This is a genomic window from Streptomyces cupreus (assembly GCF_014257025.1).
GTDB lineage: Bacteria > Actinomycetota > Actinomycetes > Streptomycetales > Streptomycetaceae > Streptomyces > Streptomyces cupreus.
In genome coordinates, this window is the sequence record NZ_JACMSF010000037.1 from 1 (window position 1) to 54,772 (window position 54,772).

56 protein-coding genes and 2 pseudogenes (1 of these 58 cut by a window edge) are annotated in these 54,772 nt (G+C 71.4%); 28 read left to right on the top strand and 30 right to left on the bottom strand.

Annotated features, from left to right (window positions below):
* Window positions 1-88: 88 nt before the first annotated feature.
* From H4N64_RS28665 to H4N64_RS28695, 7 genes are read right to left on the bottom strand one after another with little or no spacing between them, the layout of a single operon-like run.
* A complete protein-coding gene (locus tag H4N64_RS28665) occupies window positions 89-832 on the bottom strand; it encodes an SDR family oxidoreductase (protein WP_186285328.1) in 744 nt (247 codons plus the stop codon).
* Complete coding sequence (locus H4N64_RS28670) at window positions 829-1,758, bottom strand: fumarylacetoacetate hydrolase family protein (RefSeq protein WP_186285329.1); 930 nt, start codon at window positions 1,756-1,758, stop codon at window positions 829-831. Before H4N64_RS28670 ends, H4N64_RS28665 begins: the two co-directional genes overlap by 4 nt.
* 7 nt (window positions 1,759-1,765) lie before the next feature.
* Window positions 1,766-2,698, bottom strand: a complete 933-nt coding sequence (locus H4N64_RS28675; RefSeq protein ID WP_186285330.1) for a VOC family protein — start codon at window positions 2,696-2,698, stop codon at window positions 1,766-1,768.
* Between the two features lie 4 nt (window positions 2,699-2,702).
* On the bottom strand, window positions 2,703-3,698 hold the full coding sequence (locus H4N64_RS28680; RefSeq protein WP_186285331.1) for an amidohydrolase family protein: 996 nt from the start codon (window positions 3,696-3,698) through the stop codon (window positions 2,703-2,705).
* On the bottom strand, window positions 3,695-4,819 hold the full coding sequence (locus tag H4N64_RS28685; RefSeq protein ID WP_186285332.1) for an FAD-dependent oxidoreductase: 1,125 nt from the start codon (window positions 4,817-4,819) through the stop codon (window positions 3,695-3,697). Before H4N64_RS28685 ends, H4N64_RS28680 begins: the two co-directional genes overlap by 4 nt.
* Before the next feature lie 23 nt (window positions 4,820-4,842).
* Window positions 4,843-5,799, bottom strand: a complete 957-nt coding sequence (locus H4N64_RS28690; RefSeq protein ID WP_186285333.1) for a cyclase family protein — start codon at window positions 5,797-5,799, stop codon at window positions 4,843-4,845.
* Window positions 5,796-6,794 carry a fumarylacetoacetate hydrolase family protein gene (locus H4N64_RS28695; protein WP_186285334.1) on the bottom strand — a complete coding sequence of 333 codons (999 nt, stop codon included), beginning with the start codon at window positions 6,792-6,794 and terminating at the stop codon, window positions 5,796-5,798. Before H4N64_RS28695 ends, H4N64_RS28690 begins: the two co-directional genes overlap by 4 nt.
* A gap of 141 nt (window positions 6,795-6,935) precedes the next feature.
* Here H4N64_RS28695 and H4N64_RS28700 point away from each other — a divergent pair, with 141 nt between their 5' ends.
* Complete coding sequence (locus tag H4N64_RS28700) at window positions 6,936-7,841, top strand: LysR family transcriptional regulator (protein ID WP_186285335.1); 906 nt, start codon at window positions 6,936-6,938, stop codon at window positions 7,839-7,841.
* A 169-nt stretch (window positions 7,842-8,010) separates the two neighbouring features.
* Window positions 8,011-9,444, top strand: a complete 1,434-nt coding sequence (locus tag H4N64_RS45625) for an MFS transporter (RefSeq protein WP_260860031.1) — start codon at window positions 8,011-8,013, stop codon at window positions 9,442-9,444.
* Here H4N64_RS45625 and H4N64_RS28715 read toward each other — a convergent pair.
* A pseudogene (locus H4N64_RS28715) lies at window positions 9,428-9,814 on the bottom strand (zinc-binding dehydrogenase); the annotation flags it as partial. The gene H4N64_RS45625 and the pseudogene H4N64_RS28715 sit on opposite strands and share 17 nt — an antisense overlap.
* A gap of 219 nt (window positions 9,815-10,033) precedes the next feature.
* On the opposite strand from H4N64_RS28715, the gene H4N64_RS28725 reads away from it, so the two are divergent.
* Together H4N64_RS28725 and H4N64_RS28730 are read left to right on the top strand one after the other, a co-directional pair.
* Window positions 10,034-10,528, top strand: a complete 495-nt coding sequence (locus H4N64_RS28725) for a lamin tail domain-containing protein (protein ID WP_186285336.1) — start codon at window positions 10,034-10,036, stop codon at window positions 10,526-10,528.
* Window positions 10,529-10,737: 209 nt separating this feature from the next.
* Window positions 10,738-11,862, top strand: coding sequence for a hypothetical protein (locus H4N64_RS28730; protein WP_186285337.1), 1,125 nt, complete (start codon window positions 10,738-10,740; stop codon window positions 11,860-11,862).
* A gap of 3 nt (window positions 11,863-11,865) precedes the next feature.
* On the opposite strand, the gene H4N64_RS28735 is transcribed toward H4N64_RS28730, so the two are convergent.
* Window positions 11,866-12,849 (bottom strand): hypothetical protein, encoded by a 984-nt coding sequence (locus tag H4N64_RS28735; RefSeq protein ID WP_186285338.1) that lies wholly within the window; start codon window positions 12,847-12,849, stop codon window positions 11,866-11,868.
* Between the two features lie 278 nt (window positions 12,850-13,127).
* On the opposite strand from H4N64_RS28735, the gene H4N64_RS28740 reads away from it, so the two are divergent.
* From H4N64_RS28740 to tgmB, 3 genes are all read left to right on the top strand, one after another.
* Window positions 13,128-13,451: a DUF1232 domain-containing protein gene (locus H4N64_RS28740; RefSeq protein WP_186285339.1), complete on the top strand. Its 324-nt coding sequence runs from the start codon at window positions 13,128-13,130 to the stop codon at window positions 13,449-13,451.
* A gap of 194 nt (window positions 13,452-13,645) precedes the next feature.
* Window positions 13,646-13,837, top strand: coding sequence for a putative ATP-grasp-modified RiPP (gene tgmA, locus H4N64_RS28745; RefSeq protein WP_186285340.1), 192 nt, complete (start codon window positions 13,646-13,648; stop codon window positions 13,835-13,837).
* A 17-nt stretch (window positions 13,838-13,854) separates the two neighbouring features.
* On the top strand, window positions 13,855-14,838 hold the full coding sequence (gene tgmB, locus H4N64_RS28750; RefSeq protein ID WP_186285341.1) for an ATP-grasp ribosomal peptide maturase: 984 nt from the start codon (window positions 13,855-13,857) through the stop codon (window positions 14,836-14,838).
* 1 nt (window position 14,839) lies between these two features.
* On the opposite strand, the gene H4N64_RS28755 is transcribed toward tgmB, so the two are convergent.
* A complete protein-coding gene (locus H4N64_RS28755; protein ID WP_186285342.1) occupies window positions 14,840-15,049 on the bottom strand; it encodes a hypothetical protein in 210 nt (69 codons plus the stop codon).
* Window positions 15,050-15,156: 107 nt separating this feature from the next.
* Complete coding sequence (locus H4N64_RS28760; RefSeq protein ID WP_186285343.1) at window positions 15,157-15,606, bottom strand: DUF2269 family protein; 450 nt, start codon at window positions 15,604-15,606, stop codon at window positions 15,157-15,159.
* 199 nt (window positions 15,607-15,805) lie between these two features.
* Between H4N64_RS28760 and H4N64_RS28765 the strand changes: the two genes are divergently transcribed.
* Both H4N64_RS28765 and H4N64_RS28770 read left to right on the top strand, forming a co-directional pair.
* Window positions 15,806-16,777, top strand: coding sequence for a GlxA family transcriptional regulator (locus H4N64_RS28765; protein ID WP_186285344.1), 972 nt, complete (start codon window positions 15,806-15,808; stop codon window positions 16,775-16,777).
* Between the two features lie 100 nt (window positions 16,778-16,877).
* Window positions 16,878-17,246, top strand: a complete 369-nt coding sequence (locus H4N64_RS28770) for a hypothetical protein (RefSeq protein WP_186285345.1) — start codon at window positions 16,878-16,880, stop codon at window positions 17,244-17,246.
* A gap of 30 nt (window positions 17,247-17,276) precedes the next feature.
* On the opposite strand, the gene H4N64_RS28775 is transcribed toward H4N64_RS28770, so the two are convergent.
* The 7 genes from H4N64_RS28775 to H4N64_RS28805 all read right to left on the bottom strand — a co-directional run bounded on the left by H4N64_RS28775 (window position 17,277) and on the right by H4N64_RS28805 (window position 25,009).
* A complete protein-coding gene (locus tag H4N64_RS28775) occupies window positions 17,277-19,046 on the bottom strand; it encodes an ATP-binding cassette domain-containing protein (RefSeq protein WP_186285346.1) in 1,770 nt (589 codons plus the stop codon).
* A 71-nt stretch (window positions 19,047-19,117) separates the two neighbouring features.
* Window positions 19,118-19,975 carry an aldo/keto reductase gene (locus H4N64_RS28780; RefSeq protein WP_186285347.1) on the bottom strand — a complete coding sequence of 286 codons (858 nt, stop codon included), beginning with the start codon at window positions 19,973-19,975 and terminating at the stop codon, window positions 19,118-19,120.
* A 173-nt stretch (window positions 19,976-20,148) separates the two neighbouring features.
* Entirely contained in the window at window positions 20,149-21,417 is a 1,269-nt protein-coding gene (locus H4N64_RS28785; protein WP_186285348.1) for an ABC transporter substrate-binding protein, read from the bottom strand.
* Window positions 21,414-22,544, bottom strand: coding sequence for a branched-chain amino acid ABC transporter permease (locus H4N64_RS28790; RefSeq protein WP_186285349.1), 1,131 nt, complete (start codon window positions 22,542-22,544; stop codon window positions 21,414-21,416). Before H4N64_RS28790 ends, H4N64_RS28785 begins: the two co-directional genes overlap by 4 nt.
* A complete protein-coding gene (locus tag H4N64_RS28795) occupies window positions 22,537-23,433 on the bottom strand; it encodes a branched-chain amino acid ABC transporter permease (RefSeq protein ID WP_186285350.1) in 897 nt (298 codons plus the stop codon). The genes H4N64_RS28790 and H4N64_RS28795 overlap by 8 nt, the downstream gene beginning before the upstream one ends.
* Window positions 23,430-24,230: an ATP-binding cassette domain-containing protein gene (locus H4N64_RS28800; RefSeq protein ID WP_186285351.1), complete on the bottom strand. Its 801-nt coding sequence runs from the start codon at window positions 24,228-24,230 to the stop codon at window positions 23,430-23,432. The genes H4N64_RS28795 and H4N64_RS28800 overlap by 4 nt, the downstream gene beginning before the upstream one ends.
* Window positions 24,227-25,009 (bottom strand): ABC transporter ATP-binding protein, encoded by a 783-nt coding sequence (locus H4N64_RS28805; RefSeq protein ID WP_186285352.1) that lies wholly within the window; start codon window positions 25,007-25,009, stop codon window positions 24,227-24,229. Before H4N64_RS28805 ends, H4N64_RS28800 begins: the two co-directional genes overlap by 4 nt.
* Before the next feature lie 232 nt (window positions 25,010-25,241).
* Between H4N64_RS28805 and H4N64_RS28810 the strand changes: the two genes are divergently transcribed.
* Window positions 25,242-26,036, top strand: coding sequence for an SMI1/KNR4 family protein (locus tag H4N64_RS28810; protein ID WP_186285353.1), 795 nt, complete (start codon window positions 25,242-25,244; stop codon window positions 26,034-26,036).
* A gap of 12 nt (window positions 26,037-26,048) precedes the next feature.
* On the opposite strand, the gene H4N64_RS28815 is transcribed toward H4N64_RS28810, so the two are convergent.
* Window positions 26,049-27,323: a PucR family transcriptional regulator gene (locus H4N64_RS28815; RefSeq protein ID WP_186285354.1), complete on the bottom strand. Its 1,275-nt coding sequence runs from the start codon at window positions 27,321-27,323 to the stop codon at window positions 26,049-26,051.
* A gap of 211 nt (window positions 27,324-27,534) precedes the next feature.
* Window positions 27,535-27,684, bottom strand: a pseudogene (locus H4N64_RS28820) (LuxR C-terminal-related transcriptional regulator); the annotation flags it as partial.
* A 154-nt stretch (window positions 27,685-27,838) separates the two neighbouring features.
* On the opposite strand from H4N64_RS28820, the gene H4N64_RS28825 reads away from it, so the two are divergent.
* The gene (locus tag H4N64_RS28825; protein ID WP_186285355.1) at window positions 27,839-28,726 is read left to right on the top strand and encodes a Gfo/Idh/MocA family protein; all 888 of its coding nucleotides are present in this window, start codon (window positions 27,839-27,841) and stop codon (window positions 28,724-28,726) included.
* 14 nt (window positions 28,727-28,740) lie between these two features.
* On the opposite strand, the gene H4N64_RS28830 is transcribed toward H4N64_RS28825, so the two are convergent.
* Window positions 28,741-29,064: a hypothetical protein gene (locus tag H4N64_RS28830; RefSeq protein WP_186285356.1), complete on the bottom strand. Its 324-nt coding sequence runs from the start codon at window positions 29,062-29,064 to the stop codon at window positions 28,741-28,743.
* A 68-nt stretch (window positions 29,065-29,132) separates the two neighbouring features.
* A complete protein-coding gene (locus tag H4N64_RS28835; RefSeq protein ID WP_186285357.1) occupies window positions 29,133-30,032 on the bottom strand; it encodes a GNAT family N-acetyltransferase in 900 nt (299 codons plus the stop codon).
* 212 nt (window positions 30,033-30,244) lie between these two features.
* Here H4N64_RS28835 and H4N64_RS28840 point away from each other — a divergent pair, with 212 nt between their 5' ends.
* Both H4N64_RS28840 and H4N64_RS28845 read left to right on the top strand, forming a co-directional pair.
* Window positions 30,245-30,670, top strand: coding sequence for an OsmC family protein (locus H4N64_RS28840; protein ID WP_186285358.1), 426 nt, complete (start codon window positions 30,245-30,247; stop codon window positions 30,668-30,670).
* Window positions 30,671-30,795: 125 nt separating this feature from the next.
* Window positions 30,796-31,728 (top strand): GNAT family N-acetyltransferase, encoded by a 933-nt coding sequence (locus H4N64_RS28845; protein ID WP_186285407.1) that lies wholly within the window; start codon window positions 30,796-30,798, stop codon window positions 31,726-31,728.
* Here H4N64_RS28845 and H4N64_RS28850 read toward each other — a convergent pair.
* Window positions 31,722-32,474, bottom strand: a complete 753-nt coding sequence (locus H4N64_RS28850) for a hypothetical protein (protein WP_186285408.1) — start codon at window positions 32,472-32,474, stop codon at window positions 31,722-31,724. The two genes, H4N64_RS28845 and H4N64_RS28850, sit on opposite strands and share 7 nt — an antisense overlap.
* A gap of 212 nt (window positions 32,475-32,686) precedes the next feature.
* On the opposite strand from H4N64_RS28850, the gene H4N64_RS28855 reads away from it, so the two are divergent.
* Window positions 32,687-33,874: a glycoside hydrolase family 64 protein gene (locus H4N64_RS28855; RefSeq protein ID WP_186285359.1), complete on the top strand. Its 1,188-nt coding sequence runs from the start codon at window positions 32,687-32,689 to the stop codon at window positions 33,872-33,874.
* Here the strand turns inward: H4N64_RS28855 and H4N64_RS28860 are convergent.
* On the bottom strand, window positions 33,855-36,116 hold the full coding sequence (locus H4N64_RS28860; protein ID WP_186285360.1) for an MMPL family transporter: 2,262 nt from the start codon (window positions 36,114-36,116) through the stop codon (window positions 33,855-33,857). The two genes, H4N64_RS28855 and H4N64_RS28860, sit on opposite strands and share 20 nt — an antisense overlap.
* 192 nt (window positions 36,117-36,308) lie before the next feature.
* Between H4N64_RS28860 and H4N64_RS28865 the strand changes: the two genes are divergently transcribed.
* Window positions 36,309-36,512, top strand: a complete 204-nt coding sequence (locus tag H4N64_RS28865; protein WP_186285361.1) for a hypothetical protein — start codon at window positions 36,309-36,311, stop codon at window positions 36,510-36,512.
* Window positions 36,513-36,528: 16 nt separating this feature from the next.
* On the opposite strand, the gene H4N64_RS28870 is transcribed toward H4N64_RS28865, so the two are convergent.
* From H4N64_RS28870 to H4N64_RS28880, 3 genes are all read right to left on the bottom strand, one after another.
* Complete coding sequence (locus tag H4N64_RS28870) at window positions 36,529-37,659, bottom strand: sulfite oxidase (protein ID WP_186285362.1); 1,131 nt, start codon at window positions 37,657-37,659, stop codon at window positions 36,529-36,531.
* A 249-nt stretch (window positions 37,660-37,908) separates the two neighbouring features.
* A complete protein-coding gene (locus H4N64_RS28875; protein WP_186285363.1) occupies window positions 37,909-38,328 on the bottom strand; it encodes an arsenate reductase ArsC in 420 nt (139 codons plus the stop codon).
* 47 nt (window positions 38,329-38,375) lie between these two features.
* A complete protein-coding gene (locus tag H4N64_RS28880; RefSeq protein ID WP_186285364.1) occupies window positions 38,376-39,008 on the bottom strand; it encodes an arsenate-mycothiol transferase ArsC in 633 nt (210 codons plus the stop codon).
* 88 nt (window positions 39,009-39,096) lie between these two features.
* Here H4N64_RS28880 and H4N64_RS28885 point away from each other — a divergent pair, with 88 nt between their 5' ends.
* Window positions 39,097-39,405 carry an ArsR/SmtB family transcription factor gene (locus H4N64_RS28885; RefSeq protein ID WP_186285365.1) on the top strand — a complete coding sequence of 103 codons (309 nt, stop codon included), beginning with the start codon at window positions 39,097-39,099 and terminating at the stop codon, window positions 39,403-39,405.
* 43 nt (window positions 39,406-39,448) lie between these two features.
* Complete coding sequence (locus H4N64_RS28890) at window positions 39,449-40,219, top strand: aquaporin (protein WP_186285366.1); 771 nt, start codon at window positions 39,449-39,451, stop codon at window positions 40,217-40,219.
* A gap of 19 nt (window positions 40,220-40,238) precedes the next feature.
* On the opposite strand, the gene H4N64_RS28895 is transcribed toward H4N64_RS28890, so the two are convergent.
* Entirely contained in the window at window positions 40,239-40,604 is a 366-nt protein-coding gene (locus H4N64_RS28895) for an ArsR/SmtB family transcription factor (protein ID WP_186285367.1), read from the bottom strand.
* Window positions 40,605-40,713: 109 nt separating this feature from the next.
* Here H4N64_RS28895 and H4N64_RS28900 point away from each other — a divergent pair, with 109 nt between their 5' ends.
* Genes H4N64_RS28900 through H4N64_RS28910 form a run of 3 tightly spaced genes read left to right on the top strand, consistent with a single transcriptional unit; the run spans window position 40,714 to window position 43,746 of the window.
* Window positions 40,714-42,120 carry an NAD(P)-binding domain-containing protein gene (locus tag H4N64_RS28900; RefSeq protein ID WP_186285368.1) on the top strand — a complete coding sequence of 469 codons (1,407 nt, stop codon included), beginning with the start codon at window positions 40,714-40,716 and terminating at the stop codon, window positions 42,118-42,120.
* Window positions 42,117-43,394, top strand: coding sequence for an MFS transporter (locus tag H4N64_RS28905; protein ID WP_186285369.1), 1,278 nt, complete (start codon window positions 42,117-42,119; stop codon window positions 43,392-43,394). The genes H4N64_RS28900 and H4N64_RS28905 overlap by 4 nt, the downstream gene beginning before the upstream one ends.
* A 46-nt stretch (window positions 43,395-43,440) precedes the next feature.
* Window positions 43,441-43,746, top strand: coding sequence for an Rv3488 family transcriptional regulator (locus H4N64_RS28910; RefSeq protein ID WP_186285370.1), 306 nt, complete (start codon window positions 43,441-43,443; stop codon window positions 43,744-43,746).
* Window positions 43,747-43,891: 145 nt separating this feature from the next.
* On the opposite strand, the gene H4N64_RS28915 is transcribed toward H4N64_RS28910, so the two are convergent.
* Entirely contained in the window at window positions 43,892-45,166 is a 1,275-nt protein-coding gene (locus H4N64_RS28915; protein WP_186285371.1) for an APC family permease, read from the bottom strand.
* A gap of 196 nt (window positions 45,167-45,362) precedes the next feature.
* On the opposite strand from H4N64_RS28915, the gene H4N64_RS28920 reads away from it, so the two are divergent.
* The 8 genes from H4N64_RS28920 to H4N64_RS28955 all read left to right on the top strand — a co-directional run bounded on the left by H4N64_RS28920 (window position 45,363) and on the right by H4N64_RS28955 (window position 54,491).
* On the top strand, window positions 45,363-45,950 hold the full coding sequence (locus H4N64_RS28920; RefSeq protein ID WP_260860034.1) for an SRPBCC family protein: 588 nt from the start codon (window positions 45,363-45,365) through the stop codon (window positions 45,948-45,950).
* Window positions 45,951-46,291: 341 nt separating this feature from the next.
* Entirely contained in the window at window positions 46,292-47,881 is a 1,590-nt protein-coding gene (locus H4N64_RS28925) for a radical SAM protein (RefSeq protein ID WP_186285372.1), read from the top strand.
* Complete coding sequence (locus H4N64_RS28930; RefSeq protein ID WP_186285373.1) at window positions 47,878-48,696, top strand: class I SAM-dependent methyltransferase; 819 nt, start codon at window positions 47,878-47,880, stop codon at window positions 48,694-48,696. The genes H4N64_RS28925 and H4N64_RS28930 overlap by 4 nt, the downstream gene beginning before the upstream one ends.
* Before the next feature lie 206 nt (window positions 48,697-48,902).
* On the top strand, window positions 48,903-49,298 hold the full coding sequence (locus H4N64_RS28935) for a hypothetical protein (protein WP_260860035.1): 396 nt from the start codon (window positions 48,903-48,905) through the stop codon (window positions 49,296-49,298).
* A 5-nt stretch (window positions 49,299-49,303) separates the two neighbouring features.
* Window positions 49,304-50,212, top strand: coding sequence for a Crp/Fnr family transcriptional regulator (locus tag H4N64_RS28940; RefSeq protein ID WP_222109511.1), 909 nt, complete (start codon window positions 49,304-49,306; stop codon window positions 50,210-50,212).
* A gap of 86 nt (window positions 50,213-50,298) precedes the next feature.
* Window positions 50,299-51,702, top strand: a complete 1,404-nt coding sequence (gene sthA, locus H4N64_RS28945) for a Si-specific NAD(P)(+) transhydrogenase (RefSeq protein ID WP_186285374.1) — start codon at window positions 50,299-50,301, stop codon at window positions 51,700-51,702.
* A 346-nt stretch (window positions 51,703-52,048) separates the two neighbouring features.
* On the top strand, window positions 52,049-53,521 hold the full coding sequence (locus H4N64_RS28950; RefSeq protein WP_186285375.1) for an APC family permease: 1,473 nt from the start codon (window positions 52,049-52,051) through the stop codon (window positions 53,519-53,521).
* A 10-nt stretch (window positions 53,522-53,531) separates the two neighbouring features.
* The gene (locus tag H4N64_RS28955; RefSeq protein ID WP_186285376.1) at window positions 53,532-54,491 is read left to right on the top strand and encodes a hypothetical protein; all 960 of its coding nucleotides are present in this window, start codon (window positions 53,532-53,534) and stop codon (window positions 54,489-54,491) included.
* 2 nt (window positions 54,492-54,493) lie between these two features.
* Here H4N64_RS28955 and prcB read toward each other — a convergent pair whose 3' ends face one another.
* Window positions 54,494-54,772: the end of a proteasome subunit beta gene (prcB, locus tag H4N64_RS28960; protein ID WP_186285377.1), read on the bottom strand. It continues 576 nt past the right edge of the window; the window shows 279 of its 855 coding nt (coding positions 577-855); its start codon lies beyond the right edge, outside the window; the stop codon is at window positions 54,494-54,496.

A 54,772-nucleotide genomic window follows, 5' to 3' on the forward strand; every position in this document is an offset into this window, starting at 1 on the left:
GAGTACTCGCTCCGGGCCCTTGGCGCGGTCTCGCTCGTGTCGTGCGGCTCGGACTACGACACCGCAGTTGTTCGACCGCTGACCTTGTTCACGAGGCGTCCCTTGCCTCGGCGAGCGCGTCGGAGATCGACTTCACGCCCCCGTGCGCGGTGAGGCCGCCGTCGACCGGGATCTCGGCGCCGGTGATGAAGGAAGCGGCGTCGGAGAGCAGGAACACCACCAGCGGGGCCACCTCGTCGGCCGTGCCGGTGCGGCCGAGCGGGGTCTCGCGGAGGTTCGCCTCACGGAAGACGGGTGCGGCGGAGGCGGTCATATCGGTTTCGATGAAGCCGGGATGGACGGTGTTCACGCGGATGCCGCGCGGGCCGAGCTCCAAGGTCGCCGCCTTCGACAGGCCGCGCAGTGCCCACTTGCTCGCCGTGTACGCCACCGGGTAGTGGCCGGTGAGCGCGGCGGACGAGCCGACGTTCACGATCGACGCCCCGGGCGGCATCAGCGGGGAGAGGTGTTGGATGCCGAGGAGCGGTCCGGTGACGTTGACCGCGTGGACGCGGGCGAAGTCCTCGGGGCGTACGTCGTCGAGGCGGGCCCGCCAGGTGATGCCGGCGTTGTTCACCAGCCCATGGACCTGGCCGTACAACTCTCTCAGTTCCGCCACCAGTCGGGCCCAGTCCTGCTCACTGGTGACGTCGAGTCGGCGGCAGTCACCGACGGGTTCCGCGTCGGTCGCGACGACATGGGCCCCCGCCCGGGCCAGGGCATCGACCTCGGCCGCGCCCTGACCGCGCGCGGCGCCGGTGACCACCACGACCTTTCCGTACAGCTCGGTCACGGCCGCTCCCGACTGCGGCGCCGCGCCGCCGACAGCGGTACCGGATCCACGCCCGAGACCACGGTGTTGGAGACGGACCCGATGCCCTCGACGGTGAGCGTGACCGTGTCCCCGGGCTGAAGCGGCGGCGGGGACTGCTCGCCCCGCGCACCCCACAGCTCCGCCAGACAACCCCCGTTGCCGCAGGTACCCGAGCCGAGGACGTCCCCGGGCCGGACGACGGTGCCCCGCGAGGCGTAGGCCACCATCTCCTCGAAGGTCCAACTCATGTTGGACAGCAGGTCCTTGCCGACGACCTCACCGTTCACGGAAGCGGTGAGCCCGAGCCGCAGGAAGCCGTCGGAGTCCCGGTACGGCTCCAGTTCGTCGGCGGTGACCAGGTACGGCCCCAGCGTCGCGGCCGTGTCCTTGCCCTTGCACGGCCCGAGCCGCACCTGCATCTCACGGGACTGGAGATCGCGCGCGGACCAGTCGTTGAGGATCGTGTAGCCGACGATGTGATCGCGTGCCTGTTCCGGAGCGAGGTCGCGACCCTCCCGTCCGATGACGGCGGCGACTTCGAGTTCGAAGTCCAGCAGCCGCGACCCCGGCGGCACGGGCACGTCGTCGTAGGGCCCGATCACCGCGTAGGGGTTGGTGAAGTAGAAGGTCGGTGCGTCGTACCAGGCTTCGGGCACTCCCCCGGCGCCGTCCACGGACCGCCGTACGCCTTCGACGTGTTCCTCGAAGGTGACGAAGTCCCGGATCGTCGCCGGCTCCAGCGGCGCCAGCAGATGTACGTCCGCCAGGGGTACGGCCCGGCCCACGGGCCGTACCCCGTAGGCCGCCTCCACGGGTGAGGTGCCGTCGGGCAGGGCGCGCACGTCGCTGCCCTCGACCACTCCGTGGTAGCGGCGTCCGTCGTGCAGGTAGGTGGCTATGCGCATGCGGGCCTCACACCGGCGGGGCGACGAAGCAGCCGCGGTCGGCGTCGTTGAAGGACTCCTTGGCGACGAGTTCGTTCATCGGGTTGGCGGTGCCCCACTGGTCGGTGACCTCCGGCTGGGAGAAGTCGTAGACGTGCGGGTGCCAGGTGTCCTCGTCCAGCACCTCCAACTCGGTCGTGTACTCGACCGTGTTGCCGTGCGGGTCGAGGAAGTAGGTGAAGGTGTTGTCGCCCGCCATGTGCCGGCCCGGCCCCCAGACCTTCCTCGCGCCGGCCCGCATCACGCGTCCGGAGCCGCGCATGTACTCGTCCAGACCGCGCATCTCGAAGGACACGTGGTGCAGGGAGGTGTGCGGGCCCTGGGCGATGGCCATGGAGTGGTGCTGGTTGCTGATCCGCATGAAGTGCATGACCTCGCCCATGTGTGGCGAGCTGAGCGTGTCGGAGAGCCGGAAGCCGAGGTGACGCTTATACCACTCCCGAGTGCGATTCAGATCAGGTGAGTTGAGGACCACATGGGACAGCTTGACCGGGATCGACTCCTTCTCCTCGATCTTGCGGTGCTGCCGTACCTCGACATCGGCGGAGACCTCGATGGTGCGTCCGTCGACATCGAAGAAGCGGAAGCCGTACCCGCCGCCGGGAGTGTCGACCTTCCCCGGCGGCGAGATCAACCGCACTCCGGCGGCGGCCAGTTGCTCGGCGAGGGTGTCCACGTCGGCGGCGGATGCGGCTCCGTAGGAGACCAGGTCGAGCCGCTTCTCGTCGGCCTTGCGCAGGCGTACGACGTACTGCTCGGGCGAGCCCTCGGCGGCCAGGAAGGAGATTCCGGAGTCCTCGGCGACCTTGGTCAGACCCCAGACGCCGGCGTAGAAGTCGAGCTGCTTGTCGTAGTCGGGCACGGCCAGGTCCACGTGCCGCAGATGGGTGAGCAGACGCATGGTGTCACTCCTTGGGGAGGAGGGCGGCGGCATTGCCGCCCCGTACGGCGTGGAAGTCGGCGTCGGACAGCCGGGCCGCCCGCAGCGCGCCCAGCGGGTCCTCGGTGCCCATGTCGAAGGGGAAGTCGGAGCCGAGCAGCACCCGGTCCGGGCCCGCGACCCGTACCAACTCCCGCAGGACGTGCGGGTCGTGGACGAGGGAGTCGAAGTACACCTGCCGCAGATAGCTGCTCGGCTCCCGTGCGCAGCTCTGGGCGTCGGGGCGGACGCTCCAGGCATGGTCCGAGCGGCCGATGTGGGTGGGGAGATAGCCGCCCCCGTGCGCGGCTATCAGCGTCAGCTCAGGGTGCCGGTCGAGCACTCCGGAGAAGATCAGGTGGGAGAGCGCGACGGCGTTCTCGGTGGGCTGGCCGACGGTGTTGGACAGGTACCAGCGGTCCAGCCGTTCGTCGAGGGTGCAGCCGAAGGGGTGCAGGAAGAGGATCGCGCCGGTCTCCTCAGCGCGCGCCCACAGTGGCTCGTATGCCGGGTCCGACAGCTCCCGTCCGGGGGCATGACTGGAGATCTCGACGCCCAACAAGCCTTGTTCCAGGGCGTGTTCAAGGGCGCGCACGGCTTGCAGCGGGTGTTGCAGCGGTACGAGTCCGAGCCCGTACAGCTGCTTCGGCGCCTGGGCGCAGTGCGCAGCCGTCGCCTCGTTGGCGAGCCGGTACAGCTTCTCCGCCGTCTCCTCGTCGGCCCAGGGGTGGTAGTGCGACGGGGAGGGGCTGACGAGTTGGATGTCGACGCCCTGTGCGTCCATCGCGGCCAGGCGGGCGCCGACGTCGGTCAGGCGCGGGATGCGCGCGGCGACCATGGGGCCGCTGACGGCCAGGGAAGCGGGCCCGTTGCGGCGGGTGTCCAGCGCCTTGGCCTCGGCGTGTCCGGGCAGGTCGGCGACGAGGGCGTCGACCTCGGGCAACAGGACGTGGGCGTGCACATCGACGGTGGGGGTCGTCACGGCAGCTCCTTGAGGGCGGCCATGGTGGTGCGCATCAGCCCGGGCACGTCTCCGCGTACGCCGTCGAGCTGCCACTGCCCGATCTGCACGGACGCCTCGACGACCGTCCGGACCCGATCGATGCGCCGCTCGTAGTAGCGCCTGAGGAGTTCCTCGTCCCAGTCCGCGCCCCCGGTGAGCAGCTCGGCCAGCACCCAGGCGTCCTCCAGCGCCATCGCCGCGCCCTGGGCCAGCGTGGGCGGGCAGCAGTGGGCGGCGTCGCCGACGAGGACGACCCGGCCGCGGTGCCAGGAGCCCTCGACGAGCAGCCGGTCGAACCAGGTGTAGTTCACTTGCGCGGGGTCGGTGATGGACTCCCGGATCTCGTTCCAGGCGCCGCCGTAGCCCTCGGCGAGACGGCGCATCTCCTGTGCGTAGGACTCGGGCGCGATGGGGGCACGGTCGCGGTTGGCCTCGACGAGGTAGGCGTAGACGGTGTCCTTGCCGGTGGGGGTGTAGCCGGCGATGTAGCAGGGGCCGCCGTGGGCGAGGTCGGTGCGGTCCACACCGGAGGGGCGGGGTGCCGGGACACGCCAGATGGCCATGCCGGTCGGGGCGGGTTTGTCGTCGATGCCGATGGCGGCGCGGGTCGTGGAGTTCAGGCCGTCGGCGGCCACGACCAGGTCGTAGCGGCGCTCGGTGCCGTCGCTGAGGCGGACGGTGACGCCGGTGTCGTCCTGGGTGAGGATCTCGGCGGTGGTGCCGAGCCGGACATGGGCGCCGGAGGCCCGGACGGCGTCGGTGAGGATGCGCTGGAGGACCGGGCGCTGCATGCCGAGGGTGGCCGGGAGGTCGTCGCCGCCGGTGCGGATGTCCTCGTTGACGTGCAGGACGGTGCCGTCCGGTGCGGTCAGGCCGAGGGAGTCGAAACAGAAGCCGTGGGCGCGGATCTCGTCCCAGACGCCGAGCTCGCGCAGCACGCGCAGGGCGTTGCCCTGGAGGGTGATGCCGGACCCGCGCAAGTTCCAGTCCGGCTTGGCCTCGACGAGGTCCACGGCGATGCCGGCCCGCCTCAGCAGGACGGTCATGGCGTTGCCGGAGGTGCCGCCTCCTATGACGAGGACGGTTCTCTCTCTTCCCATGGCCAACTCCTTTGTTGGACGGTTCACTTGACGGCGACCGGGTTGACGGGGGAGCCGACGGCTCCGGTGATGGGCAGGGGCGCCGCGGTGAGCCAGAACTCGTACACGCCGTCGTCGGCGCAGTCCTCCGCGAGCGTGTCGGGGTCCCACATCTCCCCGATGAGCAGGCCCATGTTGGGGATGGCGACCTGGTGCAGCGGCTGGAAGGCGCCGTCGAACTCGTTGGGCCGTACCTCGAATCCCCAGGTGTCGGTGGCGACGGCCGCGATCTCGGTACGGTGCAGCCAGCTCGCCGTGGTGAAGGACAGGCCCGGCGAGTCACCGCCCGCGTAGTCGCCCCAGCCCTCGCGCCGGGCGCGGGCCAGGCGTCCGGTGCGGACGACGACGATGTCGCCGCGGCCGACGGTGACGCCGTGCGCCTCGGCGGTCGCGGTCAGATGCTCCTCGGTGATGGCGAAGCCGTCGGGCAACTCGCCCTGGGTGCCGATGACTCGGCCCACGTCCAGGAGCACGCCGCGCCCGGCGACGTACGGCGCCATGTGCTCGATGCCGGTGACGAGGTCGCCGTCCGAGGTGACGGTGCGTGCCGCGTCCCGTCCGTTCCAGGCCTTGCCATGGTCGAAGATGTGCCCGAGGCCGTCCCACTGGGTGGAGCACTGCAGCGGCATGGCGATCACGTCGTCGGCGCCGCCGATGCCGTGCGGGAAGCCCTGGTTGCCGAGGGCTGCGTCGGTACCGGTGTCCAGCATGGTGTGCACGGGGTTGGTGCGGCGCCGCCAGCCCCTCTGCGGGCCGTTCATGTCGAAGCGCTGGGCCAGGGAGAAGCTCGCGCCCCGCCGGACCAGTGCGGCGCCCTCGCGCCGTTTGGCCTCGTCCAGGAAGTTCAGGGTGCCGAGGACGTCGTCCTCGCCCCAACGCCCCCAGTTGGAGTACGCCTTGGCGGCCTCGGCGATGGCGCCCTCGGGGTCGTGCCGGTTCACTCGGCCTCCCCGACACAGCGGGTGCGCTGGGCGCCGAGCCCGGTGATGGAGCCGTCCATGACGTCGCCGTCGCGCAGCAGCCGCCCCCAGTGCATGCCGTTTCCGGCCGGACTGCCCGTCAACACCAGGTCGCCGGGGAGGAGTTGAGCGGTCTGCGAGGCGTACGACACCATGCGCGCCACGCCGAAGATCATGTCCTTGGACGACTCGTCCTGCATGGTCTCGCCGTTCAGCTTCAGCGTGACGCGCAGGTCCCCGGGGTCCGCGATCGACTCGGCCGGGACGATCCACGGGCCGAGCGGGGTGAACCCGGGCGCGTTCTTGCTGCGCAGCCAGTCGGTGCCGATGGCCTTCATGTCCCGGCGGAAGACGGTGGCGCGATCGGTGAGGTCGTTGGCGATGGTGTAGCCGGCGACGTGATCCAGCGCCTCCTCGACGGGGACCCGGTAGGCGGGCTTGGCGATGACGGCCGCCAACTCCAGCTCCCAGTCCGGCTGTTCGGCCCAGGCGGGCAGGACGACGTCGTCATAGGGACCGGTGAGAGCGCTCGGCAGGCCGATGAAGACGTACGGCAGGTCCTCGGCGGCCCGCCGGTCCATGATCGCGGCGATTTCGGTCCTGGCCTCCTCCACCGTGCGCGGATCGTCGGACGCGCGGTGGGCCACCTCCAGATCGATCACGTGCTCGCGGTAGTTGGCACCGGACTGGAAGACCTGGCGGGGCTCGACGGGAGCGTGCACCCGCAGACCGTCCAGGGACTGCCACTCGGCGGTCGAGTCCGCCGCGAGGGTCCGCAGGAGCGGGAGCAGCTCGTCCCAGCGCTCGAAGACGGCGCGGATCGTCAGGGCGGGGTCGCCGAGCGCCGGGCGAAGGTCCAGTGCGCGCCGCTCGGGAACCACAAGAGCGGGGAAAGATGCCTGGTCAGGGGCGGAGAGAGTGCCGAGGGCGAAGGGTCCGGAGAAGGACGCGGAAGGGGCTGCGGGTTTCACGGGCATGTCCTCCTGGTTGCGATGTGACTAATCTGGCCCCGCATCCCGTAATCTGGGAAATCGATTCTTTGGATATAGATCATCCACTGTGCAAATACCGTCGGGCATGGGCTTCCCCGCTCAGGCGGCCGCGCTCCGGAGGCAGTTGTGCACCTGTCCGGCCTGGACCTCAATCTCGTGCCGTCCCTGCGTGCCCTGCTGGAGGAACGCAACGTCACCCGGGCCGGTCAGCGCATCGGACTCAGCCAGCCGGCGATGAGCGCCGCCCTGGCCCGGCTGCGCCGGCACTTCGACGACGAACTGCTCTCCCGCGTCGGCGGACAGTACGAACTGACCGCGCTCGGGCGGGCGTTGCTCGACCGCACCGCCACCGCCTGCGATCTGCTGGAGCGGGTCTTCAGCAGCCGGGCGGAGTTCATGCCGGGCAGCGAGGAGCACGAGTTCACCCTGCTCGCCTCCGACTACGCGATCGCCGTCTTCGGCGCCGAACTCGCCCGTACCGTGCACGCCGAGGCCCCGGGCGTGCGGCTGCGCTTCCAGCGGACCCCGGCCGATGCCACCGAGAACACCGCGACGATGCTCAGCGCGGCCGACGGACTGCTGATGCCGCACGGCATCATCAGCGGTTTCCCCGCCGTCGACCTGTTCACCGACCGCTGGGCCTTCCTCGTCGCCGACTCCAACGACGAGGTCGGGGACCGGCTCACCATGGCGGACCTGGCCCGTCTGCCCTGGGTCATCTACCAGCGCACCTACGACGCGCCCGCCGCACGGCAGTTGAGCATGCTCGGCATCGACCCGCATGTGGAGGTCTCCGTCGACAGCTTCCAGGTGCTGCCCTTCCTGGTCGCCGGGACCCGTCGTATCGCCCTGGTGCAGCGGAGCCTGGCCGATCTGCTGAGCGGGGTGGCCGCCGTACGCGTGATGGATCCGCCCTATGAGGCGGTGCCCCTCCAGGAGGCGATGTGGTGGCATCCCGTCCACACCCATGACGCGGCGCACATCTGGCTGCGGGAGACGGCGGCGCGGGTGGGGGCGGGGCTGATGGGCTGACCCGCATCCAGGGGACGGATGATCGGCATCCTCGATCGCGATCGGGCGGGGGCTAGGCAGCACCTGGCGGGTGGCCGATAGTCATCTCCACCGAGCGCCGAAGCCGTCCCGCTCGACGCGGGCGCTCTGCGCTTCCCGTCCCCCCTTTTCCGCCAGGTGGAGTTCCCGCATGCCCGCAACCGAGACCGCCTCCGGCCACCGTCTGCGCATCACGCTGCTGATAGCCGGCAGCTGCCTGCCCATCCTCGGCGCCGTGCTCATCGCCCCGGTCCTGCCGAAGATGCGCGACCACTTCGCAGACGTCCCGGGCGCCGACGCCCTGGTGCCGATGGCTCTGACAGTCCCCGCCCTGTCGCTCGCGCTGCTGGCCCCCTTCGCCGGTGTCGTCGTCGACCGGCTGGGCCGCAAACGCCTCCTCGTCATCGCCACCGTGCTGTACGCCTTCCTCGGCACGGCCCCGCTGTGGCTGGACTCCCTCGGCGCCATCGTCGCCAGCCGCGCCCTGGTCGGGGTCGTCGAGGCCGCCATCATGACCTGCTGCACCACACTGATCGGCGACTACTACGCCGGCCGGCAGCGCGACCGCTACCTCGCCCTGCAGACCATGTGCGCCTCGATCTCGGCGACGGCCTTCTTCGTGCTCGGCGGTGCGGCCGGTGCGGCGGGCTGGCGGGCGCCGTTCTGGGCGTACGCGGTGACCTTGCTGCTCGCTCCGGCGATGGCGGCCTTCCTGCCGCAGCCCCGGTCCACCGGGAAGGTCTCCTCGCCGGAGGCGGAGCGGCGGCCCTTCCCCTGGCGCCCGCTGGCCGGAACCTGCGCGCTGACGGTGTTCGGCGCCGTCCTCTTCTACACGGTCCAGGTGGAGATGGCGTTCCTCCTGGACGACATGGGCGTGGAGGACTCCGGCACCATCGGTCTTGCGATCGCCGCGTCCAGCGCCGCGACCGTGCTGGGCGCGGGTGTCTTCACCAAGACCGGCCTGGGCCCGGAGAGCCTGTGTCACCTCCCCGGTCGGATCAGCGCGCGGCGTCTGGTGCGTGCGATCGCAAGGCGCCGGAGCGCCCTCGATGGGGGTGCCCCTGCGCGAGTCGGCGAAGCCGGTTCGAGCGTGGGGGAGGAGCCACGTGGGCGGTTCGGCAACGCCGCTGGGGGTCCCCCGTCTGGGGGAGTGCGTGCCAGGCGTCGCGCGCCCGGCCGGGGAGGTGACACAGGCTCTGAGGCCTGGCTGCCCGGTGTGTTCGCGTTGTGCGGCCTGGGGTTCGCGGTGATCTGGCTGGCCTCGGACCCGGTCGTGCTGACCCTCGGTGCCGTCATCAGCTGCTTCGGCGGCGGCATCATGCTGCCGAGCCTGCTCACCCTGGCCATGTCCCGGCTCGACTACGCCGACCGGGGCCGCGGCACCGGCCTGTGGACCGGCTCCTTCTTCATCGGCCAGTTCATCTGCCCGCTCGTGGTCCTGGCACTGACCGCCGCCGTCGGCACCCTGGCCGACGCCATGGGCGTCCTCGCGGCCGCCGGCGCCCTCGGCGCGGCCGGGCTCGGCCTCTCCGCCCGCCGGCGCCGGCCCGTGGCGGCCCCGGAGCCGGTCAGTGGTCGACCGTGACGACGATCTTGCCGACCTGGTTGCCCGCCTCCAGATAGCGGTGTGCCTCGACGATCTCGTCCAGGGGGAAGACCCGGTCCACGGCCGGGGCGAAGGCGCCACCGCTCAGGCCGGAGGAGACGAACGCCTCGGCCCGGCGCAGCCGCAGCGGGTCGCGGGTCGTCTCCAGGACGGTGTAGGTGCGCATGTTCAGCGCGGGCAGCCGGAGTTCGATCCCCGGGTACGGGGTCGCCTCGCCGCTCAGTGCGCCGTAGACGAAGAGGGTTCCGCCGGGGGCGACCACGCGGGCGAGGTCGGTGACGCCGGGTCCTGCCACGGCGTCGAGGACGAACTCGGCGCCCCGGCCGCCCGTGACGGCGAGCACCCGCTCGACGACGTCCTCATCCTCGGCCCTACTACGTGGGCACGTCCCGGATGAACACGCTGCGCCGCGAGGAGTTCGAGGACGCCTTCCCGGGTCTGCTGCGCGCGCTGCTCACCCCGCGACCCGAGTGATCTGTCTCCACCTCCGGACGCGGCGGTAACAGACGCCCCCTGTGGGCATAGGATCACACTTCTTCACTGAACCTTCACAAGGGGGGACTTCGTCATGCGTATACGCCTGATCGTCGCGACGGCCGCCGCCGCGGGCACCCTGGGCGCCCTTGCCGCCGGGCCTGCCCAGGCCACCGAGTACTCGTCGGCGCTGAAGATCCGAGGCGTCCAGTACGACGCTCCGGGCAGCGACTCCAACAACTGCACCACCGGCAACACCAAGGCCGAGTACCTGGAGATCAAGAACTACTCGTCCAGCAAGACGGTCAACCTCAAGGGTTACGTCGTCAAGGACAAGGCCGGGAACAAGTTCACCTTCACGGCCAACCACTACCTGCAGCCCGGCGACCAGATCAAGCTGCGCGGCGGCCACGGCACCGACTCCGACGCGAACAACGTCGTCTACCGCGACAACTGCAACTTCATCTGGAACAACGACAAGGACTCGATCTACCTGTACAAGCCCACGGGCGCCGGCGCCGACTCGCACTCGTACACCAAGAGCGGCTCGGACCCGGACGGCAACGGGTACATCAAGTACCACGGCTGACCTGCCGTGCGCAGGGCCCGCCCCAAAGCGGATGGTGGGCGGGCCCTGCGCACCGGCCATTTTCATGACCGGGGCCGGATCCGACCACGAGTGAACGGCCCTCGTCCGGAGCGGTCCGCGCACACCCCGTGTGCGGACCCCCGGTGACACGTGGCTGCCTGCGGCATCGATACTGGGACGAGCACCTGCCCCCGTCGCCCCCAGGACCCATGCCCAGCTCGCCGACCGCCCGCCCCATGACTCCGCCCACGGTGTGGCTGGCCCGCGGCCGCCACGCCGGATCCGCCGCCGAGGAGGTGGTCTGGACGTGTCTGAAACGGCACAAGGACGACGGCGGCATCGACGACTTCCATGAACCGGCCGAGGCCCAGAGCGAGGGCGAGCGGGTGTTCGAGGCCCGCTGGCGGATCGAGGACTCGGTGACGGTACGAGCCAGGCTGACCGTCTCCGACGGGCAGGCGTGGGTGCTGGCGGCGGAGGCCGAACGCCCCTGGGATCCCCGGTGGCCGTCGCCCGCCGCGCTGTTCTGGCCGCAGGACTCCGACGCCGACTGGGACCACGAGCCGGTCACCGGCGGGCGCCTGCGCGACCTCAACCCCCTCCCCGAGGACGACAAGGCGGTACGACGCCTGCTCAAGGACGCCGCTCGCGACGGCTGGACCGTCCATGTCGTCGTCCACGAGGCGATGACCACCGATCAGCGCGGGCGGATCCCGCTCGCGGGCATGCTGCCGACGGGCCTGCGCCACCGGGTGGTGGAGCATCGCGCCGCCCCGCACCAGTTGCGCGTGGTGAACTGGGCGCTGCGGGACCGTGGTGTGGAGGTGCCGAGGGGCGGCGCCGTGGTTCTGCCCGGTTCCCCGGCCCCGGCGGACTACGACGCGACCGCCTTCTCGGTGCGCAGTGTCTTCCTCGACGGCTCCGAGCCGGCCGAGCTCATCGCCGCCGTCGCCCGGTTCGCGGCGCTGCCGCGGCCCCTGCCGGAGGGCGCCGAGGAGGCCGTGACCGCGCTGCGCGAGCAGTGGCGGCTGCTCACCCTCGAAGAGGAACTCGCCCGTGAGCGCGCCCTGGTGGCCATGTACGTCGACGCGCTGGAGGCGATGACGAAGTCCCGTGACCTGTACCGGGAGGCCGCCGAGCAGGCCCACGAGGCGCTGGCCGCCTACCGCGAGTCGGCCGGCGCCCTGCCCGAGCAGCGGCCGGGGCCCGAGTCCCCGCTCCAGCAGCTGACCCGTACGTTCGGGCGGCTCAAGGACACCGCCCTGGCGTTGCGCCCGGGCACCGATGCCGCCCGGGTGCAGGAGCCGTCGGGGCGCCGGACCGACGCCGACTGACGATCACTCGGCCGCGGCACTGACGGCGGCCGGTTCCGGCGCCGCCACCGCTCTCCTGAGCGCCGCCGGCGCCGCCAGATGCACCAGCAGGGCGGTCAGCGCCACCAGAGACGCACAGACGGCGGCGGGTCCGGCCGCCCAGGCCGGGGCGAGGGTGAGGTCCAGTGCCCGGGACAGGCCCGCCGCGGGCAGCCGGCCCTCCAGGAGCCGGGCCGCCGCCAGCACCGTCGGCACCACGACCGCGCCCGCCAGCAGCGGTGCGCTGATCCGCAGCGTCAGCAGCAGGGCCACCGCCAGACAGGCCACCGCCATGCCGAGGGCGAGCGCGTAGCCTCCCAGGGAGGCGCCGTCCCGGTGCAGCGGGAAGCAGGCCACGGCGCAGACCACGAGGGCTGCGACGGTGACCCGGCCCGGCCAGGTGGGGGGAGGTGGCGCCTGTCCGGCCGTCCCCTTTCCGGGGGCCAGGCCGTTTGCGGCGGGCTCCTCGGGCAGGGGCTCGACCATCTGCGGGCGGTCGCGTTCCTCGGACAGCCGACGGATCAGTTCGACGATCTCCCCGACCGGGCGTCCGGTCGCGGCCGCGCGGACCGCCTCCTGGCCGCGGTGCGGCTCCAGGTCGGTACGGCGCAGCAGGGCCACCAGCCGGGTCACATCGTCCAGCGGGCGCTGTTCGGCGGCGGCGCGGATCGTCTCGTCCGCGCCGTCCGCGGTGCGCGGCGGCCGGGTCAGCAGGTCGACGAGCCGGGCGACGTCCTCCACGGAGCGGTCCACGCCGACCGCGCGAAGGGCTTCGCGCGTGGCCCGGGCGTGCTCGGGCGAGCGTGCCAACAGGGTGATGAGCTGGGCGACTTCCTCCACGGGCCGGTCGGCCACGGCGGCGTGCACCAGGCAGCCGACCGGGTCGCCGTACGGGGGCTCGGGCTCCTGGCCCGTGGCGGCGGGTATGCCGGAGTCGTTCGAACTGGGTGATGAAGAGCGGGTGGTCATCCTCGGCTCCAAAGAAGGGCGCGCGGCCGCTCCTGCGCCCCCGAAGCGACACGCGACTGTACGGAGACCATTACTAGGCGTTGCCGACCCGGCCCGCCACCCGAGTGGGCCAAGGGTATGAGACGCCGCCTCGTACCACCCGTTCTGACGGATGTTCGATTGCTCCGGTTGCCGCGCTCAGGCCATAGGCGCGCCTGAGGGGGGAATCCGTCAAGAGACGGGGGTGCCCGAGCACCTCCGTGAGCTCCCGCGTGCGCCTTCGAGGTGAGGAGGGGTCGGTGGACTCGACCACAACGGCGCTCTTCGTCGCCGCGGTTCTCGCGGCCGCCCTGCTGGCCGTGGCCGTAGGAGTGCTGGTACGGCTGGTGCGGACCCGGCGTCAGCTGCGGCGCGCCGGCCTGCCGACCGGGCCGCGCTGGGTGTTCTGGGGCGCCCTGGCGTACTTCGTACTGCCGGCCGATCTACTGCCCGATCCTGTGTACCTGGACGACATCGGCGTACTTCTGCTGGCCCTGCGCGCCCTGCGCGGGTCCGTCGACAGGCGTGGCCCCGGGGCCCTTTCCGGGCCCTCGGGCGTCGGTCGACGCGGTGATACCGCCTGAGCCCGGCGTCGGCCAACGGGCCTGCTGGGAGCGGCAGTCGGGCACGTATCCCGGCGACGGTAACGGAGAGTAAGGAAACCAACCACCCGTTCGATTCGTATAAGTGGGTGGAAGCCGAAGGAAGTCGGCGGACCAAGCGACGTCCCAGGGTGGGTGGCTCGCTTGATCGGTACAGCACCGGCGAGGGAGAGACGATGCAACCGTTCGCGCTCAACTACGCACGTCCGGCCGCGGATGTGGAGGTCACCGCTGTCTACGCCTACGATTCCGGACTGCAGTTGAACGTGCTCCTGGACGGGCGGATCGCCGCGAGCGACCACGCTCTGCTCAGAGAGCTGGGGACGACGACGTCCACGGCGGGTTCGAAGACGCACTTCGACGACTGAACGCGGAACCCGCCACGATGACCGTGTTGATTCTGACCACTGAAGAGGACGTCACCGCCGACATGGTGGTGGTGCACCTCCACGCCTGCGCGGTGCCGGTGGTCCGGCTCGATCCCGCCGACCTGACCGGTGGGGCGGCGTTGTCCGGGGAGTATGTGCACGGCGCCTTCCGCGGCCATCTGTCGTCCGGGGGGCGGCTGGTGAGCCTGGACGGGCTGCGCTCGGTGTGGGTGCGTCGGCCGGGGATCCCGGCATCCCGCGCGGCGCGCCCCTCTCCCTGGCTGACGGAGGAGTCCGCACAGGCGCTGTACGGCATGCTGCGCTCCAGCGGCGCACGGTGGATGAACGACCCCGACGCCGCGCACCGGGCCCGGCACAAGCCCTGGCAGCTGCGTCACGCCCAGAGCTGCGGGCTGCCGGTGCCGGCCACGCTCATCACGACCTTTCCGCAGGCCGCCCGGGAGTTCGCCGACCGCTACCCGGACCTGGTCGTCAAGCCGGTCTCCGGCGCCCATCCGCAGGACCCGCCCCGGGCGGTGCCGACCAGCCGGGTCTCCCCCGACGCCGACTTCGCCGCCGTGGCCTTCGGCCCCACCCTGCTCCAGCGGCGCGTCGCCAAGCGGGCCGACATCCGGCTCACCGTCGTGGGCGAGCGGCTGCTGGCGGCCCGTAAGCCGGTGGCGGCAGACGCGCACCCGGACGAGGTGGACGTCCGGTTCGCCTCGACCACGGCGCCCTGGGAGCCGGCCGAGGTGCCGCCGCGCATCGCCGAGAGCGTGCGCGCCTACATGCGGGGCGCCGAACTGGCCTACGGCGCCTTCGACTTCGTCGAGGACGCCGACGGGACCTGGTGGTTCCTGGAGTGCAACCAGTCGGGCCAGTTCGGGTTCATCGAGGTGGACACGGGCCAGCCGATCGCACGGACCATCGCCGAGTGGCTGTCCCGGCCCGTCGCGCCCCGGCCCACTCGGCTCAACGGCGCGAACTCGGCGGTCTCCTGAGTCAGTGCTGCCCTCCGGGCGGCAGGGCGGACCGCTGCCAGCCGACCCCCGGATGAGGCTGCCGATCGACGGGCGGGGCCCCGAAGGAGTTGAGCGGCTGCATGACGAACTCCAGTTCCCTGCTGACGCGTTCGGCCTCCCGGCGCACCTGCAGGGGAACGTCGCCGCGCTCCGAGATCAGTCGGTCGTAAATGGGGGAATCCTGGAACACCCGTCAACGCGCCTTTCGTATCGCGGCCCATCCACATGGGCACGACCGCCGAGTGTAGGCGCCCAGGCACACGCGGGTGCTAATTCCGGGATCGGGCTTGACGGCGGTCAGGCGCCTGTCGTGGAACCCGGACGCACGATCATGAGGACGGTGACGGTCGCCCACAACAGGTTGAAGATGCCGGTGAACATGGCGAGTTGGACCGTTCCGGACCGCTCGACGGCCTGGTCCGCGGCGAGCTGCTCAAGGATTTCGTCCTGGCGGGGGAGGACGAACGCGACCAGGATGCCGGCGGCCACGGCCGTCAGGGTGATGGATGTGATGAGCCATGCGTCGCCGAGGACACCCATCGCGGCGGCGGTGGCGAATCCGAACAGGGGAACGGCCAGGCCGATACCGGAGTAGACCCGGCAGATCCGGTGCAGGAGCCGGACGGTGTTCAGCCTGCCCTCCTGCGCGGTGCGCGCCGCGGGCGGGAACATGCTGGCCGCGACGGTGACCGGGCCGATGGCCACGATGGCGGCCAGGACGTGCAGGGTGAGCAGGAGCTTCGTCATCAGGGGGCGTCCGCCTCTGTTTCCACGGGGTGAGCGGGGATACGCGGCCACGCTAGGAGGCGCCCGGGTGATCACACAGAGGCGGAACTGACAGCTTTCGACGGATTCTCGCCAACCCGGTTCTCCTGCACATTCAGGTCAGGCAGCCCGCTGACCTGGGGCTCGTGCCATCGGCGGGAATCCGCCTATCGTGGCCGTCATGCACACCGTGGCGATCCTGGTCCTCGACGACGTGGTGCCGTTCGACATGGCTGCGCCCATGCAGGTGTTCGACTGGACGCGGCTGCCGGACGGCCGCCCCGCCTACCGGGTCCGCCTGTGCGCCGAGACCCCGGACGTGCGCGCCGACTGCGGCTTCGCGCTGCGGGTGGACCGGGGCCTGGAGGCGCTGGCCGACGCGGACACGATCATCGTGCCGGGCCGCGCCGAGGGAGCCCCGGCGCCCTCCGACCGGGTCGTGGCCGCGCTGCGCCGGGCCGCCGAGGCCGGTACCCGGATCGCGTCGGTGTGCGTGGGCGCGTTCGTGCTGGCCGAGGCCGGACTGCTGGACGGGCTGCGCGCCACCACCCACTGGGTCGCCGCCGACCTGCTGGCCCGCAGCTACCCGCAGATCGAGGTGGAACCGGATGTCCTGTACGTCGACAACGGCCAGATCCTCACCTCCGCCGGGGCCGCCGCCGCCCTGGACATGTGCCTGCACATGATCCGCCGCGACCTGGGCTCGGCCGTCGCCGCCAACGCGGCCCGGATGTCCGTGATGCCGCTCGAACGCGAGGGCGGACAGGCCCAGTTCATCGTGCACGAACACCCCCCGGTCCCCCGCGGCTCGACCCTGGAGCCGCTGCTGGACTGGATCGAGGACCATCTGTCCGACGAGATCACCCTGGCGGCGATGGCGTCCCGCTCGGGGATGAGCGAGCGCACCTTCAGCCGCCGCTTCCGCGAGCAGACCGGTACGACCCCCTTGCAGTGGCTGCTCCGGGCGCGGGTACGGCGGGCCCAGTACCTGCTGGAGAACAGCGACCACTCCGTCGAACGGATCGCCGGGCAGGCCGGTTTCGGCTCGCCCACCGCGTTCCGGGAGCGCTTCCGCAAGGTCGTCGGCACCACTCCGTACGCCTATCGCGCGGCCTTCCGGACCAAGGCGGCCGGAGCCGGGGCGGGTACCTGACGTCAGTTCGAGGGGGCCGGGTGAGAAATCACCCGAGTCCCGGGGCGCGTCGCGCCGTTGGACAAGGGGCATCCCCCCTCAGCACGGACGGTGTACGCCCATGAACTGCTCAAGCCGCCTCCTCGGCGCCCTCTACGTCACCACCAGCTCCGGGCTCGCCTGGACCGCGGTCCTCGAATACCGGTACGGGCCGATGTGGGCCGCGTGTCTGTTCGCGGCCGCCAGCATCGTCCCCGTCATCGGGCTGGTGCGCGAGAGCGTGATCGGCGACCAGCGCCGCGCCCTGGCCGAATGGGGCCGACGGGCGGCGGCGCCCGTCCCGTCCGGCGCCGGACGGGACATGGACGCCGCCGAGGACATCGTGCGCGCCGAGCTCGACGGCGCGTGCTGCGAGCGCTGGTGGACGAGCCTCGGCAGCGACCACGACCGGACCTGCCCGCACCGCATCCCGCGCAGCAGCGCGGCCTGACCGAGGCTCCGAACGGGCGGAACCGGTCCCTCAGGCGACCTGCCCGCTGTGCAGCGCCGTATAGGCGCCGCCCCGGTGCAGCAGCTCCTCGTGGGTGCCGATCTCCTCGATGCGGCCGTCGGCCATCACCACGATCCGGTCGGCGCCGCGCACGGTCGACAGCCGGTGCGCCACCACGAACGTGGTGCGTCCGCGCATCAGTCGGCCGAGCGCCTGCTGCACCAGCGCCTCCGAGCGGGTGTCCAGCGCGGAGGTCGCCTCGTCCAGGACCAGCACCCTGGGGTCCCGGATCAGGGCGCGGGCGATGGCCAGGCGCTGTCGCTGACCGCCGGAGAGCCGGGCTCCGCGCTCCCCCACCAGGGTGTCAAGGCCCTGCGGAAGACGGTCGACGAACTCCAGCGCGTTGGCGTCCCGCAGGGCCGCGCGCACGGTCTCCTCGTCGGCGTCGTCCATGCCGTAGGCGACGTTCTCGCGGACCGTGCCGTCGAACAGGATCGACTCCTGCGGGACGACCGACACGAACCGCCGATACGTGCGCAGGTCGAGGGTGTTCATGTCGGTGCCGTCGAGCAGGACCCGGCCGGTGGTCGGGCGGATGAAGCCGATGACGAGGTTGAGCACGGTGGACTTGCCCGCTCCGGACGCGCCGACCAGGGCGATGGTCTCGCCCGGCGCCACCGAGAGGCTGAGGTCGCGGACCGCGGCCCTGCCGCCGCCGTCGTAGGCGTGGCCGACGCTCTCGAAGGCGACGGCGCCGCGCAGGGCGGTGAGTTCGGACTTGCCCTCGTTGTCCTCCAGCTCGGGCGCCTGGAGCACCTCGCCGACGGAGCGGACCGATTCGAGGCCCTTGGTGATGACGGGGGCGAGGCCGGCGAGGGTGGTCGTGGAGTTGGTGAGCGTGGTCAGAAAGGCGCTGAGCATGACGACGTCGCCGGGGGTGACGCCCCAGACGCCGTAGTACGAGACCAGGGCCGCGCCGGCGAGAACCAGCACGCCGACCACGTTGAGGACCACCCAGGACAGCGAGCCGAAGCGGCCGTTGACCAGGTCCAGGCGCATCCCGGAGGTGAGCAGGCGGTGCAGGGTGCCGTCCATACGGCGCAGCGCCTTGCCCTCCAGGCCGTGGGCGCGGGTGACCGGGATGAGCCGGGTCATCTCGGTCACGCGGGAGGAGAGGGTCTCGACCTCGTGGCGGAAGTGCTCGTTGTGGGTGCGCAGCCGGGCCCTGAGACGGGCGACGACAAGCGCGGCGGCGGGCACGACGACGAGGAAGACGGGCAGGAACTCCGGTGTGCGTACGGCGATGATGACGAGGCCGCCGATGAGTACGGTGCTCGCGCCGAGCCCCATCTCGGCGGTCTGCTGCACCATCTGCTCGACCGTCTCCACATCGCGTACGACCTTGGCCTGGAGCACGCCCGAGCTGACCCGCGAGTGGTAGCCGATGGAGAGTTGCTGCATCCGTGTGCACAGTGCGGAGCGCAGGGCGGTACCCATACGGCGGACGCTGCCGTAGAGCAGGCGGACGTAGAGGACGTGCAGGGGGTAGTTGACCATCAGGATGAACATGATCAGGCCAGTGCTGAGCCAGAGGCGGTTGATCGGATGGTGTTCGACGACGGTGTCGATGATCTCCGCGGTCACCAGGGGCAGCAGCCAGATCGGGCTGTGCTTGACGGTGAACACGCCGACCGCTGCCGCGAGTCGGCGGCGGTCGGCGCGGAACAGGTAGGCGAGCGTGCGGACGGGGTGCTCGCCTCGATAGCGGTGGTCGAGCGGTCTTTCCAATGGCGAGGCCACGGGCGGTGTTCCTTCCCAGGGTCCGGGGTGAGCTGTTGGGGGCAAGCGCTTTCTCCCCAACTCTCCCGGAGCTACACCGCGTCCAGGGTGGCGATCTCGTCGACGGTCAGGGTGAGGTCGGCCGCGGCGACGGAGTCGCGGATCGTCTCCGGGCGGCTGGAGCCCGGGATGGGGATGACGACCGGCGACTTGGCGAGCATCCAGGCCAGGCAGACCCGCTGCGGGCTCACTCCGTGGGCCTCGGCGACGGTGGCGAAGGGGGCGTAGACGGAGCCCAGTTCACGGGCCCGGGAGATACCGCCGAGGGGGCTCCAGGGCAGGAACGCGATACCGAGTTCGTCGCACAGCTCCAGCTCGCGCTCACTGGAGCGGAAGGCCGGGGAGAACTGGTTCTGCACGGAGACCAGTCGGCCGCCGAGGATGCCGTTCGCCTGCTTGATCTGGCCGGGGTCGGCGTTGGAGATCCCCGCCATGCGGATCTTGCCCTCGTCCAGCAGGTCGCGGATCGCGCCGATGGAGTCGGCGTACGGCACGCGCGGGTCGGGACGGTGGAACTGGTAGAGCCCGATGGCCTCGACGCCGAGCCGGCGCAGCGACGCCTCGCAGGCCCGCTTGAGGTGCTCGGGACTGCCGTCCCGGGTCCAGCTGCCGTCGCCGGGGCGCAGATGGCCGCCCTTGGTGGCGACCAGGACGTCGGAGCCCCGGTCGTGGGAGGCGAGGGCCTTGGCGATCAGGGTCTCGTTGTGGCCGACCTCGTTCGCGTCCCGGTGGTAGGAGTCCGCGGTGTCGATCAGGGTGACGCCGGCGTCGAGGGCGGCGTGCAGGGTGGCGAGGGAGCGGGCCTCGTCAGGGCGGCCCTCGATGGACATGGGCATTCCGCCCAGGCCGATGGCGCTGACGTCGATGTCACCGATGCGACGGGTGTGCATGGGGGCGTGACCTCTTCCGGCTCTCCCGCGCGGGATGCTGACGGGGGTCACTCCAGCCTGAGGGGCGGGTGGGTCACAGGTCCAATAGAGGATGGAGAACGCATTCATCGGTGGCGGCGCTGAATCCCGGCCCGCGGCACCGCTACGGGCGCCGCGGGCCGGGTGACGTTCCGTCAGCCCTTCGAGGCCAGGTACTCCTCCACTCCGGGCGCCTCGTGCGCCTCCTCGACGTTCACCATGGCGCCGACCGCCTTGGCGTCGGGCTTGAGGACATAGGTGGACCGGCTCGCGGGCTGCGAGACGTCGGAGAAGTCCTGCGCGGAGCCGAGGCCGGCGTCGGCGTTCTTCTGCGAGCGGTGCGCCGCGACCACGTCCGCCCGGGCGAGGCTGCCCGCCTCGCAGGCCTTCTTCAGGTCGGCGCCCATCAGTTGGGCGGCGTTGTAGCCGGAGAGCACCCCGGAGTCGACCAGCTGTCCCGGGAACTTCTTCTGGTAGGAGGCGACCATCTTCTTCACGCCGGGTATGTCCGCGCTGACGGCCGGGGCCGCGCTCACCACGTGCAGCATGGCCTCCAGGGCGGCCGCAGCGGGCGTCTTCATCAGCTGCGGCGCGTAGCCGGGGGCGTTGCTGACGACGGGGACCTTCAGCCCCCGGGAGGCGGCGACGCCGACCAGCGAGGCGGTCTGGGCGGGTCCGGCGCTGATCAGGATCGCCTTGACGTCCGCCTTGCGCAGCGCCGAGACCTGGGCGGACAGGTCGGTGTCGGTGGCCTTGATCTTCTGGTCCACGACCTTCAACCCCGCCTTCTTCGCGGCCCATTGCGAGCCTTCGAGGGCGTTGGCGCCGTAGTCGCCCTCGAAGTAGACGTGGCCGATCGTGTCGCCCTTCTTGAGGCCCTTGGTGCGGGTGAGGAAGTCGACGGCGGCGATCATGTCGACGTCGTACGTCGTGCCCAGCACCTGCACGGAGTCCTTGCCGAGCAGGGAGGCCGCCCAGGCCTGCGGGAAGGTGAGCACCTCGTCCCGTTCGATGTCGTCGAGCAGGGCGGCGACCACCGGCGATCCGATGACCTGGGGCAGCGCCACCACGTCCGGGGCGATGTCGGCGTAGGCGGTGACCGCCTTCTGCACGTCGTAGCCGTGGTCCTTGACGACGATCTCGACCTTGCGGCCGCAGATGCCGCCCTTGGCGTTGGTCTCGTCGGCCCACATCTGCTGGGCCTGCACAATGCTCTTGCCGAGGGTGGCGTAGGGGCCCGTCAGATCGGTCAGGGCGCCGAGCTTGATGGTCTTGTCGGTGACCCCGGGCCCGGCCTTGACGCCGTCGGCGCCGTCCGCGGCGCTGTCGCCGTCCGCCTTGGAGCTGCAGCCGGTGCCCGCGAGGAGCAGGGCCGTCAGGGCGGCGGCCAGGACCGTCCTGGTGCGGTGCTTGGGGTGATTCACGGTGTCGGCTCCTTGGCTCGTACAGCTGAGGCGGGTGGATGGGTCTCGGTGGCGGGGTCCGCGTCCTTGGGTGCTGACCGTCGGCGGTGGATCCGGGCGCGGGTGCGCCGGACCAGGCCGTGCAGTCCGTCGGGGGCGAAGAGCAGGATCAGGACGATCGCCGCTCCGTAGAGGTAGCGGGCCGCCTCGGTGGGGCCCACCGCTCCGTCGGTGGTGCCGGGGGCCGCCACCAGGGGCAGCTGATCGGCGTAGCGGGTCATCAGCAGGGGCAGCGCGGTGACGAAGACGGCGCCCGCGGTGGCTCCGGCGACCGAGCCGAGGCCACCGATGACGATCATGGCGAGGTAGTCGACGGAGAGGGCGAGGGAGAAGTAGTCCGGTACGACCCGGCGGAAGGCGAGGGCGAGCATCACCCCGGCCAGACCGGCGTACATGGAGGAGACCACGAAGGCCGCCGAGCGGTAGCGGGCGACGTGCACGCCCATCACCGCGGCCGCGGTCTCGCTGTCCCGCAGCGCCACCAGCGCCCGGCCGGGGCGTCCGCGGCGCAGGCCGCGGGCGGTGAACCAGGTGAGCGCGAACAGTGCGAGGCTCAGGTACCACAGCCGTTCCTCGGCTCCGAACGGCACGCCCAGCAGGGTGAGTTCGGGGTCGGAGGCGGTGAAGGTGAAGCCGCCGAGCTCCAAGGGCGGCACCGAGCGGCCGTTGAAGCCGCCGGTGATCGAGTCCGCGGTGAGCAGGACATGGTGGCCGAGGAAGACCAGGGCGAGGGTGGCGACGCCCAGGTAGATGCCGCGCACCCGGCCCGCGACGGGACTGAACAGTCCGCCGGCGGCCCCGGCGAGCAGTACCGCGAGGACGACGGCGACGGCGGGCGGCAGGCCCGGGCCGGGCTCCCCGGCCAGCCAGACGTAGCCGTAGGCGCCGACGGCGAGGAAGAAGGCGTGGCCGAGGGAGAGTTGGCCCGCGGTGCCGGACAGCAGCCCGAGGCCCACGGCGCCGACGGCGGCGGCCATGGAGAACAGGCCGATGCGCAGCCAGAAGGCGTCCAGGTAGAAGGGCAGGGCGCACAGCAGGACGACCAGCAGGACGGTCCAGGCGCGATAGCGGCGCAGCAGTTCAGACACGGGCTGCTCCCTTCGCTCCGAACAGCCCGTTGGGCCGTACGAGGAGGACGAGGACCATCACGGCGTACGGCGCGACATCGCCGAACCCTTCGCCGAGGACGTGCAGTTCGGACTGGTATCCGGCGACGAGCGCCTCGGTCAGGCCGATCAGGAGGCTGCCGGCGAGGGCGCCGGGCGGCGAGGCCATGCCGCCGAGGATGGCGGCCGGGAAGGCCTTCAGGGCGATCTGTCCGGTCGTACGCTCAAGGCCGGGGGCCGGGAAGGCGGCGAGGAACACCGCGGCCAGCGCGGCGAGGGCGCCTGCCAGGCACCAGGCGAGGGTACGCATCCGCACCAGCCGTACGCCCATCAGCGCGGCCGCCTCCATGTCCTCCGCCGATGCCCGCAGCGCCAGGCCCCAGTTGGTGTACCGGAAGAGGGCGAACACGCCGGCGATGACGACGGTGGAGACCACGATCGCGGCGAGTCGGCTGTCGGCGACGGTGATGGGTCCGAGGCCGCTGACCGAGTCGCCCCAGGGGTCGCCGAGGGTGAGCAGGTCGCCGCCGATGCGCCGGGACAGGTCGGTGAGGATGACGATGTCGACGCCGATGGTCACGATCGTCTGCACATGGGCGGAGTGCGCGTCCTGTCCGCCGACCTGGAGCAGGAACCGGTCCATGAGCCCGGCCACGGCCGCCGTCGCCAGCACGGCGACCGCGAGGGCGCCCGCGAATCCGAGGTCTTCGTGGAGTACGGCGGTGAGGTAGCCGCCGAGCAGGAGCAGGGAGCCGTGGGCGAAGTTGATGACGCCCGAGGCCTTGAAGATGATGACGAAGCCGAGGGCGACCAGGGCGTAGACCGAGCCCAGGGCGAGGCCGTTGAGGACGTTGTCGAGGAAGGTGGTCATGCCGCGTCCTCCCCCGTGGCCTCGGTGCCGAGGTAGGCGCGCAGCACCTCGGGGTCACGGCGGACCTCGTCGGGGGTGCCGTGGGCGATGACCCGGCCGAAGTCGAGGACGGTGACCTCGTCGGCGAGCCGCATCACCAGGCCCATGTCGTGCTCCACCAGCACCACGGACAGGCCGAGTTCGGCGCGCACGGCGCGGATCGTCTCGGCGGTGCGGGCCCGTTCGGCGGCGTTCATACCGGCCACGGGTTCGTCGAGCAGCAGCACACTGGGCTCCAGACAGAGGGCGCGGGCGAACTCCACGCGTTTGCGGTCGCCGTAGGACAGCAGCGCGACCGGGGAGTCGAAGTGCGGTCCGAGGCCGACGAGTTCGGCGATCTCGCGGGCCCGGGCGAGGTGCTCGCGCTGTTCGCGCACGGCGCTCGGCAGACGCAGGGCGCTGGCGGTGAAGCCCGCGCGGGACAGGATGTGCCGGCCGAGCATCAGGTTGTCGGCGACGGTTCCCTCGGTGGTGACGATGTTCTGGAAGGTGCGGGCCACACCGAGGGCGGCGATGCGGTGCGGGGCGAGGCGGGTCAGTTCGGTGTCGCCGAGGCGGACGGTGCCGGAGGCGGGGCGGTACAGGCCCGACAGGACGTTGAAGCAGGTGGACTTGCCGGCGCCGTTGGGCCCGATGATCGCGTGCACGGAGCCCGGGACGACCGTGAAGGACACGGTGTCCAGGGCGGTGAGTCCGGCGAACCGGACGGTGATGTCCCGTACGTCGAGCACGGGCGGTGCGGTGGTGCGGTCGTTCACGCGGCCCCCTGACCGTCGGCGGTCTCGCCCAGGTACAGACGGCGTACGGCGTCGGTGCGGGCGAGTTCGTCGGCCGCCCCGGACAGCCGGATCTCGCCGACCTCCAGGACGTAGGCGCTGTCCGCAAGGGAGAGCGCCATGCCGGCGTTCTGTTCGACCAGGAGCACGGCGGTGCCCTGGGTGTTGATCTCCTTCACGACGTCGGCGATCCGGGCCACCATCTGCGGGGCGAGGCCCAGGGAGGGCTCGTCGAGCAGGAGCAGCTTCGGGGCCGCCATCAGGGCGCGGCCGATGGCGAGCATCTGCTGCTCGCCGCCGGACAGGAGCCCGGCGGCCTGGCCGGTCCGTTCCGCGAGCCGCGGGAACAGGGTGAACACCCGGTCGCGGGATTCGCGCACCAGGGCGGGGCTGCGGCGGCCGAGCCCGAGTCCGCCGGTGCGGAGGTTCTCGTCGACCGTCAGCCCGGCGAACACGCGCCTGCCCTCCGGGACCTGGACGACCCCGGCGCGCACCGCGGCGACCGGGTCACGGCCGTCGAGTTCCGTCGCGCCGTAGCGGATGCGGCCCGCCGTGACCGCGCCGCGGTGCAGGCGCAGGGTGCCCGAGACCGCCCGCAACAGGGTCGTCTTGCCCGCGCCGTTGGCGCCGAGCAGGGCGACGACGCCGCCGTGCGGGACGGCCAGCGACACGGAGCGAAGGGCGGACAGGGCGCGGCCGTAGGTCACGTCGAGACCTTCGACGTGCAGGGCCGGCTCCTCGTCCGGTGGTGCTTCGGGCATCACGGCTCCTCGGATCCGTGCCGCGGGGGCACGGGGCTTCGGGGGAAGGGGAGCTCACGCAAGCACGGGCGCGGGCGCGCGGAACAGGGCTGGGGGCGGGGTCGCTGCGTGGTCCCAACCGGGGGCGCCGGGGTTTGTGCGGGTGCCCAGGGAGGCGGCGGCGGAGGGTTCCCTGACGGTGGGCGGGGGCATGAGACGTCCGTTGTCAGTGGCGTGCGCTTCACTGTCCGTCATGGAGATCACGCACGCGACCGTCAACGACCTGCTGGCCCGGCTCGGCCCGGGGGACGGCTACCTGTACCTGCCCATCGATCTGGACCCGCAGGAACTGATCGACCTGATGTCCGGGGTCTACGGCGCGCCGCGCACGCTCGTCCTCGACGGATTCACCGATCCGACGGTCGACGAGTCCAAAGGCGAGGCCCTCCTCGTCCCCTTCGAGGACCGGGCCGTGACCATACGAGCGTGGGCGTACGGGGACCAGTGGATCGGCGCGGGCAGGGCGCGGGACGGCGAAGGGATGGAGCGGCCGGTGCTGGCGGTCGCTCGCCGGGAGGTGCCGCAACCCTTGGCGGTCGATCGGGACGAGGACGTCGACTGGATGGAGCGGCTCATACGGATCACCGGCTGGACCCACCCCGCGCAGCGGCCGGACGTGGACTGGGCGGAGGTGGAGTCACGCCTGGGCACCGCGCTGCCGAGCGACTACAAGCGCATGGTCGAGACGTTCGGCGAGGGCGCCTTCGACGGGTGGCTGGGCCTGATCCAGGAGCCGTGGACGGATCTCAGGGAGGACGGACTGCTCATCTGGGCGGGCACTGAGCACGAGGAGAGCTACTGCTGGAGGGTCGAGGGCGCCGATCCGGACCTGTGGCCCGTGGTGGTCCAGTCCTGCGACGAGGAACTCCGCTTCGACTGCCAGGCCGCGGAGTTCGTCTGCCGCATCCTCGTCGACCCGCACCACCCGTACACGCTGGCCCGCTACTTCGACACCCACTGGTTCATGACCTATCGGGACGCCGACTGACCCGCGACCCGCTCAGCGCAGCAGTCGGCGGGCCGTCAGGGCCAGGCTGATCTCCACCACGTCCAGGGGGCGGGCCAGGGAGCGACCCGTGAGCTGTTCGCAGCGGCGCAGCCGGTTCAGGACCGTGTTGCGATGGCAGTACAGGCGCTCGCCCGCCCGCTGGGCGGAGCCGTCGCAGGCCAGCCAGGCGGACAGGGTGTCCAGGAGGACGTCCCGGTCGGCGGGTTCCAGCCGTAGCAGCGGCCCCAGGACCTGGTCGGCGAGGGTCGCGCCGAGTTCGGGGCAGGAGATGACCAGGGCCTCGGGGAGGTGTTCCGTCAGCCGGATCGTGCCACCCTGCTGCGGGCAGATGCTCAGCGCGAGATCGGCGAGGCGCCGGGCGTCGCCCACCGCGGCCAGGCCGGTGACCACGCTGCCGACGCCGGCCTTGGCGCCCGGGGCAAGATCGAGGCCCTCCAGCGGGTCCTCGTCGCCCTCCGGATCCTCGTCGCCGACCAGGACGATGCCGTAGTCCACTTCCCCTCCTGTGTGCCAGTGCACGCGCGTGCTCGGCGGTACGGCGGCGGCGCGGGCGCCCGAGGGGCCCGGTGTCCGTCCGCCGGCGACCGCGACGACCACGTACCGGCCGTGTTCCGGCAGGTCCAGGCCCTCGGCGGTCTCGGGCAGGTCGGCGATGCGGCTGGTGCCGTCGAGGAGGGCGGCCGCGAGCAGCCGAACCCGGTTCTCGCGCCGCCAGGCCAGCTGTCGCTCGGCCTCCCGGTAGGCGTCCGCGACGAGGGTGCAGTGCTCGTCGACGAAGTTCCACATGTCGGTCGCCACATGGACGAGCAGCCGCACGTCCTCGGGCGCCGTGCGCGAGGTCTCCTCCACCAGCCGCTGCCACACCAGGGACCCGCCGAGACGGAACGCGTGCAGCAGGGCGTCGAGGGGCACACCCTGCTCGGCGCGGTGCACACCGATCTGCCATGTGCAGCGGCGGGCCGCGTCCCGGTTGCGGCGCGGGTCGAGCAGCGACATCACACTGTGCCGCAGTGAGCGGTGCACCTCCTGCCAGGTGCCCGCGTAGTCGTTCTCCAGCGCGGTCCGGTAGGCGGTCTCCTGCTCCTGGACGAGGGTCACCAGGCGGTCGGTGAGGTCCGCCAGGTCGTCGAGCAGGACGCGGGCGGCCCGGTGCACGACACGCAGCGCGTCGGCGTCGATCAGCGACCGCCCGCGCACGGTCCGCCGCTGCGGAACGGGCATCGGCCCGGTGCGGATCATGGCCCGTGCCCGTACGGCAGGATGCATCGCGGTCCTCCCACAACCTCGGACTCCCGGCGGTGCGCCCGTGCCGGGAGACTCTGCGGTGTCCGGTCGGCCGTGTCGCCGGCGTAGCCCGTACGGCGGCGGCGGCCGCCCGACTCGTCCTGCCCCGAAGGATGACATACCGTCCGGTCGGTCCCTAGGGTTGTGCACCGCTCTTTTTCCTCCCGCCTCCCACAAATCCGCACGTCCGCGGTCATCGGCCCTGCTGATCGACCAGCTCCGTCCGGGACCGCACGCCGAGCGTGGCGCAGACGTTGCGCAGGGAGTAGTCGACCGTGCGGGTGCTGACGGCGAGCCGCAGCGGCACCTCCCGGTTGGTGGCGCCCTTGGCGACATGGCGGGCTCGTGGCGGACGGTCCGGCGCTGGGGACCGGCAAAGCCACCGGTCTCGTGCGCCCGGTTTCGGCCGTGCGGTGCGCGGCCCGGCTTGCTCCGGGCCCGGGTCGGTGTGAAACGCTCGATCGTCAACCGTGACGGCAGTATGGAGAGGCGACGGTATGCGCATCGGACTGCTCGGCACCGGCCCGTGGGCGCAGATGGCCCACGCCCCGGCGCTCGGCGAGCACGAGGACGTGGACTTCGTCGGAGTGTGGGGCCGCCGCGCGGACGCGGCGAAGGACCTCGCCGCCCGCCATGACATTCGCGCCTACGACGACGTCGACGCGCTGCTCGCCGACGTGGACGCCGTCGCCGTGGCCCTGCCGCCGGCCGTGCAGGCGGAGCTCGCGGTGCGGGCCGCGCGGGCGGGGTGTCATCTGCTGCTGGACAAGCCGCTGGCGACGACGGTCGAGCAGGGGCGGGCGGTGGTCGAGGCGGCCCAGGAGGCCGGGGTCGCGTCGGTGGTGTTCTTCACCACCCGCTTCCAGCCGGAGACCGAGGAGTGGATCACCGAACAGGCCGCCGCACAGGGCTGGTTCACCGCGCACGCGCAGTGGCTGGGCTCGGTGTTCAGCGGCGGCGACAGCCGGTTCGCCAACTCGCCGTGGCGGCGGGAGAAGGGCGCCCTGTGGGACGTAGGACCGCATGCCCTGTCCGTGCTGCTGCCGGTCCTCGGCGAGGTGCGGCAGGTGGCGGCGGCCGCGCACGGGCCCGGGGACACCGCACACCTGGTCCTCGATCACGCCGGTGGCGCGTCGAGCGCGCTGACCCTGAGCCTGACCGCCCCGTCGGCGGCCGCCGGGGCCGCCGTGGAGCTGCGCGGTGAGGCCGGGCTGACGCACCTTCCGGCAAGCACACAGGGGGTGGTACCGGCGCTCATGCGGGCGACGGACGCTCTGCTCGCCGCCGCCCGCACCGGGGCACCGCACCCGTGCGACGCGGCCTTCGGCCTGCGGGTGACCGAGATCCTCACGCAGGCCGACGCCCTGCTCAACGGCGGCGAATAGGCAGCAGGCCGTTGTCACTCCTCGAACGGCTCGTCGCTCCACCGGAACCAGGCCCGGTCCCCCTCGATGTGCAGCAGGAACTCGGCCACGGGTCCCTCCGGTGAGGAGAGGGAGACACGTCTGCGGATCTCGTCGTAGGCCGCCTCCCACTCCTCCACGTCCTCGTCCACCCGCTGCACCAGGGCGAGTTCGCGGGCGAAGAGGTCACACACCGAGGCGTAGGCGGGACCCGGGGTGAAGTGGCCCGACAGCCAGGGGAAGTCGGCCTCGTCAATCGCGATCTCCCCGACCGACTCGTCCCCGCTGCGGATGTGCCACACCGTACCGTCGAATCCCACCGCGCCTCCGTAAGCCGTCACTGTCAGTGCCCGTTCAGCATGTCATCCGGCACTGACAGCCGGCCCGGCTAGGGAGTCACGCCCGGGATGTGGAAGTCGATCCGCTCCCGCACCACGGGGTGGCCGGCCTTGGCGAAGTTCGCGGCCATCGGGAAGTTCCCCCGGTCGGTGGCCCCGCTGATGAACTCGGCGCCCTGCTCGACCAGGAAGTGGGTGCACTCCACGAGGAGGTCGTAGGCGTAGCCGTTGCCGCGCTGTTCCGGCAGGACGCCGATGAAGCCGATGATCGGCGCGGTCTGGTTGCGCCCCGGGATGTGGATGCCCACCGGTTCGCCCTCCGGTGTGCGGGCGATCTGCCACCATTCGCGCGGCGAGGGGCACCAGTGGAAGAAGTCCATTTCCTCCTGGGCCGCTTGGTCGATGCCGCCCTCCTTGATGGCCTTGAGGGCGTGGGCGTCCAGCGTGACGGAGTGGATACGGCGCAGCGCGTCGAAGAACACGGCGTCGTCGGGCTCCGGTTCGAAGACGAGCCGTCCGGGCCGCTCGGGCAGCCCGCAGTCCGGTGTCCACCGGTACAGACAGCGCTCGACGAGGAGTTCGTAGCCGGCCTTGCGGGCGGCCGCGAAGGTGGTGTCGGCCGCGGCGCGCACGGCTGGATGGTCACGCCAGCCGGCGGGCAGGTTGAACTCCAGGTCGACCTGCCACGGGGCGGAGCGCAGGAGTTCGGCCCCCGCCTCTTCCTCCCCCTCGGCCACGTCGAACCAGTTGATGTTCAGCGGCTCCGAGTCGTCTGGGCCGCCCCACCAGGCGCCGCGGGCGACGACCTTGCCGTCGCGCAGGGCCACGCGCTTCCACTCGGGCCGGTGATGGGTGGTGCGGTGTGCCTCGCTCGCGCCCAGCGGGTCGGGCAGGGCGTCGAACAGGTGGGCGTCGCTCTCGTCGAGCGTACGGATGACCAGATCGGTCATGTGGATTCCTCCGGGATACAAGCTGCGAAGAGCGCTCCCGGTCGGATCACACGAAGCACGCCGGGATTGCGGTGAAGGGAGCGCTGGAGAGGGTGAACTGCACGGCACTCGCCTCCTTCCGTGGTCTCAAGGCGTGATGATCACACCGTAGGGAATCTTCCTCGGGTGCGTCCACACATTTTCCAGGGCCGGGCGCGATTAGGGTCTGCGCCATGACCGACAACTCCCTGCGCTCCGTCACCGTGGAGCGGACCAGCACCGGCCACTTCACCGCCGTCAACGCCCGTGGCGGCACGATCGAGTTCGGCACCGAGGGCGCCGACTTCACCCCGGTCGAGCTGCTGCTCGCCGCGATCGGCGGCTGCACCATGGCCGACGTCGATGTCGCCACCACCCGTCATGCGGAACCCGACCGCTTCACCGTCACCGTGACCGGCCACAAGGTCAGCGACGACCAGGGCAACCGGATGACCGACCTGGAAGTCACCTTCTCCGTCGCCTTCCCCGACGGCGAGGGCGGCGACCGCGCCCGCGCGATCCTCCCCCGGGCGATGAAGACCTCCCACGACCGGCTCTGCACGGTCAGCCGCACGATCGAGGCGGGGACGCCGGTCACGGCCGCGATCAAGGACGCCTAGCGACCACGCACCGCTGCGAGGCGATGAACCGCCGCGTGAACGTGCGCTGCGACCAGCACGCCGACCCCTTCAGCGCCGACGGAAATCCCGTTGCGGGCGGCCCTCCTGCCCCGGACCAGGACCGCATGTCCTACGTCGTACGCCCCGCCGACCTCACCGACGCGCCCGCCGTCACCGAGCTGCTGAACCAGGTCGACCTGATCGAGGTCGGCCGACCCGAGACGGACCTCCACACCGTCGAGGCCGATCTCAAGCACCCCGAGGCCGATCTGTCCCAGGACTCCTGGCTGGCCTTCCACGAGGACCGGTTGGTGGCCTACGGGCTGCTGTGGGACGACTCGGGCGGCGAGCGTATCGACATCGACCACTATGTGCTGCCCGACCACCAGGAGGTCGGGCAGCGGCTGTTCGCGGCGATGGAGGCCAGGGCCCTGGCCAAGGCCCACGAGAACGGCGCGGAGCGGGCGGTGGTCCATCTCCACCTCAACATCGAGCCCACGCTGGACACTTCGCTGATCCAGAAGCGGGGCTGGTCCGTCGTACGGCGCTACCACGTGCTGCACCGCCCGGTGGATCCCGCCGACGACACACCCCCGCAGCCGCCGACCGGAGTACGGCTGCGGGCCTGCGCCGAGGAGGCGGACCGCAGGCGCGTCCACGCCCTGTACCAGGCCACCTTCGCCGAGCACTTCGACTTCCAGCCGCGCGCCTACGAGCAGTGGCTGCACGACATCGACGCCGAGGCGCTCGACTGGTCCCTGGTGTGGATCGTGGGCACCGAGGACCAGGGGGATGCCGGTTTCCTTCTGGCCCGCGACGACCGAGAGGCCATGGGCTGGATCCGCAGCATCGGCGTCCTGCGCGAGGCCCGCGCCCTGGGCCTCGGCGGCCTGCTCCTACGGCATGCGTTCGCCGCATTCGCCGCCCGCGGACGGGACACGGTGGGCCTCGGCGTGGACACCGGCAACACGACCGGCGCGCCCGGCCTGTACGCCCGTCACGGTATGACGGTGCACTACGCCGTGGACACTTGGGAGGCGGTCCTGACCTCTCAGTAAGTGCGGTGGGGACAGTGCGGGTCCTCCCGGCGAGCGGGGCCCGTGAGTCCTATCAGCCGGATGCGGTGCAGGAGTTCATCCGGTACGTCCAGGGCGCGCAGCCGGTCAGGGGCGTACCGCACGAGCCATGCGGCGAGTTCGACGCGCAGCGCCTCCGCGTCCTCCCAGGCGTCCCAGGGAAGCTCGTCCCCCAGCAGGTTGTACTCCCACTCGTCGGCCGCCACGGCCAAGTGCCGGTCGGCGACGGGGTGATCGAGCGCCTCCCAGGCGTCGAGCCATGGGGTGAGCGTGCCGGACGCCTCCGCGCACAGGGCGAAGAGCTCGTGCACGGGTACGGCGGGATCCGGGTCCGTGAGGCTGTGGATCCACCAGGCGTGCAGGAACTCCCTTACGGCCGCGCTCTGTTGGGTGGGCCACTGCTGCCAGTGGCCGCGCGCGAAGCAACGGCCGACCTCGTGCATACCGAACAGGGGCTGCACTCGGCCGCCGACCAGCTCCCGGGCGAACTGGGGCAGGATGCGGCGCAGGACCGCGCCGTGGTCGGACCAGTCGGGGGCGTCCCAGGTACGGTGGAGCAGATCCGGGTCCAGCTCCACCCCGGGGATCTTCAGCAGCGCGAGCTCCTCCTGGCTGCCCCAGTGGCAGTCGCACTGGTTCTCGTCGCTCCAGGCGGTCATACCGCGGAAGGTGACGGTCAGGTCGTCCAGGGCACGGTCGAGTCGGAGCCGTGTGCGGTCGAGGTTCATGATCGTGGGCAGCCTCAAGGGGACTCCGGGTGGCTTCCGCCAGCCGAAGATCGCGACCCTACCTCCTTAAGGGGCCCTTAGCACACGGTTAAATGGCCGCCGGTTTCTGACGGACTCTCGAAATCCGGGGCGGCAGCACACATTCTGAGAGCGCTCTCAGACCGCTGCCCGCGAGGCGGCGGACCCCCCACGCGTACCCCCGGAGACCCCACATGGCACCCCGTCACCAGCGTCAACTCGGCCGCCGCAAGCTGCTCTTCGCCCTCGGCGGTGCCGCCGTCGCGGCGCCCGCCGTCGCCGCCATCGCCCCGCACGCTCTCGCGGGCTCCTCAGCGGCCGCCGGTCTGCCACTGACGATCGTCAACAACAGCGGCTCGTTCGGCAGCGCCAACGTCCACGTCTACATCGTCGGCAACCAGGACGGCCGCCAGGTCCGCGTCACCCCCGACGGCACGCTCGCGCCGATCGCCCTGTCGGACAACGGCCCCGACGGATTCACCGACTACGCGATAAGCCTCGCCGGCAGCGGCGAGACTCGGCTGACGCTGCCGTACATGTCCGGGCGGATCTATGTGGCGCTCGGTCAGAAGCTGAGGTTCAAGGCCGTGGCCGACGGCAACGGCAACGCGGCACTCCAGTACCCGGCGGGCTGGGTGGCCTCGGATCCCAACTACCAAGTGCTGCACGACTGTGCCGAGTTCACCTACAACTCCTCGGGCATGTTCTGCAACACCACGATGGTCGACATGTTCAGCGTGCCGCTGAGCATCCGGCTGACCGGCGCGAAGGACCAGACGACGGGCACGCTGCGCGCCGGTGGGCGGGCGTCCGTCTTCGCGGCCGTACGGCAGAGCGCGGATTTCGCGGGGCTCGTGGTGGATGACACGCGGGTGCTGGCGCCCGGGCACGGGCTGGACGCCGGGCTGTTTCCGAAGGAGTACTTCGCGCCGTACATCGAGGAGGTGTGGAGCACGTACACCGGGCGGGATCTCGTCGTGACGACCAATGCCGGTGCGTTCACGGGGCGGGTGCGTGGTGACCGGTTCACCTTCGACGGGCCCGCCCAGGTGTCCTTTGCCAAGCCCTCCACCCGGGACGTGCTGTTCTGCGACGGTGCCCTGGCCGCGCCGAACGACGGTACGACCGGTCCCGTCGCTGCGGTGCTGGGTGCCGGATTCAACCGCTCGACGCTGGTGTCCCACCCGTCCCAGCCGACGACCGACCCCACCGCCTTTTACCGGGGCTCGCTCACCAACCAGTACGCCAGGGCGGTGCACGCGGCCACCGAGGACGGGCGGGCATACGGCTTCGCCTTCGACGACGTCGCCGACTTCGCGTCGTACATCCAGGACACGGCCCCGACGGGTATCCGGCTGACGCTCACGCCGTTCGAGAGCTGAGGTCAGCCTGCTGGTGTTCCCCCTCGGCATCGATGTGCGGGAGGATCCGGTTCAGCCAACGGGGTGTCCACCAGGCGTGTCGCCCGAGCAGGGTCATCACCGCGGGCACCATCAGCAGTCGGACGACGGTCGCGTCGATCAATACGCTCACGGCGAGGCCCAGGCCGAGCATCTTGACCACGACGTTGTCGCTGATGATGAATGCGGCGAACACGCTCACCATGATCAGCGCGGCGCAGGTGATGACCCTGGCGGTGATCTCCAGGGCGTGGGCGACGGAGGCCTTGGCGTCCTGGGTGCGCAGCCAGGCCTCGTGCACCCGGGAGAGAAGGAAGATCTCGTAGTCCATGCTGAGCCCGAAGATGATCGCGAACATCATCATCGGCACATAGCTCTCGATGGGCACCTTGCCGTTGACGCCCAGCGCCGGGCCGCCCCAGCCCCACTGGAAGACGGCGACGACGACGCCGTAGGAGGCGGCGATCGACAGGACGTTGAGGACGGCCGCCTTCAGGGCGACGAGCAGGCCGCGGAAGACGGCCAGGATGATCAGGAAGGCCAGGGCGACCACCACACCGATGATCAGCGGCAATCGGCTGGAGACGATGTCGAGGAAGTCGACCTGGGCCGCGGTCGTGCCGGTGACATAGCCCTCGGCGTCGGTGCCGGAGAGCGCGTCGGGCAGGGTGTCGTCGACCAGGCGGTTGGTCAGGTCGGTGGTGTCGGCGTCCTGCGGGGACGTCTTGGAGTACACGGTGGACAGCAGGACGTCCCCGTCCTTCGTCGGGGTGAGCGGGGTGACGGCTGCGGACCCGGAGACTCCGTCGAGGCTCTTCTGCACCTTCGAGGACAGGTCGGAGCGCTGGGAGTCCGGCACCTTGCTCTGGTCCACCACCACGGTGAGCGGGCCGTTGGAGCCGGGGCCGAAGGAGTCGGTCATCAGGTCGTAGGCGCGCCGGTCGGTGAAGGAGGTGGGGTCGGCGCCGTCGCCGATGTGGCCGAGCTGGATGGAGAAGACCGGGATGGCGAGGACCGCGACGGTCGCGACCCCGGCGGCCAGATAACGCAGTGGGTGACCGGCCACGCGCTGCGCGTACCGGTGCCAGGTGCCCTGCGGGGTGGCGCCCGGTTCGGCGTCGGTCTCGGCGACCGGCCGCCGTAACCGGTAGCGGTCGATCCGGGTGCCGATCAGCCCGAGCAGGGCAGGTACGAGGGTCAGGGCGCCCGCGACCGCGGACACCACCGTCACGCCCGCGGCGAGGCCGAGTTTGCTGATGAAGGACACCCCGGACGCGGTCAGGCCGGCGAGGGCGACGATCACCGTGCAGCCGGAGACCAGGACGGCCCGGCCGCTGGTGGCGGCGGCCTGTCCGGCGGCGCGGACCGGGTCGGCGCCGTCCATGAGGTTCTGCCGGTGACGGGTGATCAGGAACAGGGCGTAGTCGATGCCGACGCCGAGCCCGATCATCGTGGCCAGGGTCGGGGAGACGGTGGCGAAGGTGAACGCGGCGGCGAGCAGACCGAGACAGGCGAGCCCGCCGACCACACTGATCAAAGCGGTCACCAGGGGGATCCCGGCCGCGATCACACTGCCGAAGCCGACGAGCAGAACGACGATCGCGACCGCGAAACCGATCAATTCGCTCACCCGGTCATCGGCGGGCGGCCGGGCCAGTTCGCCGAGCGGCCCGCCGTACTCGACCTGTGCCCCGGCCCCGCGCAGCGGCTGCACCGCGTCGTCCACGCCGTCGAGGTAGCTGTCCTTGAGGGTGGAGGGCTGGACGTCGAAGCGGACGGTGATGTAGCCGGTCTTGCCGTCGGAGGACAGGGGGCCGACGTTCGGCTGCTGGCTGCTGGGGGAGGCGCTGGTGAGCGGGTTCTGGACGGCGAGGACGTGGTCCAGTTTCTGGAGGTCGCCGACCGTGGTGGACATCTGCGAGTCCAGCGAGGTCAGGGACTTCTGCGCGTCGTGCACGACGATCTGGCTGCTGTAGCCGCCGGCCGCGGGATCGTGCTGCTTCAGCACGTCGAGGCCCTGCTGGGACTGTGACTGGGGCAGCGAGAAGTCGTCGGAGTACTCGCCGCCGTGGGTGTGGTTCAGGACCTGGAGTGCGGCGAGGGCCACCAGCCAGGCGATGATGACGATCACGAAGTGCCGGGCGCACGCTTCCCCGATGCGCCGCAGCCCCCGTACCGGCGGTTCCCCGCCGTCTCCCCCCTCGCTTTCGCGAGTCGGTGACATGAACTTGGTGTCTTTCCGTCGGCCCGAGACATGCTTGCCCCCATTACACGACGATCCGATCACCGCGTCATTTCCAGTTCGAAGGCTCCTTCCGGATGCACGGCGCGCCAAGGCGTTGAATGGTGATATCAGACCCTTTGCGCGAGAGCGCCGGGACCGCACCAAGCGATCCGGACCGGAGGAGCAGAGATCATGCCGACGTCACAGCCCGCGTCCGGGCCGTCCGAGGACCGCGCCACCCCGGACGACCTGCTCCACACCCGCACCGGCACCGAAGTGTCGCCGGAGGACCTGGTCCTTGCCTCGGGCAAGGACATCACCCCGCGCAATCTGGAATGGGCCAGGCGGAAGCTGGAGGCGGAGGGACCCGCAGCCCTCGACAAGATGCTCCCCTGAGCGGCGAGGCAGCCACTCACCGAACCTCATCCGGGTCCGGGCACACCACCCGGACCCGCTGGACCAGATTGTTGGCGAACCCACCGCGGTTCCACGGCTGTTGGAGCGGCTGGGTGTGCCCTTCGGCGTCCGTGGCCCGTGCGCTGAGTTCATGCTCGCCCGGCGTCGCGGTCCATCCGAGCCGCCAGCGCCGCCATGCCCACGGGTGCCCGCCGTCGGGCTCCAACTCGGCCTCATGCCAGCTGCGCCCGCCGTCCGCGCTGACCTCGACCCGTGTCACGGGCGCCCAGCCGGACCAGGCACGGCCGTCCAACGTCACATGCCCCGGCGGAACGACCCGAGTGCGGGACATGAAGTCCGGGAACCCGGGCGGGATGAGCAGCGCCCGTGGCGCGATCCGGGTGACGGGCACGCCCTGCTCATCGGCCTGCTCCCGTATCCGATAGGCCACGCGCTGCTGGAACCCCGTGAACGGCTCGTCGACGACCCGGACTTCCCGCAACCACTTCACCTGGGCCATGCCGTACCAGCCGGGAACGACCAGGCGCAGGGGCCGCCCGTGCTGCGGCGGCAGCGGGGCGCCGTTCATCGCGTACGCGACCAGCACCTCGGGTTCGGTGCCCAGCGCCACGTCCAGGGGCAGGGCGCGCTGATAGTCCTGCTCGACACCGCGCTCCACGCCATGGTCGGCACCGGTGAACACCACCTCGACGGCGCCGCCCTCGACCCCGGCCTCGCCCAGCAGCAGCCGCAGCGGCACGCCGGTCCACTCGGCGGTTCCGACCGCCTCGACGAGCCAGGGCTGACTGACCGGACGGGGCGCGAGCAGGGCCCGCCCGTTCCCCGCGCACTCCAGCGTGACACGCGTGGTGACCTGCGGGAACGCCCTCAGGTCAGCGAGGTCGAGGCGGAGCGGGCTGCGGACACTGCCGACGAGGGTGAGATACCAGTGGGTGTCGTCCGGCACGTAGGGAATGTCGTAGTGCGTCAGGACGTAGTGCAGCCCCGGCGGGCTGAGGTCGTAGCGCAGGGCTTCCAGTGGCAGCCCGTGGTTTCTGGTGGCGAGCGCCAATTCGTCCCGGCCGATCGCCTCGTCAGGTCCGGCCAGCCGGGCGGGCGCGCTCGCGTCACCGAGTTGAGCACCCATACCGGCATTGTCACGCCACCGGACTGCCAGGGCTCGTCGTCGGGCCGGACCGCGGCGGGCCCGGCTCGGGTGACGTCCGTGCGGGGAGGCAGCGTTCGGCGTCCGGGGCCGCGGCCGCGACCGTTCCGTCGGCCGTGATGGCAAGCACCGGCCCGTCGACACCGCCGGGAAAGCCGGGGAAGTTCTCCGGCTATCCGGCGGGGCCGGAGCCGATGATCTCCTGCACGTCGTTGCTGGTGGTCACGGGATTCACGCCTGCTGCTCGGCGTCGATCTCCGCGATCAGTGCCTCGATGCGGGTCCTGATCTCGTCGCGGATCGGACGGACGGACTCGACACCCTTGCCGGCCGGGTCCTCCAGCGCCCAGTCGAGGTACTTCTTGCCGGGGAAGATCGGGCAGGCGTCGCCGCAGCCCATGGTGATGACGTAGTCGGACGCCTGGATGGCCTCGGTGGTGAGGATCTTCGGCTTCTGGTCGGCGATGTCGACGCCGACTTCCTGCATCGCCTCGACGGCGGCCGGGTTGACCTGGTCGGCGGGCAGGGAGCCGGCGGAGCGGACCTCGATCCGGTCGCCCGCGAGGTGGGTGAGGAATCCGGCGGCCATCTGGGAGCGGCCGGCGTTGTGGACGCAGACGAACAGCACGGAGGCGAGCGGGGCGGCAGACATGGGTTCTACTTTCGTGAAGCGGATCGGACCGCGAGGGTGCGGGTGGTTCAGGCGGGCAGGGAGGCCAGCAGGTCGGTGATGCGGGTGTCGATGTCGTCACGGATGGCCCGTACGACGGCTATGGGGGCGCCGTCCGGATCGGGGACGGGCCAGTCGAGGTAGCGGCGGCCCGGCACGATCGGGCAGGCGTCGCCGCAGCCCATGGTGATGACGATGTCGGCGGCCCTGACGACCTCGTCGGTCAGCGGCTTGGGGAAAGCGTCGGCCACGTCGGCGCCCGCCTCGGTGAGAACCTCGGCGACGAAGGGCTCGACCTCACCGGCCGGGTGCGTGCCCGCCGAGGATACGGCGACCCGACCGGCCGCCCGGTGGGCCAGGAGGGCCGCGGCGAGTTGGGAGCGTCCGGCGTTGTGGCTGCACACGAACAGCACTCGCGGCAGGCCGGAGCCCGGGGCGCCCTCGACGTGCGCGAGGGCGTCGAGCCGCTCGGCGGCGAAGCGCTCGGCGAGCACGACCAGGTGGGTGCGCACCTGCGCGGGCGCGGCCAGGCGCAGATAGGAGTCGGTGAGCAGCCGCTGCACGGTCTCGGGCGCGAACCGGCCGGTGTGCCGGATGGCGAGCCGGGCCGCACCGGCGGCCAGACGTTCATCGGGCAGGACGGGAGGCGGGGAGGCGGGCATGGGAGACCCTTTCGACGGGACCCCTTCGACGGGCCGACAGATCATCCCGGGCTGGTATCAGCCCCTGGTGATGTGACAGTATCAGCCCATGCTGACGTCAGTCGACACTGATCTGATCCGGGTGCTGGCCGACCCGCTCAGGCTCCAGATCGTGACTCTCCTCGCACAGGAGACGCTGTGCACCACCCATCTCGTGGAGGAGACGGGTGCGAAGCAGACGAACCTGTCCAACCACCTGAAGGTGCTGCGGGAGGCCGGGGTCGTGGAGACGGAGCCGTGCGGCAGGTTCACCTACTATCGGCTGCGCCCGGAGGTCATCGAGACCGTCGTCGGCCAGTTCGCCGCGCTCGCCGAAACCGCCCGCGCCAACGCCGACAGCAAGCGGTCCTGCCCCTGATCCGCACCCCGCCGGTGCCCCTGTCCTGCCCGAGGAGACGTCTGTGACCGCCACCGAGCCCACGGCCGAGCCCATACCGGCCGGCGCTCCCCAGCCCACCCCCGGCGCCACCTCGCCGCGCACCCCGCTGGTCGCCAGCGCCGCCGCAGAGCTGGTCGGCACCGCGGCCCTGGTCGCCGTGGTGGTCGGCTCCGGCATCCAGGCCACCGACCTCACCCAGGATGTCGGCCTGCAACTGCTGGCCAACTCGATCGCCACCGTCTTCGGCCTCGGCGTCCTGATCACCCTGCTCGGCCCGGTCTCCGGCGCCCACTTCAACCCGGCGGTCACCCTGGCCGAGTGGTGGACCACCCACCGCGAGGGCGGCAGCGGCGTCACCACCCGCGAGACGGCGGCCTACGTCCCCGCGCAGATCGTCGGAGCGGTCGCGGGTGCGATCCTGGCGGACGCGATGTTCGGCGAGCCGCTGGTGCGGTGGTCCACGCACGACCGCTCGGCGGGCAACCTGCTGCTCGGCGAGGTCGTCGCGACCGCCGGGCTGATCCTGCTCATCTTCGGCCTGGCGCGCACGGACCGGCTGCGCTTCGCGCCGGTCGCGGTGGCCTCGTACATCGGGGCGGCGTACTGGTTCACCTCGTCCACGTCGTTCGCCAACCCCGCGGTCACGATCGGACGGGCCTTCACCGACACCTTCGCCGGGATCGCCCCGGCTTCCGTCCCGGCGTTCATCGGCGCCCAGTCGGCCGGGGCCGTGGTGGGGCTCGCCCTGGTCTCGGTGATCTTCATGCGCGGTACGGCCGAACGGCCCGCGTGACCCGACCCGCCGAGGCCCGCTACCGGATGGCGAGCAGTTGCCCCATCGCGGCCAGGACCGACGGCGTCACCCGGTAGTACACCCAGGTCCCGCGCCGCTCGGAGGTCAGCAGCCCGGCCTCCTTGAGCTTCTTCAGATGGTGGGAGACGGTCGGCTGCGAGACGCCGACATCGGAGATGTCGCACACGCATGCCTCCCCGCCCTCGTGCGAGGCGACCGCCGAGAACAGCCGCAGCCGCACCGGGTCCCCGAGCGCCTTGAACATCCGCGCGGCCGTCTCGGCCTCCTCGGCGGTGAACGGCCGCTCGGTCAGCGGCGGGCAGCACGGCACCACACCCTCGTCGACGGAGGGTTCGAGCAGCGGCAGCACCTTCGTGTTCGGCATACATCCATCATGCCGTCCACTTCGACGAATGTCTATGTTGACGCTTATCGAATCAGGTGCCATGCTGGCGGCAAGGCATCGACAAACGTCGAAACAAAGGGGAATCGCCGTGAACGCCACTGCCACCGACCAGCTGCCCGTCGTGGTCGTCGGAGCCGGTCCCACCGGTCTGGCCGCCGCCTCCCACCTGGTCGAACGCGGCCTGGAGCCACTGGTCCTGGAGGCAGGAGAGACCGCCGGCGCCGCGGTGCGCGAGTGGTCGCACGTACGTCTGTTCTCCACCTGGGGCGAAGTCACCGACCCCGCGGCCGAGAAGCTGCTCGCCCCGACCGGGTGGGTGAAGCCGGACCCCGCGACCTACCCGTCCGGCGGCGACTGGGCCGAGCGGTACCTTCAGCCGCTGGCCGAGGTCCTCGGCGAGCGCGTGCGCTTCGGCGCCCGGGTGACCGGCGTCTCCCGGACCGGCCGGGACCGGATCGTGGACGCCGACCGCGAGACCCAGCCCTTCGTCGTCCACGTAACCCACGCCGACGGCCGCGAGGAGCGGCTGTTCGCCCGCGCGGTGATCGACGCCTCCGGCACCTGGACCACCCCCGGCCCGGCCGGGAGCAGTGGTCTTCCCGCCCTCGGCGAGAAGGCGGCGGCCGACCGCGTCAGCTACCGCGTCCCCGACCTCAAGGACCCCGCCGTACGGGCCCGGTACGCAGCCAGGCGTACCGCCGTCATCGGCTCGGGCGCCTCCGCCTTCACCGCGCTCGCCTACCTCGCCGACCTGGCCAAGGCCGAGGACGGCGCCGGGACGAAGGCGGTGTGGATCCTGCGCCGCGGCCTCTCGGGCTCCACCTTCGGCGGCGGAGCAGCCGACCAGCTGCCCGCGCGCGGCGCCCTCGGCCTGGCGGCCAAGGCCGCCGTCGACGAGGGGTATGCGGACGCGGTCACCGGCTTCCGTACGGAGACGGTCGAGCGCGACGCCGACGGCCGCCTGGTGCTGGCCGGCGAGGACGGCCGCCGCCTCGACCCGGTCGACGAGGTGATCGTGCTGACCGGCTTCCGCCCGGACCTCTCGTTCCTCTCCGAGATTCGGCTCGGCCTCGACGAGCGCCTGCAGGCCCCGGTCGACCTCGCCCCGCTGATCGACCCCAACCAGCACTCCTGCGGCACCGTCTACCCCCACGGCCACCGCGAGCTCGCCCACCCGGAACAGGGCGTCTATCTGGTCGGTATGAAGTCCTACGGCCGCGCCCCCACGTTCCTGGCCATGACCGGCTACGAGCAGGTCCGCTCCGTCGTCGCCGCGATCGCGGGAGACCTCGACTCCGCCGACCGCGTCGAGCTCACCCTCCCCGAGACCGGGGTGTGCGGAGGCGCCGGCCTGTTCGACGCGCCCGAAGCCGACCAGTCCGGCGGCGGCTGCTGCGCCCCGGCGCCCCAGCTCCTCCAGCTCGGTGCACCGGCGACGGTGGCCGCCGGGGTCAGGTCCGAGGAGGCTCCGGCAGGCGGCTGCTGCGGCTCGTGACCGAGCTCAACACCCGCGGGGGCGGGGCCGCGACCGGATCGGGGGATCGGTCGCGGCCCCGCGCCGCCCTGGTGGCGCTCTGTCTGACGCAGATCAGCAGCTGGGGCATCGTCTACTACGCGTTTCCCGTGCTGAATCCCGAGATCACGCACGCGACGGGATGGGACGCGGGCACGACCACCGCGGCCTTCTCCCTCGCCCTCGTCGTCTCCGCCCTCGCCGGGATCCGCGTCGGCCGGATCCTGGACCGGCGCGGCCCGCGCGCCGTCATGACCACCGGTTCCGTCCTCGGCACGGTGAGCCTGCTGCTCGTGGCCGCGGCCCCCAACGTGCCTGTCTTCTTCGCCGGTTGGGCCCTCGCCGGTCTCGCGATGGCGACCACCTTCTATCAGCCCGCCTTCGCCGCCCTCACCCGCTGGTGGGCCCCCGACCACGTCCGTGCGCTGACCATCGTCACCCTCGCCGGCGGACTCGCCTCCACCGTCTTCGCACCTCTGACCGCATTCCTTGTCGATCACCTGTCCTGGCGACAGACCTACCTGGCACTCGCCGGGCTGCTCGCCGCCCTGACCATCCCCGCGCACGCCCTGGCGCTGCGCGCGCCCTGGCCCGCGGCTCCAGCTGCCGCGCCGAACACCGCGGACGGCGTGACGCCCGTGGCCAGAAGCCGCCCGTTCTGGTTCCTCGCCGCCGCGTTCACCCTGTCGGCGTTCGCGATGTACGCCGTGGTCGTGGCCCTGGTCCCGCTGCTGCTCGAACGCGGCTACTCGACGGCCCAGGCCGCCTGGGTGCTCGGCCTCGGCGGAGCCGGACAGACCCTCGGCCGCATCCTGTACGCCGGGCTCGCCCGTCGCACCACCGTGACCGGACGCACCACGGTCCTCATCGCCCTGGGCGGTCTCACCACCGCCGCCTTCGCCCTGATCCCAGGCCCGTACGTCCTGCTGATCGCCCTCTCGATCGTGGCCGGCATGGTGCGGGGCAACCTCACCCTGCTCCACGCCACCGCCATCACCGACCGCTGGGGCCCTGCCCACTACGGCCGCCTCTCCGGCCTCCTCGCGGCCCCGGCAACCACCGCCGCCGCACTGGCTCCCTTCGCCGGCGCCGCCCTCGCGCCCCGCCTCGGCGGCTACCCGCACCTCTTCGGCCTGCTAGCCGCCACCTCCCTCATCGCCGCGCTCATCGCCTCCTGCTCAAACCCCCGGGCGGCAGACAAGTCGGTACCCAGCGGCTCGGCGACAGCGGGGCCCGTGGGCGGCGCGGCGGCGTAGGATCGGATGCCGATATCGGTTTCGTCACTGCCGGAGGTGGGCCACGGTGCGGGAGTTCCAGCGGGGCGCGGTGCGGCTGCACATCCTGCATCACGCGGCCGAGGAGGAGATCCACGGCGCGTGGATGACCGAGGAACTCGCCCGCCATGGCTACCAGATCAGCCCCGGCACCCTGTACCCGACGCTGCACCGGCTGGAGGCCGACGGATTGCTGGTCTCCGAGCAGCAAGTGGTCGACGGCCGCACCCGCCGCGTCTACAAGGCGACCGAGGCCGGAAAGCGGGCCCTGGCCGAGGACCGGCGGGCTTTGAGGGAACTGGCCCGCGAAGTCCTGGGCGACGACACCGACTGATACAGGGTCACCTGTGGGCGGCCGGAATCCGGGCCCCGGCCACCGTGTCGGCGCGATACAGACGGGCGTCCAGGGACCGGAGGCCGGAACTTCTGGATGCGTGGGGCAGAAGCGGATTCCCGCCGCCCGGGCGCGGCGCGCAGGACTACGCCCCGCGGGCGGCGACCGCTCGGCGGACGCCGTACGCCCCGGCGCCCAGGGCGAGTACGGCGGCACCCGAGACCACCGACGTCAGCGGCAGGGCGAAGGCCAGGACCAGGCAGCCCGCGAGCCCGAGGACGGGGATGATCCGGGGCGGGCGGCCCTCGGCCGGGGTGAGGGTGAAGGCGGAGGCGTTGGCGATGGCGTAGTAGGCCAGCACGCCGAACGAGGAGAAGCCGATCGCACCGCGCACGTCGACGGTCGCGGCGAGGACGGCGACAACGACGCCGACGAGGAGCTCGGCGCGGTGCGGGACCTGGAACTTCGGGTGGACGACGGCCAGTCCGTGAGGCAGGTGCCGGTCGCGGGCCATGGCGAAGGTGGTGCGGGAGACGCCGAGGATCAGCGCGAGCAGGGAGCCGAGCGCGGCCACCGCGGCCCCGACGCGGACCACCGGCACCAGCCAGTCGGCGCCCGCCGCCCGGACGGCGTCCGACAGCGGCGCGGTCGCCTCCCCCAGGCCGTTCGGGCCCAGAACCGTCAGGACGGCGACCGCGACGAGGACGTAGACGACCAGGGTGATGCCGAGGGCGATGGAGATGCTCCGGGGGATCGTGCGCCGCGGGTCGCGGACCTCCTCGCCCAGGGTGGCGATGCGGGCGTATCCGGCGAAGGCGAAGAACAGCAGGCCCGCCGCCTGGAGCACCCCGCCGAAGGTGGCGTCCGAGCCGACGTCCAGCCGGGCCGCGTCCGACGCGGAGGAGGTGAGCGCGGCGACCGCCACGGCGGCGAGCACCGCCAGGACCACCGCCACGATCACGCGGGTGAGCAGCGCGGACTTCTGCACCCCGGCGTAGTTCACCACCGTCAGCGCCACCACCGCGGCGACCGCGACGGCGTGGGCCTGCCCGGGCCACACGTACGTGCCGACCGTCAGGGCCATCGCCGCGCACGAGGCGGTCTTGCCGACCACGAACCCCCACCCGGCGAGATACCCCCAGAAGTCCCCGAGCCGTTCGCGGCCGTAGACATAGGTGCCGCCGGAGGCGGGGTAGCGGGCCGCGAGCCGCGCGGAAGAGGTGGCATTGCAGTACGCCACCACGGCGGCCAGCGCCAGGCCGATCAGCAGCCCAGATCCGGCGGCACGAGCGGCCGGCGCGAGGGCGGCGAAGATCCCGGCGCCGATCATCGACCCCAGGCCGATCAGGACCGCGTCCAGCACGCCGAGGCGCCGCCGCAGCTGTCCGGAGGCGCCGGCGGCGGTAGCTGGGTTGCTCATGGACCACTCCCTCGGCGGCACAGCCGCGCCTAACGGACTCCGATATCGGCAGACGATATATGAGCCTCTGCACTCGGCCGAGCCGGGGACGTCATGAGATCAGCGGCGAAGTGCAAGCGCGGTCACCGTCGGTCCGACGGCCGATGTTCTAGCGTCGCTGTATGGACCCTGAACATCTCGTCGGAGGCGGCCGGTCATGATGCGCGCCGGGTGGAACGGCACCGCGCGCGTGGCGGCATGGGCCGCGGGTGCGGGGGGTGCGCTGACCGCCGCGTACCTGGGGCTGGTGACCGGAGCCGTACCGGTCGATGTCGGCGTGGGCCGCCGGACCCGGCCCTTGGGCCCGCAGACCGTCGATATCGCGGCTCCGCGTGAGACGGTGTTCGACGTGGTGGCCGGACCGTATCTGGGCCGTACGCCGCGGGCGATGCGCGAGAAGCTGCGGGTGCTGGAACGCGGCACTGACATGGTGCTGGCCGAGCACTGCACACCCATCGCCGGCGGGCGGCTCACAGCGGTGACGGTGGAGACGGTGCGCTTCACCCGGCCCGCGCGGATCGACTTCCGTCTGGTGCGCGGCCCGGTGCCGCACGTCACCGAGTCCTTCGTCCTGGAGGAGACCGCTGCGGGGACGCGGCTGGTGTACGAGGGCGAGTTGGGCACCGACCTGTGGCGGGCCGGGCAGTGGTGGGGCACGGCGGTGGCCGCCCGCTGGGAGGCGACGGTCGCCTCGTCGCTGGCTTCGGTGAAGCAGGAGGCGGAGCGGCGCGCGGCGCTCGCGTGACCGGTCAGTGGCCGTCGGTGAGTACAACGTGGAGACCGGCCTCGTCATCCCCTCTGCACCGAGGCCGATGCCGCCCGGCTGATGATGATCCGCCGGATGACGCCGCCGCGCGCGTTTCGGTGAGCGCGCTTACAGTTCCCGCGCCGCGCGGGGTCGTAGCTTCGCCTCATGGTGCTGAGGATCGTGCTGGGCCCGGTGTACACGGCGATGGATCGCGGTGTCGCTGGTGTGGACGGTGCCCGTCCAGGCGTACGCACGCGGACACACCGCACACCCCGGCTCCCGCGGACCACGGCATCCGGTGACCGCCCCAAAACCACCCCACGGAAGGGGAGTTCCCCATGAACCAGGCACCGGCGCCCCGCCGCAAGCAGGAGAGGGACGAGGTGTTCGTGGAGTTCACCAAGTCCATCTGCCCGATGTGCAAGGCGCCCGTCGACGCGCAGGTCAACATCCGTGAGGACAAGGTCTATCTGCGTAAACGCTGCCGCGAGCACGGCGAGTTCGAGGCGCTGGTGTACGGGGACGCCGAGGAGTATGTGTCCTCCGCGCGCTTCAACAAGCCCGGCACCGTCCCGCTCGCCTTCCAGACCGAGGTACGGGACGGCTGCCCCAGCGACTGCGGGCTGTGCCCGGAGCACAAGCAGCACGCCTGTCTCGGGATCATCGAGGTCAACACCGGCTGCAACCTGGACTGCCCGATCTGCTTCGCCGACTCCGGCCACCAGCCCGACGGCTACTCCATCACGCACGAGCAGTGCGAGCGGATGCTGGATGCCTTCGTCGCCTCGGAGGGCGAGGCAGAGGTGGTGATGTTCTCCGGCGGGGAGCCCACCATCCACAAGCACATCCTCGACTTCATCGACCTCGCCCAGGCCCGCCCCATCGAGAACGTCAACCTCAACACCAACGGCATCCGCCTGGCCGCCGACACGAACTTCGTCGCCGAACTCGGCAAGCGCAACCAGGTGCCGGGCAAGTCGGTCAACATCTACCTCCAGTTCGACGGCTTCGACGAGCGCACCCATCTGGAGATCCGGGGACGTGACCTTCGTACGCTCAAGCAGCGGGCCCTGGACAACTGCGCCGAGGCCGGGCTGACCGTCACCCTGGTCGCGGCCGTCGAACGCGGCCTGAACGAGCACGAACTCGGGACGATCATCGAGTACGGCATCGACCACCCCGCGGTCCGCTCGGTGGCGTTCCAGCCGGTCACCCACTCCGGCCGGCACGTGCCCTTCGACCCGCTGAACCGGCTCACCAACCCCGATGTCATCCGGCTCATCAACGAGCAGCGGCCGGGCTGGTTCCAGAAGGGCGACTTCTTCCCCGTACCGTGCTGCTTCCCCACCTGCCGCTCCATCACCTACGTCCTGGTCGACGGCGAACCGGGCAACCGCACCGTCGTGCCGATCCCCAGGTTGCTGAACGTCGAGGATCACCTCGACTACGTCACCAACCGCGTCATGCCCGACACCGGCATCCGCGAGGCCCTGGAGAAACTCTGGTCGGCGTCCGCGTTCATGGGAACGCAGACCACCGAGGAGAAACTGCGGGCCACAGCCGAAGCCCTGGACTGCGCTGGGGGTACCTCCCACGCTTTCGGCAGCGGGGGAGCCTGCGGCATCGACCTGCCCCGGGCCGTGAAGGAGCTGAACGAGAAGGCGTTCATGATCGTCGTGCAGGACTTCCAGGACCCCTACACCCTCAACGTCAAGCAGCTGATGAAGTGCTGCGTCGAGGAGATCACCCCCGACGGGCGGCTCATCCCCTTCTGCGCGTACAACTCCGTCGGCTACCGCGAGCAGGTCCGCGCCGAGATGTCCGGCGTGCCCATCGCCTCGGTCGCGCCGAACGCGTTGCCGCTGGCCGACCGGCTCACCACCACCCCGTACGGCTCCAAGACCGCCGTCGAGGAGGAGACGCGATGACCGACCGCAACACGATCCCGTCCGGCCCGCCCGGCGACGAGCTCAAAGCCTGCTGCGCCGCCGCGTACTCCTCCGACGTGGTCGCGCTGCTGCTGGGCGACTCCTACCATCCCGGCGGTACGGCCCTGACCCGGCGCCTCGCCGACGGCCTGAGCCTGGCCGAGGGCCGCCGCGTGCTCGATGTGGCCTCAGGTCGCGGCACCACCGCCCTGCTTCTCGCCGATGCCTGTCGTGTGCGCGTGGACGGTGTGGACTACGCGCCGGCCAACACCGCCCTCGCCCAGGGCGCCGCCCAGGCCGCCGGGCTCGGCGAGCGAGCCGTGTTCACGACCGGGGACGCCGAGCATCTGCCCTACCCGGAGGCCGTGTTCGACGCGGTGGTGTGCGAGTGCGCCCTGTGCACCTTCCCCGACAAGGCCCGGGCCGCCGCCGAGTTCGCCCGCGTCCTCAAACCGGGAGGGCGCCTCGGCATCACCGACGTCACCGCCGACCCCGACCGGCTCCCGCCCGAACTGACCGGCCTGGCCGCGAGCATCGCCTGCGTCGCCGACGCCCGCCCCTTGGAGGAGTACGCCGAGATCCTGGCCGCGGCCGGACTGCGCACCCTCCGCACCGAGCGGCACGACCAGGCCATGACCCGCATGATCGACCAGATCGAAGCCCGGCTGAACCTACTGCGCATGACCGCCGCCGGGCGGCTTGCCGAGGCCGGAGTGGATCTGGAGGCCGCGCCCGCGGTTCTCGCGGCAGCGCGTACGGCCGTCGCCGACAAGACGCTCGGCTACGCGCTGCTGATCGCCGAGAAGGCGGCCTGACGACCTGCGCCGCTACCGGCGGGTACGTAAGCGCGCTCACATACCCGCGCCGGTCGTCCGCCCTAGCGTCACAAGCGAAAGCAGCACGACCGGCAAGGAGAGGACTTCACCATCATGGCCACCACCGTGCACGTCTCCCCGCGCACCGCCGCCCTCCCCGTCCACGCCCTCCACGGCGCGGCGGCCGGGCTGTCGGCGGTGTCGGGATGGACATCTGGATGTCGGTGTCCCGCCCGATGACGGACAACGTGATGATCACCATGGTCGCGGGCCTCCCCGGCTCCACCAATGCCTTCGCCGGCTGGCTGATCCACCTGGGTATCGCCCTGTTCGCCGGCATCGGCTTCGGCGTCCTGCCGGGCCAGTACGCGCAGAAGACGGCGCCCGCCGTCGTCCTCGGCCTGGCCTGCGGCGCCGGGTGGTGGGTGCTCGGCGCCCTGTGGATCATGCCGGCGAACATGGGCATGCCGGTCTTCGAGTGGAACGACGTCACCGCCTCCAGCCTCGGCGCCCACCTCGTCTTCGGCCTGCTCGCCGGCCTGACCTACTCCTCCATCGCCCGGATGACGGGCAAGGGCACCGAGGGCGCGCCCCGGCGATGACACCGATGCCGGACGCATCTGCCGACCAGCCCGTCATCCCCTTCGGGGAGGCTCCGCCGCGCGGCAGCACCTCCGGCGGCGGCGCGGTGCCCTACTGTCTGGCCGAGGGCACCGGCGTGCTGGCCGCCCCCGCGTGGGGCGCCGCTCCCCCGCCGTGGGCCCCCGGGCGACGCGAGGAGACCCATCGCATGATCGACCACCATGACGGCGAGAGCGGAGATCCGGACCGCACCTGGTGCATCTCCGAGGTCGACATCTTCCGCGACCTGTCGGAGCCGGAGATGGACGCCATCGCCGCCGCGGCCCCGATGAAGACCTACGCGGCCGGGGAGATCCTGCACTCCCCCGCCCAGCCGTCCGAGGTGCTGTTCATCCTCAAGCGCGGCCGGGTGCGCATCTTCCGCGTCTCCGCCGACGGCCGCGCCCTGACCTGCGCGATCATCAGCCCCGGCACGATCTTCGGCGAGATGGCCCTGCTCGGGCAACGAATGTACGACAACTTCGCCGAGGCCCTCGACGACGTCACCGTCTGTGTGATGAGCCGCGCCGATGTGCGGAAGTTCCTGCTGTCCGACGCCCGGATCGCCGCGCGGATCACCGAGATCCTCGGCCGCCGCCTCGCCGACCTCGAACAGCGCTTGTCCGACAGCGTGTTCAAGTCCGTCCCGCAGCGGATCGCCACCACCCTGACCACCCTCGCCACCCGCGCCGAGACGGCCGCCGGGAGGCTCCGTCCGGGCACCCGCCACCCCCAGATCGCGCTCACGCACGAACAACTCGCCGCCCTGGCCGGCACCTCCCGCGAAACCACGACCAAGGTGCTGCGCGACTTCGCCGACCGCGGCCTGCTACGCCTGGCCCGCGGCCGCATCACCGTCCTCGACCCCGCACGTCTACGCGACGAAGCAGGATAACCCGGTCTCGCCAACTGCCCTGCTCCTGGCGCGTGTTCGCCGTCCGCCCTTTCGGAAATGGTCTTCCGGCTGCCAGACTCCTGAGGGTGCCCGACTTCGACATGCTCGTCCTCGGATCCGGTCCGGGCGGCCAGAAGGCCGCCATCGCCGCGGCCAAGCTGGGCCGCCGGGTGGCCGTCATCGACCGCCCCGACATGGTCGGCGGCGTCTCCATCCATACCGGCACCATCCCCTCCAAGACCTTGCGCGAGGCGGTGCTGTACCTCACCGGTCTCACCCAGCGCGATCTGTACGGCCAGAGTTACCGCCTGAAGGAGGACATCACCGTCTCCGACCTGATCTCGCGCACCCAGCACGTGGTGGGCCGCGAGGTCGACGTCATCCGCAATCAGCTCTCCCGCAATCACGTCGCCCTGTTCGCCGGCACCGGCCGGTTCGTCGACGACCACACCGTCGCCCTGCGCGAGGTCACCGGACATGAACGGCTGATCAGCGCCGAGCACATCGTCATCGCCACCGGCACCCGGCCCGCGCGGCCCGCCAGCGTCGAGTTCGACGGGCGGACCATCATGGACTCGGACAATGTCCTCGCCCTGGAACGGGTGCCGCGTTCGATGGTCATCGTCGGCGCGGGGGTCATCGGCATGGAGTACGCCTCCATGTTCGCGGCGCTCGGCAGCAAGATCACCGTGGTGGAGAAGCGCGCCGGGATGCTCGACATGTGCGATGTCGAGGTCGTCGAGTCGCTCAAGTACCACCTTCGGGACCTGGCGGTGACGTTCCGCTTCGGGGAGACGGTCGCCGCGGTGGAGCGGCACCCCCGGGGCACGCTCACCGTCCTGGAGAGCGGCAAGAAGATCCCCGCCGACGCGGTGATGTACTCGGCGGGCCGGCAGGGCCTCACCGACGAACTCGACCTCGACAAGGCGGGGCTCTCCGCCGACCCACGGGGCCGGATCGCGGTCGACGAGCACTACCGCACCGAGGTGCCCCACATCTACGCCGTCGGCGACGTGATCGGCTACCCGGCGCTCGCGGCGACCTCCATGGAGCAGGGCCGTACGGCCGCGTACCACGCCTTCGGGGAGCCCGTCGGCCGGATGCACCACCTCCAGCCGATCGGCATCTACACCATCCCGGAGATCAGCTTCGTCGGCCGCAGCGAGGACCAGCTCACCGAGGACCGGGTGCCGTTCGAGGTCGGGATCTCCCGCTACCGGGAGCTGGCCCGCGGGCAGATCATCGGTGACTCGCACGGCATGCTGAAGCTGCTGGTCTCGCCCGAGGACCGCACCCTGCTCGGCGTGCACTGCTTCGGCTCCGGGGCGACCGAGCTCATCCACATCGGTCAGTCGGTGATGGGCTGCGGCGGCACCGTCGACTATCTGGTCGACGCGGTGTTCAACTATCCGACGCTCGCGGAGTCCTACAAGGTCGCCGCCCTGGACGCGACCAACCGCCTCCGGCAGGTCGACCGGATGGACGACTAGCCGCGAACCGGGAGCGCGCCGCCTGACGGAATATTCCGCTCCGTCAGGCCGCCCGCGCAACAGGCCTGGTCCGAACAGCGTTTCGCCCCGCCCGGCCACCAAATTCCGGCTCCGTCTTGAGCAGACGGCGGGTAGGGCTATCATCACTCATCACGTGCACACGCGGTGTGATCGTATGCCGACTCTGCGGCTGCACGACCCCGACCGCACCTCAACACTTTTCGCCGCTCCGGGCCCGAGGCCATCCCTCCACGACCCGAGGCGGGTGCAACCCCCCACCCCCTTTACGCCGTCCAGGCCCCCGTCGGTGTCCTGGCGACGTGCACGACGGAAAGCAGCACAGGCCATGAGCATCAACAGGGGCAGAGGACTTCAGGCAGGAGCCCTCGGTACGTTCGACACGGTGGTGATGGCGGTCGCGGGCAGCGCTCCGGCGTACTCGCTCGCAGCCACCACCGCGGTCCTCGTCGGCGCGGTGGGGACGGCCAGTCCGGCCGCGCTGCTGTACTGCGCGATACCCATGCTCGGCATCGCCCTGGCGTACAGCTACCTCGGCCGCATCGATGTGAACGCGGGCGCCAGTTACTCCTGGGTCGGCCGAACTCTCCATCCTTTTCTGGGCTTTCTCAGCGGCTGGGCGCTGGTGGTGTCGGCGACCATCTTCATGGTGGCCGGTTCGCTGCCCGCCGGCTCGATGACGCTCGCCCTGTTCGACGAGGAACTCGCCGAGAACACCGCGCTGTCCACCGTGGTGGGCGCGGCCTGGTTCCTGCTCATGCTGCTGGTGGTGCTGGGCGGCGCCCGGCTCACCGTCCGCGCGCAGATCATCATGTCCGGGGTCGAACTCGCCCTGCTCGCGCTGTTCGCGGTGCTCGCCGTCTTCCACACGGACAACGCCCGCGTCTTCGACTGGTCCTGGCTCGGTTTCGGCCAGTTCGACGGCGTGTCGGGCTTCGCCTCGGGCGCGCTGATCGCCGCGTTCTACTACTGGGGCTGGGACGTCACCGGCAACCTCAGCGAGGAGACCCGCAACAGCCGCCGTACGGCGGGTCTCGCGGGCCTGATCGGGGTCGGGGTCGTCTTCCTGCTGTTCGAGGTGTTCACGATCGCGGTGAACATCATCCTCTCCTCGGGCCAGATCCACGCCAACGAGGCCAATGTGCTGGCCGTCCTCGGCGAGGAGATCTGGCCCGGCTGGGGCGGCAAGCTGCTGATCGTCGCGGTGATGCTCTCCACCGTCGCCACTTTGGAGACCACGCTCATCCAGGTCACCCGCTCCCTGTTCGCGATGGGCCGCGACCGCACGATGCCCGCCGCACTGGGCAAGGTGCACCACACCTGGAACACGCCGTGGGTGGCCATCGCCGTGGTGGGCGCGGTGGCGCTGGCGATGTTCGTCGCCTCCAACGCGCTCGGCTCGGTCGGCGAGATCCTCTCCGACGCCATCTCGGCGATCGGCCTGCAGATCGCCGTCTACTACGGCCTGACCGGCCTCGCGGTCGTGGTCGCGTACCGCAAGATGCTGCTGAAGTCCCCGGCCAACTTCGTCTTCGGCGGGCTGTGGCCGCTGTTCGGCGCCCTGTTCATGTTCTGGGTGTTCGTGGAGTCGCTCGGCGAACTGGATCCGGCCGCGATCGCGATCGGCGTCGGCGGACTGGCCGCGGGAGTGGTCCCGATGCTCTGGTACTGGCGCCAGGGCAGCGACTACTACCGGCCCGCGAAACTGGACGCCACCCACACGATCGAGTCCGACTACGTCCCCGCGGGCCACCCGCCCGAGCACGTCCGCGTCCACGAGGGCCTCCCCACCGACTTCTGAGGGGCCCGCGATGGCGCGAGACCGATTCACCCCCGACTTCGACCCCGACTGCGGAGACGCGCCCCTGACCTCCGCCCGCCAGGACATCGTCATCGGACGCTGGCAGGGACTGCGCGATCTGCTGCGGATCACCGGACCCGACTGGCTCTCCCGAGGCCACCGGGTGCGGATGCTGGCCCAGGCCTGCGCGGGCAGTTCGACGATGGAGTCCTGGCTGGCCGCCGAGCCGAACAGCGCCGACGCGATGGTGCTGCGGGCGGCCACCGAGACGGCCCGGGCGTTCAACCTGGCCATCACCGCGGGCCGGGGCGTACCCATCGACCAGCGGCGCATCGACACCGCCGTACTGGCATGTCTGCGGGCCGCCGAGGCGTACGTCGACGATCCCACGCCGTGGATCTCGCTGATCTCGGTGGCACGCCTGTACCCGTCCGGGGTCCGGCGGCAGGAACTGGCGCGCTGGTGGGACGAGTTGCACCGGCGCGACCCGTTCAGCGTGGAAGGGCACCTCCAGGTGCTTCACTACTACTCGGCGCGCTGGCACGGCACGCACGGCCTGATGTACGACTTCGCGCGCGACGCCGCCGGTGTGGCACCGCCGGGCTGCCCGCTGCCGGTCCTGGTCCAGTACGCCCGCGTCGAGGAGTACCGCTACGCCCTGGACGCGGCCCGAGGCCAGTCGGCCGCCATGGGGCTCGGCCAGCACTGGGACCACGACGGCGCGATCGGAGACGTACGGCGGACCTGGCAGCGCTGGATCGTGGGCCGCGCCGGGAGCGCTGTCGCCCCCGGCGAACTGCGCGACCTGCACTACCTCACCCATGCCGCCTGTCTCGCCGGGCTCACCGACATCGGCGCCGCGCTGCTGCGGATGACGGGCCGACGGGCGACCCGCACACCGTGGTCGTACACCGGCGATCCGGTCAAGCAACTGGCCAAGTGGAACAAGGAGTTGATCCCGCAGGGCTGATCTCACGGGATGGCGGTCGGCCCGTCCGGACGGCTTCTGCGCTGCTCGACCATCTCCCGGCTCAGCTCCTCCGTCTCGGACTCGGGCAGCCGCTCGAACCCGTCCTCCGTGATGACCGAAACGATGGGAAAGATACGGCGGTTGATGTCCGGGCCGCCGGTCGCGGAGTCGTCGTCGGCCGCGTCGTAGAGCGCCTGGAGCGCCGCCAAGGCCGCCTCGCGGCGGGACATGCCCCGGTGGAACAGCTTCTTCAACGCGCCCCGCGCATAAGGGGATCCGGA

What these genes read in the sequence shown, in the direction of transcription:
- H4N64_RS28670 (WP_186285329.1), bottom strand. Translation starts at nt 1,758, where the DNA reads ATGCGCATAGCCACCTACCTGCACGACGGACGCCGCTACCACGGAGTG.
- H4N64_RS28675 (WP_186285330.1), bottom strand. Translation starts at nt 2,698, where the DNA reads ATGCGTCTGCTCACCCATCTGCGGCACGTGGACCTGGCCGTGCCCGAC.
- H4N64_RS28685 (WP_186285332.1), bottom strand. Translation starts at nt 4,819, where the DNA reads ATGGGAAGAGAGAGAACCGTCCTCGTCATAGGAGGCGGCACCTCCGGC.
- H4N64_RS28695 (WP_186285334.1), bottom strand. Translation starts at nt 6,794, where the DNA reads ATGCCCGTGAAACCCGCAGCCCCTTCCGCGTCCTTCTCCGGACCCTTC.
- H4N64_RS45625 (WP_260860031.1), top strand. Translation starts at nt 8,011, where the DNA reads ATGCCCGCAACCGAGACCGCCTCCGGCCACCGTCTGCGCATCACGCTG.
- H4N64_RS28725 (WP_186285336.1), top strand. Translation starts at nt 10,034, where the DNA reads ATGCGTATACGCCTGATCGTCGCGACGGCCGCCGCCGCGGGCACCCTG.
- H4N64_RS28730 (WP_186285337.1), top strand. Translation starts at nt 10,738, where the DNA reads ATGCCCAGCTCGCCGACCGCCCGCCCCATGACTCCGCCCACGGTGTGG.
- H4N64_RS28735 (WP_186285338.1), bottom strand. Translation starts at nt 12,849, where the DNA reads ATGACCACCCGCTCTTCATCACCCAGTTCGAACGACTCCGGCATACCC.
- tgmA (WP_186285340.1), top strand. Translation starts at nt 13,646, where the DNA reads ATGCAACCGTTCGCGCTCAACTACGCACGTCCGGCCGCGGATGTGGAG.
- tgmB (WP_186285341.1), top strand. Translation starts at nt 13,855, where the DNA reads ATGACCGTGTTGATTCTGACCACTGAAGAGGACGTCACCGCCGACATG.
- H4N64_RS28760 (WP_186285343.1), bottom strand. Translation starts at nt 15,606, where the DNA reads ATGACGAAGCTCCTGCTCACCCTGCACGTCCTGGCCGCCATCGTGGCC.
- H4N64_RS28765 (WP_186285344.1), top strand. Translation starts at nt 15,806, where the DNA reads ATGCACACCGTGGCGATCCTGGTCCTCGACGACGTGGTGCCGTTCGAC.
- H4N64_RS28770 (WP_186285345.1), top strand. Translation starts at nt 16,878, where the DNA reads ATGAACTGCTCAAGCCGCCTCCTCGGCGCCCTCTACGTCACCACCAGC.
- H4N64_RS28780 (WP_186285347.1), bottom strand. Translation starts at nt 19,975, where the DNA reads ATGCACACCCGTCGCATCGGTGACATCGACGTCAGCGCCATCGGCCTG.
- H4N64_RS28795 (WP_186285350.1), bottom strand. Translation starts at nt 23,433, where the DNA reads ATGACCACCTTCCTCGACAACGTCCTCAACGGCCTCGCCCTGGGCTCG.
- H4N64_RS28805 (WP_186285352.1), bottom strand. Translation starts at nt 25,009, where the DNA reads ATGCCCGAAGCACCACCGGACGAGGAGCCGGCCCTGCACGTCGAAGGT.
- H4N64_RS28810 (WP_186285353.1), top strand. Translation starts at nt 25,242, where the DNA reads ATGGAGATCACGCACGCGACCGTCAACGACCTGCTGGCCCGGCTCGGC.
- H4N64_RS28815 (WP_186285354.1), bottom strand. Translation starts at nt 27,323, where the DNA reads ATGCATCCTGCCGTACGGGCACGGGCCATGATCCGCACCGGGCCGATG.
- H4N64_RS28825 (WP_186285355.1), top strand. Translation starts at nt 27,839, where the DNA reads ATGCGCATCGGACTGCTCGGCACCGGCCCGTGGGCGCAGATGGCCCAC.
- H4N64_RS28835 (WP_186285357.1), bottom strand. Translation starts at nt 30,032, where the DNA reads ATGACCGATCTGGTCATCCGTACGCTCGACGAGAGCGACGCCCACCTG.
- H4N64_RS28840 (WP_186285358.1), top strand. Translation starts at nt 30,245, where the DNA reads ATGACCGACAACTCCCTGCGCTCCGTCACCGTGGAGCGGACCAGCACC.
- H4N64_RS28845 (WP_186285407.1), top strand. Translation starts at nt 30,796, where the DNA reads ATGTCCTACGTCGTACGCCCCGCCGACCTCACCGACGCGCCCGCCGTC.
- H4N64_RS28850 (WP_186285408.1), bottom strand. Translation starts at nt 32,474, where the DNA reads ATGAACCTCGACCGCACACGGCTCCGACTCGACCGTGCCCTGGACGAC.
- H4N64_RS28855 (WP_186285359.1), top strand. Translation starts at nt 32,687, where the DNA reads ATGGCACCCCGTCACCAGCGTCAACTCGGCCGCCGCAAGCTGCTCTTC.
- H4N64_RS28860 (WP_186285360.1), bottom strand. Translation starts at nt 36,116, where the DNA reads ATGTCACCGACTCGCGAAAGCGAGGGGGGAGACGGCGGGGAACCGCCG.
- H4N64_RS28865 (WP_186285361.1), top strand. Translation starts at nt 36,309, where the DNA reads ATGCCGACGTCACAGCCCGCGTCCGGGCCGTCCGAGGACCGCGCCACC.
- H4N64_RS28870 (WP_186285362.1), bottom strand. Translation starts at nt 37,659, where the DNA reads ATGGGTGCTCAACTCGGTGACGCGAGCGCGCCCGCCCGGCTGGCCGGA.
- H4N64_RS28875 (WP_186285363.1), bottom strand. Translation starts at nt 38,328, where the DNA reads ATGTCTGCCGCCCCGCTCGCCTCCGTGCTGTTCGTCTGCGTCCACAAC.
- H4N64_RS28880 (WP_186285364.1), bottom strand. Translation starts at nt 39,008, where the DNA reads ATGCCCGCCTCCCCGCCTCCCGTCCTGCCCGATGAACGTCTGGCCGCC.
- H4N64_RS28885 (WP_186285365.1), top strand. Translation starts at nt 39,097, where the DNA reads ATGCTGACGTCAGTCGACACTGATCTGATCCGGGTGCTGGCCGACCCG.
- H4N64_RS28895 (WP_186285367.1), bottom strand. Translation starts at nt 40,604, where the DNA reads ATGCCGAACACGAAGGTGCTGCCGCTGCTCGAACCCTCCGTCGACGAG.
- H4N64_RS28915 (WP_186285371.1), bottom strand. Translation starts at nt 45,166, where the DNA reads ATGAGCAACCCAGCTACCGCCGCCGGCGCCTCCGGACAGCTGCGGCGG.
- H4N64_RS28920 (WP_260860034.1), top strand. Translation starts at nt 45,363, where the DNA reads ATGATGCGCGCCGGGTGGAACGGCACCGCGCGCGTGGCGGCATGGGCC.
- H4N64_RS28925 (WP_186285372.1), top strand. Translation starts at nt 46,292, where the DNA reads ATGAACCAGGCACCGGCGCCCCGCCGCAAGCAGGAGAGGGACGAGGTG.
- H4N64_RS28930 (WP_186285373.1), top strand. Translation starts at nt 47,878, where the DNA reads ATGACCGACCGCAACACGATCCCGTCCGGCCCGCCCGGCGACGAGCTC.
- H4N64_RS28935 (WP_260860035.1), top strand. Translation starts at nt 48,903, where the DNA reads ATGGACATCTGGATGTCGGTGTCCCGCCCGATGACGGACAACGTGATG.
- H4N64_RS28940 (WP_222109511.1), top strand. Translation starts at nt 49,304, where the DNA reads ATGCCGGACGCATCTGCCGACCAGCCCGTCATCCCCTTCGGGGAGGCT.
- H4N64_RS28950 (WP_186285375.1), top strand. Translation starts at nt 52,049, where the DNA reads ATGAGCATCAACAGGGGCAGAGGACTTCAGGCAGGAGCCCTCGGTACG.
- H4N64_RS28955 (WP_186285376.1), top strand. Translation starts at nt 53,532, where the DNA reads ATGGCGCGAGACCGATTCACCCCCGACTTCGACCCCGACTGCGGAGAC.